This is a genomic window from uncultured Thalassospira sp., assembly GCF_963976115.1.
Lineage (GTDB): Bacteria > Pseudomonadota > Alphaproteobacteria > Rhodospirillales > Thalassospiraceae > Thalassospira.
The window spans coordinates 1-57671 of the sequence record NZ_CAXBJJ010000004.1 but is presented as its reverse complement, the minus strand read 5'-3'; the positions used below and the strand labels follow the sequence as shown (position 1 = coordinate 57671).

Sequence of the window (57671 nt, the reverse complement as noted above, 5' to 3'; positions counted from 1 at the left end):
GGGCATGGCCGCGTTGATCAGCAGGCAGTTTTGCGACGGATGTTACATTCGCTTTGGTTGTGCCGGTCGCGCCTGCCGGTGCGAATTTACCATTAAGTACAAGCAAACCCGATTGTTGCGTGCCAAGCGTGCGGGCAAGGAAAGCCAAGGCTGCCTTGGGGGCAATTAATCCCAGGCTGGCCTGCGCGATTTGTGTCCGCGCGGCAGCCGAACTTGCCATCCCGTCGCCATCCCAGGGGCCCCATGCCAGCGATAGGGCCGGCAGGCCATCGTCTTTGCGTTTCGCGGCGAGTCCATCAAGGAATGCATTGGCGGCAGCATAAAGCGCTTGCCCGCCTGCACCGAGAACCCCGGCGGCAGATGAAAACAGTACGAAATGATCAAGCCCGATTGTGCGGGTTAACTGATCGAGAACCTTGGCCCCGCCGATTTTGGCCGCTGTCAATGCCGCGATATCACCGGGCTTGATATCGCTCAGCATTCCGGCAGCAGTACCGCCAGCAAGATGGAAAACACCTGCAAGGGGGGGGCGGGTGTTTTTGATATATGTAAAGACACCCGTCATGGCGTTCAGGTCGGCAATGTCAGCTTCGTGGAATGCGATGTCGGCATCGATAGCGCTGAACACTTTGCGCGCGTCATCGGATGGCGCGGTTCGGGAAACGATATCGATATATTGCGCACCCGCGTCAACCAGCCAGGCGACAAGCTGTCTGCCCAATGCACCGGTGCCACCAGTCACAAGATAAGTGGCATCCTCGCGAACAACCGTTTGGCCCGTTTCTTGTCTGGCGGTGGTTAGTCTGGCTTGGTAAAGGATTCCGTCACGCAGAGCAAATTCGGTATCGGTTGCCGTTGCATTTATACCGCGCAGCAGAGCTGTCAGCTTGCTTTCGTCAATTTCTGCCTCAAGGTCGATCAAGCCTCCAAAGCGGTTTGGCAGTTCTTTGGCAAGCGTTCGCCCGATTCCCCACAAAGAAGACGTGACAGGATCGACGTGATCGCTTTCCCGTACCTTTTGGGCATTAACGGTGGCTATCCACAAACGCGAGGTGCCGTTTTTCGTGATCTGCGTCTGGATCAGAGAAACAAGTTCGGCAAGGCACGTTTCATTGGGATTTCTGCCGCTCAGCCAGACGATGTTTTCACTATCAACGGTTCTCGCGTCCAGATTTTTGCTGGATGGGATAAAGGTCCAGTTGGTGTTTGCACCGTCCAAAAGAGAGGGGGCTTCGTTGACCGGGAGCCACGCCAAAGCATAGGCGGTCAAGCTGGTTGAACTTGCCATGGTAATGGCATCGGCAAGGGCGGTATGTCCGATATTTCGGCCTTCAACACCAGACAGGTGAAGAATAATGTTACCCCTGGCACCAAGGAATTCGACCTGTCCGTTTCCATTCTGGTCCAGTGCCGCCACGGATTGTTTTATGTTTGGGCTACCTGACGCGACATACAGCCTTTCGATCGAAACCGGGACGAAGGCGGCGGCGTCATTAACCGTCATCAGCAAGGGTAAAAGTTGCAACCCGGCATCGACAAGTCCGGGATGCAGGGCGCTTTGCCAAGGCGCGGGCAGGTGCGCGCCAAACTCGGCACGGGCAAAATGTTCATTTCTGGCAAAACCCGTGGCGAGACGGAAATTGGTTCCCAGTTCAAGGTTTCGACCTTGCTGTGCATAGACATTCTCTGGTGAGAGTGCTTTCAGGTCGTTTGGAGCAGGACTTAAAATCGATGTTGGTTCTTCCGAAACATCCGGCACCAGTGTTGCGACAAAATGCAGATTTGCCTGCATTTTGGAAATGCTGGCGATCTCGACCGGGCGCTTGCCGGTTTCATCGGCCTTTCCGATCAATAATTGTACCGTGACGGTGCCGTTGTCAGGAAGAACAAGTGGTGCAATGAACCTGATGGCTTCAAGCGCAAAGGCCTGATCGCCGATGATATCCGGTGCGGTGCCGATCACCATCGACAGATAGCCAGCCGCCGCCATTACCGGATGCCCCAGAACCTTGTGGTCGGCCAGAAGTGGCAGAGTGTCAAGACCAAGCTCGCTTTCCCAAACCATTTGATCAAGAAGCAGGCTATGGAACCGGCGCTGCAATAACGGGTGAGGCTGATCTGTCTGATGACGGAGGGCGGGCGCAACGCTGGTTTTCTTGCGTTTCGGGATGATCGGATATTCTGTTTCACCAAGATAACAGGGCAAAGGTTCAAAGGCATAGGTCGGAAGATCGATAAGCTGATAGCTGCCATTCGGGTAAATCCTGGTGGCATCAACCGATTTGCGCGATGTCCAGTCCTCGGCGGTCTTATGGACTTCGTCCGATATATGTGCCAGATCCCCTAGGACTTTTCCTGCTTTCGGAGATGCTGCGCTCCGCCATATCGCAAGGATATCTGCCAGCTCAGAGATACTGTTGCCAATGATGGCCAATCGCTCGGAAAATGCTGTTCTGTGGCTGAGTGCTGTTGCGCAGATATCATACAAGCCGGTTTCCGGCCTCGTATCGCGCAGGAATTTTTCCATCCGCTCTGCCTGACATATCAGCGCATCCGTGCTTCTTGCGGACAGTGCCAGAAAAACAGGCTCGCCGGGGGCCGTAGAATGCGGTGCTTTTGTTTCAGTCATCGGTGCTTCGCCGATGATCAGATGGGCATTGGTACCGCTAAACCCGAATGCACTAAGTGCCGCATGGCGTGTTGCAGTCGGGCCGGATGCTTCGGGCCAGCTTTGGGCCTGCTTTGCGACGGTTACCGGAACTTCGTCCCAAGGGATGTGCGGGTTTGGTATGTCGAAATGAAGGTTGGCCGGAATTGTTCGGTGCCGCAGGGCCATGATGACCTTGATCAGTCCGGCCATCCCGGCAGCGGCTTCGAGGTGGCCGATATTGCTTTTGACGGCACCAATTATAACGGGATCGGACGATGCGCGATCCTTGCCCAATGTTTCGACAATGGCGCTGACCTCTATCGGGTCACCAAGCGGGGTGCCGGTACCGTGCGTTTCAACATACTGTATATCGGCAGGGCTTAGTCCGGCCTTGTCCAGCGTTTCCCGGATCAGTCGCTTTTGCGCGGCACCATTCGGTGCGGTAAACCCGTTACTTGCCCCGTCCTGATTGACAGCAGATGCCCGAATGGTCGCAAGGATGCGGTCGCCATCACGTTTGGCATCGCCAAGGCGTTTGAGCACCACCATGCCGCAACCTTCAGCACGGCTATATCCATTGGCACGGGCATCGAAGGTTCGGCAGCGTCCATCGGGAGAGATCGCATTAAGCCGGGAGAAACAGACGTGAATGCCAGGTGCAAGGATAAGGTTAACGCCGCCGACGACGTTAAGGTCGGTTTCACCATTGCGTAGACTTTGACAGGCAAGATGGATGGCAACCAATGCCGACGAACAGGCCGTATCAACCGCAAAAGCCGGGCCTTCGATACCCAGGAAATAGGCAATGCGTCCGGCGGCTGTACTGGCAGTGCTGCCCGTCAGGGAATAGGCATCAATCGCCGACAGGTCGCCCGAATGACGATGAGCAAGGCTGTAATCATCCCCCGATAGACCGACAAAAACGCCGGTACGGCCCCCCTTTAGCGTTGCGGGAACGATCCCTGCATTTTCCAGTGCTTCCCATGTAACTTCAAGAAGCAGCCTGTGCTGTGGATCAAGGGCCTTGGATTCCCTGGGGGATAGCTTGAAGAACGGATGGTCAAACCGCGTGAGTGGCACATTTAGAAAACCGCCATCGGCGGTTACCATCTTGCCGTCACTGGTTTCTCCGCTTTTCTTGTCAAGCAGCGACTGCGCATCCCAACGGTCCGGCGGAACCTGCGAGATGCCATCTTTGCCGGTTTTAAGCAGATCCCAGAACGCGGCCGGGTCATTCGCCCCGGCAGGAAAGCGGCAGCCCATGCCGATAATGGCAATCGGCTCGCTCTGCCTGCTTTCAAGATCGGCACGCAGGCGTTGTTCATTTTTCAGCGAGATATAAAGCCGTTTTAGGGTCTCGCGGGTGTCATCCAATGTCGATTGGGTGTCGGCGTTCTGAGTCTTGTCGGTCCTGGACATTCAGCCGTCAAGCTCCTGTTTCACAAGCTCGTTCAAAGCAGTAATATCCATATCATCAAGCGCACTGTATATGTCCTCGTCGTAACTGTCAGCGGCACTGTAATTATCTGTTCCTGCGGCTTCGCCATTGTCGCCCAATTCGTCCTGTATCACGCTGTGCAGATAAGCAACCAGCTGGTTAAGCGTGGGATACTCAAAGAACAACCCTACCGGGAACGTCTTGGCCAATGCGTCGTTCAGATCATTGCGCAGCCCGACTGACCCCAGTGAATCCAGCCCCTGATCCATCAGAGCCTGATCAGGTTCAATCGTTGCGATACCGGCAAAGCTAAGGGCGTCGACCACACGAGCATGAACAAAGTTATGCAGGATCGATTTCCGCTCCGAGGGATCGGCTTGTTTGAGCAGGTCGATCAGGGGTGCAGATGTTGCCGCAGGCGCATTTTGTGGTTCTGTGCGGGCTTTCTTTTCCGGCAAGACATGCGCAAAGAACGGTTCGTCGATCCGCCCCCCCTGTTCCTTTGTACGGCTGACAAATGTTGCCCAATCGCAGTCAATCGCGCTGACATGTGCGGTGTCTGATGCCATTGCTGCATTGAGAAGGGAGATGGCCTGATCGGCGGAAAGTGAATGGATTCCGAGGCGCTCGAAGGTTGCACTTGTCCGGGCGGATCGGTTTGCCATGCCATCACCAGCCCAGGGTCCCCAGCTGATTGAAGTGGCGGCAACACCCGTAGTTCTAAGCTGTGCTGCATACGCATCAAGCATGGCATTTGCTGCGGCATAGGCGGCCTGACCACGATTGCCAATCACGGATGCGGCTGATGAAAACATTACAAAGAAATCGAGATTAGCGTCTTTCGTCAGGGTAGAAAGGTTTCGCGCACCATCGAGTTTTGGCGCAATGACATTGGCAAATTGTGCCTTTTTCGCCTTAAGCAGTGTTGCGTCATCAAGAATACCGGCAAGGTGAATGACGCCGCGTATGGGGGGCAAGCCACCGGGCAGGGTGATCGGTTTGGTGATGTCTGCGGCAATATTGACAAGATTGATTTTTTTGTCCTTGGCCTGCTGTGCGATATCCGGGTCAAGTTTGCCAGATCGGCTAAGCGCCACAATTGTTCCGGCACCTGAATCCATCAGCCAGCCAAGCAACGTGCTGCCAAGGGCGCCAGACGCGCCGCTGAGAACATAGGTGCCGTCGGCTTTGCAGCGCAGGTCTGTGTCGGTTTTGGCATCCAGACGCACAAGCTGCGGGCAGCGGCGCGTTCCTGTCGTGAAGTCAATCTCGCCGTCGCCGTCAAGCGGTTCGCGGATGACGGTAACAAGTTGGGCGGCATTGGTGCTGGTTGGCAACGTCAGATCAAGATGAATGGTTCTACAGGCGATTGCCGGATGCTCCAGGCCAAACACCTTGGCAAGGCCGGTCATGCCAGCGGACTCTGGCAATGCGGCATCCTGAAGAAGTGATATCCGAACCTTGCCGGCGCAATCGCTTTCCAGCGCGATTAGCGCCTGAAGTCCATCAAGAACCTCTGGCAGATTACTGCGGCAATCAAGGATTTCGACAATCCCGTTGGCGTCTGTTGCCAGCGCATTGTTGATTGCGGCTTCGATATCGTTTTTATCTGCAGTCGGGGCGATCAGTTGCGTATCATAGCCAGCCTTGGTCAATTCGGCTTTAAAGTCCTTGGCAAACTTCTGGTGATTGTCAGAAGTAAGGATGAGAACAGCAGCTGTCTTGATTGTTTCCGACGGTGCTTTGGTCTCTTGCCAGTCAATCCGATACAACCCGGTTAAGGATGCTGCTGCTTTGATGGGGGCCGTAATCGCAGCCAGATCAACGGCACGCCCGACCAGGCCTTCGATTGTCAGAATAGGGGTGCCGTCTGCGGCGATCAGATGGATTGTACCCTTGGCACTTTTGCCATCGCTTGCGGTTTCAAACTGCCCGGTGGCGGTCAATGAGGCATCGGGTTGCGGTACGTGATGGATAACCATCCGATCAAAACCGGCAGGCACAAATGTTCCCGATGTACTGACTTTGTCGGCGGTTGCGGCAATCATCAGCCCAAAGCAGCCATCCAAAAGACCGGGATGGAAAACATATGCCTTGGCTTCGGATGGGTTAAGGCCGTCTGGAAGCTTTAAGGTGCATGTCGCTTGGGTGCCCCCGCAGCGAATGTTTGATGCCCAACGATAGCTTGGGCCAAGCGTGATCTTTTTGGCAGCGAGAATGCGATCATAGTCATCGGAATTTACGGCGTCGGGACAGTTTTCGATGTTTGATGCCGCAGCGACGCCTTCGGATAGACGGCCGATCTTGCCTTGAATATGGCTTTGTGCGTCACCGTTTGAATGCGTACAGGCAAGTGCGAAGCTTGCAACCCCATCCTGGTTGGCGGCGTGGATCACAAGGTGCGCCTCAATGCCGTTGTCTGGCACGATGAGCGGGCGTTCAAACCTCACATCCGAGATTTCGGTTCCGGGCAAGTCCCCAACCGTGCCAAGCAGCATCGACATATGGCAGGCACCGGAAACAACGATCACACCGTTGATCAGGTGATCCCCCAGCAATGAAAGCCGGTCGGGATGATAGTCCGCGATATAAAACCGCTCGGTTGAGGCTGGCGTGGTGAAGGTGCTATTCACCAATGGATGGAGTGTTCCGGTATTCCGGGGGGGCCTGGCAGGTTGCGCTGTTTGGGCGCGACGCTTTGGTGGTTCAAGCCAATAGCGTTTGGTGTCAAACGGGTAGGTCGGTAGCGACAAACGATGGCGTGCAAAGGGGGCATCAAACTTTTCCCACTCAATCGCATAGCCCGCAACGACCATCTGGCCAAGGAGCATGAGCATCCGGGGCCACAGATCACCGGTTCCGGTTTCGGTCTCGACGATCAGCGGGATGTATCTGGCCTCATCGTTTGACGGAATGGAAACCGACGGCTTGCCCGATGCATCAGACAGCAGCTTTTTAACAAGCACGGCAAAATCCTGTTTGCCTGCAAGGACGGCCAGCATGTCGGGATCACCGGTAAAGGCGCGCATCGGCAGCCCCCAGGACCGCATCGTTCCGGCCAGCGCAAGCTGTATGGTTACACCGGCAAGTAAATCAAAACTCAGGTCATCGGGCTTGGCGATCCTATCGCGCAACCACGTAAGGACACTGTCGCGGCCAGAATCAATGATTACCTCGTCATAGTCTTCAAGAAGATGGGTGAAAACGGGCGCGCTTTTGAGAAGGTCCTTGCCAGGGGCGTTCGTGATTGGCATGTGCGAAAGTGCCAGAAACGTTGATTTACCATCTGTACGGATGGCAGGTTCAGCCAGCTTGTCGCGAAGGGTTGTCAGCGTGTCATAAACAAAGAAGCGCCGTTGCTCGAATGCCTTGCGTCCGGCATTTGCACTATATGCCAGATCGGCCGGATCTACTTCCCGATGGGCTGCTACAAAATTAAGATATCGGGCCTGCAACCGGTCAAGAGCTTTTTCATCGCGTGCCGCAAGAACAAGAATGTGCCAGGAACGGTCTGGCGTTTCTGCGTATTTCTGCGTGGTGGGGGCAGGAGCTTCTTCAAGAACGATATGGGCGTTTGTGCCACCAATACCAAGCGAATTGACGCCCGCCCGGCGCGGGTGACCGGCATTTTCCGGCCAGCTAATCGTTTGGGTGTTGACGTGGAACGGACTGTTTTCAAATTCGCAATCAGGATTTGCATTGTTGAAGTGAAGGGTTGGCGGAATTTCCTGGTGATGCAGGGCGAGTGCGGCCTTCATGAACCCGGCAATGCCGGAACTGATTTGCAAATGACCGAGGTTGGTTTTCACCGAACCAAGCGCACACCATTGTTTTGCCTTGCCGTTTCCGCGATATGCCTTGGCAAGGCTTCGGGCTTCAATCGGGTCGCCAACACGTGTGCCTGTGCCATGTGCTTCAAGGAAGCCAACCGTTTCCGGATCGATATCGGCGGCCGCAAGCGCTGCACGGGCAACATCGGTTTCGCCGATCCCGCTGGGTGCCATATAGCCGACTTTTTGTCCGCCATCGTTGTTAAGCGCACTCCCACGGATCACCGCATAGATGTTGTCGCCATCTTCCACCGCCTTGCGAAGCGGTTTGAGCAGTACCACCCCGACACCGCTTCCGAAAATGGTGCCGCCGGCATCAGCGTCGAATGCGCGGCAATGACCATCGGGGGAGACAATCATGCCCTCTTGCCATAAATGTCCGGCGGCCTGTGGTGCCTGTACCGACGATGTCGCCGCCAGCGCCATTTCACATTCGCCATTCATCAGACTTTTTGCGCCAAGGTGAATAACGACCAGACCGGTCGAGCACGCTGTCTGGACATTGAGGCTCGGCCCGCGAAGATCAAGTTTGTAGGATACCCGGGTCGAGACATAGTCCTTGTCATTGGCAACCATCGTCTGGAAGCCGCCCATGGAATCCAGTGTAAACACGTCCATTGGATCGCGGCTGTCCAGTCTGTTGCGATTTGGCAGGACGTTATTGACGAAATAGGTGTTCATGCTTGCCCCGACAAACGCACCAACGCGCCCCTTCAGGGTAAGGGGGTTATAGGCTGCGTCTTCAAAGGTTTCCCACGCACAGTGAAGCAGCAGGCGTTGCTGCGGATCGAGAAGTTCGGCTTCGCGTGCGCTATAGCCAAAGAACCCGGCATCAAAGCCTGCCGGGTCCCGCAAGGTTGGGCTGGCGCGGACATAATCCGGATGGGAAACCTGTTCGCGATCAAAGCCTGCTTCGACCAGTTCATCGACCGAAAAACGCGAAATGGTTTCTTTGCCCTGGCGCAGATTTTCCCAGAATTCTGCGATATTGTCCGCACCTGGAAAACGGCATGACATGCCAATAATAGCGATGTCTGTGTCCACGTCACGGGCGGTATTTTGGCGGACCTTTTTGCTTGATAGCGTTTGATTGTTGTCGCCATCATCGCTGTCGCGCCGGGCAACGAAAAGTGCCTGTGATCTGATGGTCGGGTATTGGAACAGGTCGACCAGTTCGATGGTTGGGGCAATCGGGCGCAACAGTGCCTGCAAACGCATCAGAAGGATTGAATTGCCGCCAAGCTCAAAGAAGCTTTCTCCCGGGTCGATGTCGTCAATATCAAGGGCCTCGGACCACAGAGCTGTGATTTTCTCTTCAAGCTCGGCGATCTGGTCTTGAGTGTGTGCCGGGGTGTCGTCCGTTGGTGCAGGTCGACGGCGCTTGCGGGGTTTTTCGGCCAGAATGGCGTGGTCAAAATCGCCATTCAGAAAACGTTTTTTCAGCGCGGATCGTTGAATTTTGCCAATCGACGTCTTGGGGATTTCACTTGTGGGCAGGGCGACAAGCTTCGCCAGGCGAATGCCGGTCTGGCGCGCCATATAGCTTCGGATCTGGTCAGCCAGAGATGTCAGCGTTTCTTTGTCGCTGGGGTCGCCGCTTTGCGGGCTAAAGACAAGAACGACGTCTTCGGTCGCAGTGGTTTCATTTCGAACGGACAGGGCAGCAGAGAAGGAAACGGCCACACCTTCGACATCTTCGGAGACAGCTTCAAGCTCGTTGGCCGCAACATTCAGACCATTGATCATGATCACTTCCGAGCTGCGCCCGGTAATGTACAATTCTTTATTTTTAAAGAACGCCAGGTCACCCGTTGCAAACCAGCCGTTACCGCGCATGACATCGGCGTTGACGGTCGGGTTTTCGTAATATCCCGCCAGAACGGATGGGCCACGTAGTTGCAGGGCTCCTGTTTCGCCGACGGGCAGGACGTTGTTTTCTTCATCCGTGATTCGCATTTCGGCACCGGGAATCACAGGACCAAGCGAGACATATGTCGGGTCCTCAGCAAGGATTTTTTTAGTAAGGCCGGGCGACCAGGTAATACCTGAACATGTTTCCGCCATGCCAAAGGCAGGTCTTAGCGCATCTTTTGGCAGGCCGTTGCGTTGCATTTTTTCAAGGAACAGTTGAACCGTTGTTGCTGTTACCTGTTCGCCAGCACTGACCAAAAAACGCATGCAGGAAAGATCATATTGTTTTTTGCCTTCGCCAAGGCGGGTATTGATCAGGGCAAAGGCAAAGTTCGGTGCCCAGGAAATGCTGGCACGGTAGCGATCAATCAAGTCAAGCCAGCGCAACGGATCGCCAAGGACATATCCGGTCGGGACATGAATTTGCGCTGCCCCGACATCCATCGGTACGACACCGAGAAATACCAGGGCGCCCGGATGATCAAGTGGCATCCAGTTCAGCGCGACATCCTCTACCGTGAATCCATTGGCCTGATTGGTGCCAGCTGACATTGCCAGAATGTTTCTGTGCGTCAGTTCGACCGCCTTTGGCCGGCCCGTGCTGCCAGAAGTCAGCGGCAACATCGCAAGTGTATCTGGCGATAGCTTTGGAAGGGCTGGCGCATGCTGTTTGGCCGTTGCATCATTTAGTGTGTCGAACGAAATAACCCTTAGGCCGTCCCAGCCATGTTCACTTCCAAAACCGGCAAGTTTGTCAGCAATGTCCGCGTCGGTTGCAATTGCAGGGCCGTTCAACATTTCCCAAACCGCACGTAATTTGCGAACGGGCGCTGCACCTTCGTCAAGTACCGTCAGCGCAGGGGTCGGAACAGCAACAACACCGCTTAACAAACATGCCCAAAGCAATGGAATGGTCGTGCTTGATCTGGCCGTTTGCACGATAAGTTTGTCGCCGACGCGAAATCCTGCCTTATGCAGCCCGGCGGCAATGGTTTCTGCCGTGGCAAGAAGTTCAAAATAGCTTGATGACATTTCCTCGCCATGGTCGTCGATATAGACGATCTCTTGTGACGGGAATTTTTGTGCTGCGTTTTGAAGAACATCTCCAACGCAGCGTTCCAGTCTCCAGAGATCTGTCAGAACCGGGCCGACCACATGCGAAAGTTGTGTGCTGCCATCTGCCTGGGTATCAACGCGGGAGATATTCGTCGAAGATAAGAATTCTGACATTTCTAAACCGCGGATCCATGATTTTCGTTTAAGGTTAACAAAACCCACTAAAAAGTATCAATGAAGACAAGGTAGTTCCATGTGCGACGACCATCAGAGATATGTGGATCAGGCCGTTATCAACCAATCTTCAGTCAGGTAAAACGTGCGTTTGGTTCTGATCAGGTGACCATAATTATTCACTCGTATAAAGGGTATATCATAATAGTTTGAATTTAAAATTTTTTATCCGCTTCAGGGGGGCTAAATATTTAGTCTCATGATTCAATGCTGCATCACATGCTCGACAATAGAAGAAGGCATTATGAGAAAAATTTTACACGGCAGCGCCTCTGGCATTTCCACATCGATAGTATTCAAATACGTACCGACGAAGGAAAACTTCACTTATTCGTTGTGCTCAACCGAACCTCGAAATTTGGTTTGTTAAGATACATGCCAAAGCCCCTGCTCAGAGGCCCGCCGTTGGATCGCCGGAGATTGGCGTTTTCCGCGCTAAATTCCTGGTTGGAAAAAAGCGCGGAAGCCCTGAAATTGTCGAATTTTTAGAACGCAGAGCTAACAAGAAGCTGGCGGACTAAACATTTAGGCGCGTCGACACGCAATTTCGTAGTCGTGGATGACCAGGCGGATCATTTCTATGATCAGGGTTTGTGCGGTTGGTTTCTGTTTTTGAGTCGCGAAAAGTGGATAGACTTTTGGCAGGAACTGGCTGATCAGTGGTTCGGGCAGATCGCGGTTTTCCAACCGTGACAGCAGGCTATCGACCGCTTTGGTCGCGGCATCCGTTGGCCAGTAATAGCGAATGCGATCGCTGTAAGAAAAATGGCGTTGCAGGCGTTGGGCATCAGCATTGCCAGGGTAATATTTCTGCCAATGCTGGGGGTGGGCCAGCATCAGTTGTTCAAGCTTTTCGGCCAGAGAATCTGCCTTGCCAAGTTGATCAAGGAAACCGGCGATCTGATCAAGGCCGTACAGAGCTTCGCGCATGGCGAAGGTTACGCCGGGGCCAACCTTGAGAATGGCGAAGCCGTCTTTCACCAGGGAGGACAAGGCGCTTGTCGGCTGGTAATCGGTGGAATGTGCTTCGAAGACAATGCCGGGAATTTGTTTCAATGCTGCGCTGAGTTCCGTTGCTGCCGTCGGGTTATAATAGACAACATTTTCGTTACCAAATTCGACGCCTGGCTGAACGACAAGGCCAATAACGCGCGAAAATGCGTCCTCCAGTTTCAGTTTAACAAAGGCGCTACGATGTGCCTCGTAAGTCGCGATGGCGGCGTCCGGGGATGTAACTTCAAGGTGGTCAAGGGCCTCCATCGCGCCGCCAGGAATTGGAACCTCGGTGCCGATAATATAGACGGGCTTCAGGCCCGAAGCGGCATTCTCTGATACTCGCGCAAGCCGGGCCGAGCGTTCGGCAATTGTGGTATCCGAAAGCGGGGCATGATCATCGGCACATGCCATTGACGTGTCGAGATGGATTTTGACAAATCCTGCTTTAACATACTGGGAAATAAGGATATCTGCCTTTTCCATGGCCTCGGTTGCTGGCAGGTCTTTCCAGGGGTTTGGCCCAAGATGATCGCCGCCGAGAAACAGGTTTTTTAGATCAAAGCCAACCTTGTTTGCAATCTGTTCGACGTAAAGACGAAAACCTGACGGCGTCATGCCGGTATAGCCGCCATCCTGGTTAACCTGATTGCAGGTTGCCTCGATCAGAACCGGTGTTTTGTTGGCAATCCCTTCTCGCAAGGCGGCCTCGATAACCAGTGGATGCGAAGAGCAGATTGAAGGTATTCCCGTTATCTCGCCATCGGCACGTGATCGCAGCATTTCCAATAAGGGATTGTACGTCATCTTGCTTTCTTTCATCTGGAGTAAATCAAAATACGTCGGTAACATGACTTTTATTGGTTATAATCGATCATAAAAATGCTTGACAATGATTTTTTTTGATCGGAATATCATTGCAGAAAGTTCAATAAGGGAGTCTGGATTTCAATGAAGGGCGATCGCCTGTCTGCCATTCGGCAATATTTATACAATCATGGGTTTAGCCATATTCAGGCGATTGCCGATGAGGTCGGTGCGTCATTGGCAACGGTTCGTCGCGATCTTTTGGCGCTTGAGGCGCAGGGCGCGATTGTTCGGACCCATGGTGGGGCGCGTATCGCCGACGCCGTCGGGATCGAAGTTGGCTTTGAACAGCGTGAACGGTCAAACCTTGCGGCAAAACGCGCGATTGCCGATGCTGCCTATGACTTGTTGATTCCTAAAAGCAGTGTGTTTCTGGATGCCGGGACGACAGTGCTGCAAATTGCACGCCGATTGCGGCTTGATCCGATGCCGCTTTCGGTTTTCACCAATTGTGTGACGGTCGCCCAGGTTCTGATGGATGTTAGCGACATTCGCATTACGCTGATCGGCGGGCAGTTGCGCCCCGAAAATGCATCAATGGTCGGGCCTATTGCCGAAAGTGCGCTGGAACGGTTGTGGTTTGATCAATTGTTCCTTGGTGCCGGGGCGATTGCCGACGACGGTTGGCTCTATAGCCTTGATGATCATGAAGCGCGGGCAAACGAACTGATGCTGGCGCGGTCGTCTAGCAAGGCTTTGCTAGTTGATTCTTCGAAATTCAGCCGTCGCCTGACCTATCGCGTTGGCCCGGTTAGTAAAGACCTGCATGTCATTACCGACGACGCCATTTCGGATGAATGGCGAACACGCCTTCGTGATATTGCGGCCCCTGTTACTGAAATCGCGATTAAGGATGCAGAATAGCGATGGCTTGTATTCTTGCCCTTGATGCTGGCGGCACCAAAACCCTGCTGGCAATCGCCGACCCACAAGGGGCCGTTACGACGTTGAGGTCGGGGCCAAGCCTTGATCCAACATCCGGGACAGACTGGCCAGGATTGTTGCGAGAAATGGTTGCGCCCGTCATCGTGCAGAAAGGTTTGCAGGCGGCGGTTATGGGGATGCCGTTTCATGATGAACTTAAAGTCCTGTCGCAAAAACAAAATACCGTCGCGGCCGAGTGCCTTCCGTGCCCGGTTTTGGTGCAAAACGATGTGCGGGTTGCTTTTGACGGGGCTTTTGCCGGAACTGGCGGCGTGCTTGTGCTGGCGGGAACGGGATCAATGGCGTGGGCAAGCCTTAATAAAGCTGGCGATCCGCATTTCAGAATTGGCGGATGGGGCGACAGTTTTGGCGATGAAGGCAGCGCGTACTGGATCGGGCGAGAAAGCCTGGCGCTGGTTGGGCGTGGTCTTGATCGCCGCAATGAAACAAAAACCTTTGCCGACGCCGTGTTGTCGGAAATGTCATTGCGCCCCGATGAATTGATCGACTGGGTGTATGCGCTTGAAAACAGGCGATCCTCCATCGCTGCCATTGCCCGGATCACCGGGCGGCTGGCCGAGGCGGGGGATAAGGATGCGCAGACCATTCTCGATCACGCCTGTGATCGTCTGGTCGAACATGCCGATGCCGCGACAAGATTGCTCGATACCAGTGCCCCAATGCGCTGGAGCTATGCCGGAGGTGTGTTTGATAATTCCTATGTTTTGAACGGTGTTCGCGACCGTATTGGGTCCGAGCCACTTATCCCCGTCTTGCCACCGATTGGGGGTGCCTTGTTGCGCTGTGCGCAACAAGCGGGCTGGAACGCCGACCATACCTTTATTGAAGGTCTATCCGTGTCCCTGAATGCAGCTTTTCAATCATTATAATAAGGAGGCAAATATCATGAAAAGACGGACATTTATGGCAGCAATTGCTGCTACGGCTATGTTGCAGGTCGGTGTTTCCGGCACCGCTCTGGCTGATGATACCAAACCCCTCGACGGACAGAAACTTTCGGTTTTGCTGCCACCCTGGGGAACACTGCCCAAGGAAATGACGGACGAATTTACGGCAGAAACCGGCGTTTCTTTGCAAAGTCAGACCTTGGGTTGGGACGAAATCCACACCAAAATCGTCACATCGATGATTGCAAATACCGCCCCGGCCAGTGCAACCGAAGTTGACTGGTCCTGGGTTGGGCAGTTTGGTGCCGCTGGCTGGTATGATGCCTTGAACGATGATTTCACCAATGAAACTATCGCCGATGTACCGACAGCGAAGATCTTTAACTATAATGGCAGCTTGCTGGCTCTTCCCTATAATAACGATTTCCGCGTGCTGATTTATAATAAAACCCAGCTCGACAAGGCGGGTATCAAACAGGCCCCCAAAACACCGGACGAACTTCTTGCCGCAGCCAAGGCGATCAAGGATGCAAAAATAGTGGATTATCCTATTGGCTTGCCACTTTCTGCAACCGAGGGAACATCAACGGCTTGGTATCTGCTGACCAAGGCGTTTGGCGGTGACCTGTTTGACAAGGATTTCAAACCGCTGTTCCTTGACCCGAAATCGGGTGGGTATAAGGCGCTTAGTTTTGAAATTCAGGCATTGAAAGACGGCCTGATCGATCCGTCATCAACCGGCCTTAAGGATGTTGACGTTCAGGAACTGTTTAAAAGCGGCAAGGTTTCATTCGATGTCGCAGGTTGGGCAGGTAATTTGTCAGTTTATGCTGATCCGTCGAAGTCGCAGGTGGCCGATGATGTTTCCGCAGCCCTGATGCCATCGACCACGGGCAAGACCCGCACGATTGGTTTACCTGAAGCGATCGGTATTCCGGTTTCGGCAGAAAACAAGAATGCGGCCAAGGCATTCATTAAATGGATGCTGAAGCCTGAAACCCAGGTCAACAGCTATAATTCTCTGGGTAATTTGCCGCCGCGCCTGAGTGTTCTCAGGCAACTTGAAGAAGACGGCAAGCTGAACAATGGCAAGGTTTTACTGGCACAGGCTGCCAGTGTCGAACCGCTGTTTGCGGATGGGACGCCGGGCTGGTATCCGGAATTCTCCTCTGCTGTTTCGGCTGCCATCAATCAGGCAGCAAAAGGTCAGGTTAGCGTCGAGGACGCTCTGACGCAGATTGCGGATGCGGCCAAATCGGCGTCCCAGCAATAACGGTACGCAGAGGATAACCAGGAATGGCTTCCGCACGAACACGTGAAAAAACGCGCCGCTTTGGTAACGAGGCCTCGCTGGGCATTGCCTTTGTTATTCCCATGGTTGTCATCATGGGCGGGCTGGTCCTGCTGCCATTGCTGTCGACAATAATCGATAGTGTTTACAATGTCAGCCCCATGCGGGCGGGGACACCTTTTGTCGGGTTCAAGAACTATATCGACCTGTTTAACAATACGACGGTAAATCAGTCGTGGCGCAATACCTTCTATTACGTGGTGCTGGCCGTGATTCTTGAAACGGCGGGTGGTTTGGCAACGGCCTTGTTGCTTAACAAGGTCCAAATCGGGCGTCGCTGGTTGCTTGCCGCTGTGGTGTTGCCGTGGTGCTTGCCACCGGTCGTTAACGCAGTTGTGTGGATGTGGATTTATAACCCCAGCTACGGTCTGTTAACCGGGGTCTTGCATTCCACAGGTTTGCTAAGCGGCCCGACGCTGTTTTTCAATGACAGATACGTGATGCTGTTCCTGGTAACTCTGGTTCATGTCTGGCGCATGATGCCTTTGACAGCGATTATTTTGCTAGCCGCGCTGCAAAGCATTCCTAAAGACCTGTATCAGGCGGCACGGCTTGATGGCGCAAATTCGTTCAAATGTTTCCGCCTGATTACTTTGCCGTTGATATCGGGGGGGTTGGCGATTGCACTCAGTCAGTCGACGGTGTTTGCCTTTAACCTGTTTGACGAAGCATGGATTCTCAATCGTGCCAGTCTCGATACCCGCACCGTGATTATCCAGGTTTATCTTGATGCGTTCCAGAACCTTAAATTTTCGCTTGGCATGGCACTGTCGCTTCTGGCGATGCTCGCATCGTTGTTGGTGTCATTGTTTTACGTTCTCAAGGTTTATCGTGAAACGAGATTTGACTGATGATACACCGTAAATTTGCAGTTGCCGGTGGTAAAATCGGAACAATTATTGCGGTTCTGGTTCTGCTTTTATGGTCGGTTGGCCCTATCTACTGGTCGTTGGCAACAAGTTTTACCTCGCCGACCGATCTTGTCTCGGCAGAGCCGCATTTCTGGCCGGCACATATGACACTGGAGCATTACGCCAAGCTGTTTGGCAGTACCAGTATGTCGCAGGGCAACACGGTTGCGTCGGTTTGGCCGCAGTTTTCCCGCGCGATCATTAACAGCATGATCACATCGGTCGCGGCCACCCTTGTTACTGTAGCGATTGCGGCATTTGCGGCCTATGCCTTTGCCCGGATGAAATTTCCCGGGCGTAATGTGCTGTTTTTTGTTGTGGTCGGTACGTTGGCGATCCCCGCCTATACGGTGATGATCCCGCTTTACCGCCTGATGATCGCGTTGCATCTGGTTGATACCTATGTCGGGGTCACGCTGATTTATGTTTCGGCATTTCTGCCACTGGCTTTGTGGTTGATGCGCAGTGTTTACCAGTCCATGCCGCTGTCTTTGGAAGAAGCCGCATGGATGGACGGAGCCGGGCGCACTTATACGCTGGTACGCATTATTATGCCGCTGGCAGCCCCGGGCCTGATTGCGGCTGCCATCATCACGTTTCTGAATGCCTGGGGGCAGTTTCTGGTGCCTCTGGTCTTCTCACCGACCTTAACGACAAAGCCGCTGACGGTTCTGATCCCGGAATTTGTCAGCCGGAACTATGTCGATTACGGCCTGATTAATGCTGCCGGAATTATCGCAATTATACCGCCTGTTCTGGTGGTGCTTTTCCTCAATCGTTTTTTGGTTAGCGGCCTGATGGCCGGCGCGACCAAGTAGCGAGCATTAGCTTGTATAAAAAGGATGTTAAAATGAATGTGACCGAGCGTGTCATTGTAGAACAGTTCGCCTATTGGGAGGGCGCAACAACAGTTGACCTGCCAAGCATTACCGAGGCAATCACCGTGGTTGTCGGGTGCGGAACGTCTTATTACCTGGCACAGGCGATTGTATCGGCATTTAATCTGTGCGGGCGAAATGCCCTGGCAGTGCCAGGTGGCGAATGGGCACGTCGGGCGGATGCCTATTTGGCAAAACGCGATGATATTTGTGTGCTGGCCTTGTCGCGCAGTGGAGAGTCAACCGAGACCGTTCAGGCAGTTGATTACAGCAAAAAGCATGGCATTCGCACCATTGCGCTGACCTGCGAAAAAGACAGTTCGATTGTTGCTGCCGCTGGCGAAACAGTTTATGTGCCGACCCACGGTGACGAGGGTGTGGTCATGACATCGTCGGCATCCTTGATGCTGATTGCCGGGTTGCGTTTGGCCGGGACCAACATTTCGCCCTCGATTATTGAAAAAGCGCAAAAACCTCTGGCACAGCTAAGCGCCATTGATGGCGGCTTTATCACCGGGCGCGAACATTTCGTTTATCTTGGCGCAGGTCCGCTTTACGGGATTGCATCCGAAGGGGCGCTGAAACTTCAGGAAATGAGCCTGAGCTATGCGCAAACTTTCCATCCGATGGAATATCGCCATGGCCCGATCAGCCTGATTGATGAAAGGTCGCTGGTGGTTTTGTTATACAGCGAAGACACCGTAGCAGAAGAAGCCAAACTGGCCCAGGAAATTCAGGACAAGGGTGGCAAGGTTATCGGGTTTGGCGGGCCGGGCGATATTTCTATTCCGCTAAGCGAAACCGGTTTGGCCCGGGTTGTTGAATTGCTGCCAGCGTTGCAGGTATTTGGCGAACGGATTGCCGAATTTAAAAACCTTGATACGACCGCCCCGCGTCACCTGTCCAAGGTGGTTGTTCTTTCCTAAGCCTTTCTGGTCCGGGAACACATTTGGCTGGTTCCCCTGTTCGGAGTTCTTCAATGGCCAATCTGACCATCTCACAATTGAAAAAAAACTATGGCAGCGTGGAAGTTCTTCACGGCCTGGACTTAACCGTTCGTGACGGCGAATTTGTGTCGTTGATCGGGGAGTCTGGCTGTGGGAAGTCTACCTTGCTTCGGATGATTGCCGGTCTTGAAGAAATTACCGATGGCACCATCGCCGTGGATGGCCGCGTCATTAATGACGTGGCCCCCAAGGACCGCGATATGGCAATGGTGTTTCAGAATTATGCCCTTTATCCGCATCTGACCGTTGCCGAAAACATGGGCTTTAGCCTGCGATTGCGAAACGTACCCAAAGCTGAAATACGTCCGGCGGTCGAGGATGTTGCCGAACTTCTTAATCTGAGCCCTTATCTGGATCGGTTGCCCAAGGCGCTTTCGGGCGGGCAGCGGCAACGTGTGGCAATGGGGCGGGCGATTGTACGGCGTCCGCAGGTATTTTTGTTTGATGAACCGCTCTCGAACCTTGATGCCAAATTGCGCGTTCAGATGCGCGTTGAAATCAAGGCTTTGCAACGCCGCCTTTCCACCACATCGATCTACGTGACCCACGATCAGATGGAAGCCATGACCATGTCTGATCGCATTGTAATTATGAATCACGGGAAGATCGAACAAATCGGCGCGCCGCTGGAAGTGTATGATCGCCCTGCAAATGTTTTTGTGGCGACGTTTATTGGCTCGCCATCGATGAATTTGTTTGATGGCGTTCTGGAACGCGATGGGGACGGGGTTTTTGTCCGCACGTCGACGGCATTGGTCCGGGTTTCTGGCGCGATAGAGGCACCAACAGGTGCCGGTGTTACCATTGGGGTCCGTCCGGAGCATGTGAAGATCGTGCAAAATGCCGAAACAGGTACGATCCCGTTTAATCTTGATTTGATAGAACCAACCGGCGCAGAAACCCATCTGTATGGTCAGACTGGAAAGGTCTCAATGACGGTTGCTTTGAATGATCGTTTCGATGCGCCGCTCGGATCAACCTTGCATCTTGGCATTCAGGAAGGCAATGTTCATGTGTTCGGCAAAGATGACGGGCGGCGGTTGAATTAAGCCGTTTGCCCAACCGGTTTGGCTGTGTCATCGCTGTTGAACAGCTATCGATTTATCTGCTGCTGCAGGTGTGCCGGATAACGATCACCGACGACCTCGATTTCAGAAAGGGCTGCTGCGATTTCATCAAGATCGGCAGCATCAAGGACGACAGTGTCGGCTTTGTTGTTTTCTTCAAGACGGTGAAGTTTGGTGGTGCCGGGGATTGGGACGATCCAGGGTTTTTGCGCCAGCAACCACGCCAGGGCGATTTGTGCGCGGGTCGCCTCTTTACGGCGGGCGATGACGCCAAGCAAATCGACCAAAGACTGGTTGGCGTGACGGGCTTCGGCCTCGAAACGCGGGCTGAGGTTGCGAAAGTCGCCGTCGTCGAATTTGGTTTCCGGGTTAATCGTCCCGGTCAGAAAACCCTTGCCCAACGGGCTGAACGGGACAAAGCCGATCCCAAGTTCATCAAGTGTTGGCAAAATGTCATCTTCGGGTTCGCGCCACCACAGGGAATATTCGCTTTGCAGGGCGGCAACGGGCTGTTCGCCATGGGCACGGCGAAGGGTGGGCGCACCGGCTTCGGACATGCCAAAATGCATTACCTTGCCCTCGGCAATCAGGTCCTTGACGGTTCCTGCAACCTCTTCAATCGGTATGTCAGGGTCAACGCGGTGCTGATAAAACAGATCAATCCGGTCGGTTCCCAGCCGTTTTAAGGATGCCTCGGCAACCGCGCGGATGTGTTTCGGGCGGCTATTCATGCCCGATTGTCCGCCGTTTTCATCGATGTTGAAGCCGAACTTGGTTGCGATCACCACCTGATCGCGGATCGGGGCCAGGGCCTTGCCAACGATTTTTTCGTTGCTGTAGGGGCCATAGGCTTCGGCGGTATCAAAAAAGGTAATGCCAAGATCGTGCGCCTTGCGTAGAAGCGTGATGGCATCATCCTCTTCCATGGCCGGGCCATAGGCAAAATTGATGCCCATGCAACCATAGCCAATTGCGGAAACTTCCAGTCCGCTTTTTCCCAGAAACCGCTTTTGCATTTTTCATTTTCCAAAGGTAACAGGGGAACGCTTCATTTTGTGATCAGTCGCAGACTAAACGGAATACACTCTAACCAAGCTTCGCGAGGTAATCGTCATCGGTAACATGTTCGAGCCAGTCGACCGCAGACCCGTTTAACGTTTCGGCAATGGCGATATGCGTCATGGCAGATCTGTCAGACGCGCCATGCCAGTGCTTTTCACCCGGCGCGAACCAGACGACATCGCCAGGACGAATTTCCTGTTTGGGCTCGCCTGCGCGCTGTGCCCAGCCAAGGCCGCTGGTGACAATGATGGTTTGCCCAAGCGGATGGGTATGCCACGCCGTGCGCGCGCCTGGTTCAAAGGTAACGAAGGCGCCGCCAACACGGGCAGGGTCCGGCGCCTGAAAGCGCGTATCGATCCTTACTGAACCGGTGAAATAGTCTGCCGGGCCTTTGGCCGACCCATTTACGGCGTTGCGTTGAATATCCATTGCCACGTTCCTTTGTGATGCGGGCATTTCTGGTAAATCGTGCGTCCTGGATCGTTGCCCCCCGAACCGGGCTATTCTATGGGCGGGGTGCCGGATTTTTGTATTACCATGGTGCGCATTTTTTGGGTTAGAAAGTCAAGAAAAGCGCGGACATGTTTGGGCATGCGACGGGATGCAAGGAAAACGGCATGAATGTCGCGCGCCATGCAGGCCGAATTTACCCGGCTGGTTTCATTGTTTTCGCTCAGAACCTAACCGGTGGTGGATCGTGAATTTGTATCGCGAATACCATTATGATCAAGCAGGTCGGCAATTGTGCGCGGGCTGCCATAACGATCAAGACAGCCCATCTGCGCGCAATCAAGGAAGAATCGGTCAGTCGGTCAATTCGTATCGCAACATCACTGTCATTTTATGTTGCCTTTGCTGCAGATGGGGCTGGAGCCACGCAGTTTTAGTAACGGGCGGCAATGGTTTTTTGTTGCCGAATGTTGGTCATCAAATTGAGGCCACTATGATTGAGGTTATTCGGGATCATTCGCGATAATTTTTTTCGGTGGCATTTCGCACAGGAACCTTACAACAAAACCGCCCCGGTTTAGCCAGGGCGGCTTTAATTTTGGTACTCTATCGCCTGCAAGATCAGGCTTATGTCAGCGGGCGGTGCTGATTGTTGTCAATCAACGGGTTTTGTCATCAGGCAACTTCAAACCGGATTTTATGCGCCCCTTTCCACAGAACCGCGTTGCCAAGTTCCGGCAGCTTATCGAGGTTCGATGTCAGGGTAATGAAATGGTTGCCTGCCAGCTGGCCCATTTTGGACGAAAAATCGACCCCGCCATACGCGAGAAGGATTTCTGTTTCGCTAATCCCGCCGGGATACAAAATGATATGGCCCGGAGCCGGGTGGCTGGTATGGTTTTCGTAATCGACCCCAAATGTGTAATCCCCCAGCGGAATCCAAACCCCTTCGCCAGACCAGCGCACATGGACGATGTCGCCTTCATAGGGCAATAATTTGCGAAAGGCTTCCGACGTTTTCGGCGCTTTTTCGCATTCCAGCCAGGCATCGAATTCATACGGGCCAGCGTAAACTTTTAACTTCATTTCATTCTCCTGATCAAACGGGGGCGGGGACGGAATGTCCGTTGGCGTGACGATACTTTCCATCGCCCTTTTTGCCAGTAAGGATGCCATCCTTGACCATAACTTTGCCTCCCAGAACAACGGTGGTTGGCCAGCCGGTCAGCTCAAGGCCTTCATAGGGGGAATAGTCTGATCCGTCATGCAAATCGGCGTGACGAATGGTGCGTTTTGTTGCCGGGTCCCAAATGGCAATATCGGCATCAGCACCAATGGCGATGGTGCCTTTTTGCGGATACAGACCATAGGTTTTGGCGTGATTGGTCGATGTCAGCGCGACAAAACGGTTAATGTCGATCCGGCCTTTCATCACACCTTGGGAAAACAGGATCGGCATCCGTGTTTCAACACCGGGAATGCCGTTGGGAATATGGCGGAAACTGGTGCGGCCTTTGGGCGTTAGCTTGCCTTGCGGGTCGTCATAACGAAACGGGCAATGATCCGATGAAAACAGATCAAATACACCGGTTTCAATGCCGCGCCAGCATTCGGCCTGGGCGGTTTTGTCGCGCGGCGGGGGCGAACAGACAAACTTTGCCCCTTCCCAGTCCATCCCGTCCAGATCATCGGCGGTCAGCATCAGATATTGCGGGCAGGTTTCGCCAACCACCTTTGAACCGCGGGTGCGTGCGCGTGATATTTCGTCGCGGGCTTCGCCGTTGGAAACGTGAACAATCACAATTGGCACATCGACAATTTCGGCCAGGGCCAGGGCGCGATGGGTGGCTTCGCGCTCCACCGCAACCGGGCGGGTGGTGGCATGGGTGCGCGGGGCAACATCGCCCGCTTTTTCGTGCTTTTCGATCAAAAAGCGGATGGCATCTTCGTTTTCGCAATGAACCATCACGGTGGCACCGGTATCGCGCGCTACATCAAGGGTGCGCAGGATGGCGGCATCATCAAGCCGTAAATCTTCATAGGTCATGAAAACCTTAAGCGAGCTATAGCCATCCGCGATCAGGGCCGGAAGATCCTGCCCCAGTACCGCATTGGTGGGTTCGCAAATGATCAGATGAAAGCTGACATCGGTGTAACATTTCCCATCGGCCTGATCGTGATAGTCCTTTAGCGTTTCGCGAAGCGGGGTTCCCTTTTCTTGCAGGCAGAACGGCATGATGGTGGTGTTGCCACCAAAAAGGGCGGACAGGGTTCCGCTTTCAAAATCATCGGCCATGACAATACCCTCGCCCGAGGGCTGCGAGATATGAACATGGCTGTCGATGCCACCGGGCAGAACATATTTCCCGCTAGCATCAATTTCCTGTGCCCCGCCAGAAAGGTTCTGTCCCATCTGCACGATCTTGCCGTCGGTGATGGCGATGTCACATTTGAATGTATCCGATGCCGTGGCAACGACACCGTTTTTGATCACAAGATCGAAATGGTTCATGAATAGCCTTTCTTTGCTGGTCGGTCGGTTCTGCTTAGTGCGCCAGAATTTTGCTTAAAAAGCCTTCGGTGCGCGGGTTGCGATTTCCGGCAAAGAATTCTTCTGTCGGGCAATCTTCAACAATTTCTCCGCGATCAATAAAGATCATACGGGTGGCAACCCGGCGGGCAAATCCCATTTCGTGTGTCACAACCATCATGGTCATGCCTTCACGGGCCAACTCGGTCATCACATCTAGCACTTCGGAAATCATTTCCGGGTCCAGGGCCGATGTGGGTTCGTCAAACAGCATTGCCATGGGTTCCATCGCCAGGGCACGGGCAATGGCAACGCGCTGTTGCTGCCCGCCGGAAAGCTGAAGCGGATATTTCGGGGCCTGTGCTGCCAAACCCACCCGGTCAAGCAGTTCAAGGGCCTTTTTGCGCGAAAGTTCGGGGCTGCGTCCTAAAACCGTTCGCTGGGCCAGCATGATATTGTCGATGATCGTTAAATGCGGAAACAGTTCAAAGTTTTGAAAAACCATGCCCACCCGGCTGCGCAAATCGGGCAGGTCGGTTGTCGGGTCGCCCACCTCGATGCCATCAACGCGGATGGAACCGTGCTGAAACGGTTCCAGCGCATTGACGCATTTGATCAGGGTGGATTTGCCCGACCCCGATGGTCCGCAGATGACAACGACTTCGCCTTTATCAATACCGGTGGAGCAGTTTTTCAGGACCTGATAGTCGCCATACCATTTGCTGACGTCGGTTAATTCAATCATGGCTGTCCTTTGGAAAAACGTGAAATCGAAAAGGGTTCAAGCGCGCGCGGGCTGCCCTGGCCGGAAACCAGTGCGGCTGTGATGTGCCCCACCAGGGGGCCCAGTGTGTAGCCATTTGACGTCACAGCATTAAAAAAGCCCGGTTGGTCGGGGTGCTCGCCCAGAATCGGGGCACCATCAATATTGATGTTCATGGCGGCCCAACTGCGAATGATGTGAAGTTTACGCAAGGCTGGCACAACATGCTGGGCGACCCACAAATTGCCTTCCAGACTGTCGATCAGGGGGCGCGGATGTTGATGCACCGGGTCCAACCCGGCGGTCCAGCCGCCGCCAATAATGAAATTGCCGTTGCTGGCCTGTTTCAGGGTCAGGTGACGGTCGGCATGGGCGACAAGGCAGCCGATCAGCGGGGCGACGGCCTCGGTCACGACCATTTGCAAGGGTGCCCCAAAAACCGGCACATCTAGCCCCAGCATGTTGCCGATGCGCGCGGCATAGGCACCTGCCGCATTCACAATGTTCTTTGCCCGTATTTTGCCGCGCGACGTGGTGACCTCGAAGAACGCGCCGGTTTTTTCAATGCGGGTGACTTCGGTACGATCAAAAATAGTGGCACCTGCCGCGCTGGCAGCATCAAGCACGCATTGGGTGGCAACCAGCGGGTTGATTTTGCCTTCTTGCGGGCAATAGGCCGCGCCAACAAAGCGGCGTGACAGGGCCGGTTCAAGGGCAAACAGGTCATCCTTGCCAATAACGTGGCAGTCCACGCCCATACTGCGTTCGGCACGGGTTTTGGCTTCGAGAAACATCATGTCGCGGTCGTTTTCGGCCACCATGATGCCGCCGGTAATTTTCATTTCAAAATTCGCCGCCAGGTCATTTTGCAACTCGGCCCACAACTGGATTGAATCACGCTGAAGCGGCAGGGTTTGCTGCGCGGGGGTGCCGCCCCCTTCGGCCCGCGCCCCATGATCAAATGATAAAAGTTGCGCATGCAGGCTGCCCGCATTCCCGCCCGAGGCAAGGGAATTGGGATAGGCCTTGTCAATGACCACCACCTCGCGGCCAGCACGGGCCAAAAATAACGCGGTCGAAATGCCGGCAATACCGGCCCCGATTACCAGTGTTTCGGTGTGCGATACCGGCAGCGGGTCGGCGCAATAGAGCGGTGGGTTTTGCGGCAAATGGCTGCGTTTGTGCCCGCCCCATTCGGGTTTTTCGCGTGCCAGTGCCGCCAGGGGTACCGGGCGCAAAGGCATTTGCGGGGCGAGAAAGCCGGTTTTCTCGTTTGTTTGGCGTTTTGGCCGGGTAGGATAACTGTTGTGGTTGGCGTTTGAAATGGCTTGCACATTATGGCTGCAATACCGGCCCTGGCACCGGCCCATGCCCGCGCGCGACAGCCTTTTTAAGGTGGCAACATCATCGCAGGCGGTTTTGGCAAGGTCGTTCAGGGTTTGCAGGGTAACTTTTTCGCACCGGCAAATTTCGGTTTCACCGGGAAGGTCGGTCACAACAACATCATTGGCGGTATAAAGCGACCAAAGGGCAGTTTGAAAGGCCCGGTGCCGGTTCAGTTTTGCAACCAGGCCATCTGTGTTGGTTGTAAAACCAAGTTTTTGGGCAATGGCAGCACCGGTCAGTTTGCCTTGGGCAAGGGCGATATGCGCGCCGCCAAACTGTGCGGCTTCGCCAATGCTGTAAACATCATCAAGGGTTGTTTTGCCGGTTACATCGCGTTGGGCGATCAATTGGCCGTTCACAACATCGTGCCCACAGCCCAGCAAACGCGACAATTCGTTTGATGATGTAAATCCGCCGCCCAACAGAACCGTGTCGGCATTAAATGTGTGGCGGCCTTCGGGGCTGGTGATCTCGACCGATTGCACCGCCCCCTTTTCGTTGCCAACGATATGGGTGATGCGGCTGTCCCATAATACCGGCACACCGCCAAGGCGCAGGGTAGATATTTGGCGGGCACCGTGCACGGCCATCTTGGCCCCGCTTTTTACCAGGCGCATCAGTTTAACCGGTTGCTGCCACGGTGACGGGGCGGCGTCGAGCACGGCAACAATGTTTGCGCCGATCTTACACAGTTCCGATGCGACTTGCAGGTTTAAGGGGCCATTGCCCGCAATGATAATTTGTTTGCCCGGGGGCGTGCCATAGCTGCGCAAAAAGGTTTGTGCTGCCCCTGTGGTCATCACACCGGGCAATGTCCAGCCCGGTACGGGGTCGGGGCGTTCATAGGCCCCTGTCGCAATAACAAGTGCCTTGGGATAAAGGTAAAATGCACCATCGGGGCCATAAAGGCCAACCTTAAGGCGGCCGTCGCTTTGGCGTTCGGCCCCCCAGACAACGGTTTTTGCCTGTATTTGCGCACCGGCATCTCGGGCCTGCGCAATCAGCCTGGCCCCCGCCGATGTTTGGGGATCATGTTTGAATTGTTGCTGTGCCGGGCCAGAGGAAGGCTGTTTGAAATATTGCCCACCAGGAGCAGACCGGTCATCAACCACAATAACCTGTGCCCCCGCCCCGGCCGCCATTGTTGCGGCGGCCAGCCCGGCTGGGCCCGCCCCCACAACAAGAATGTCGGTTTCACGATCGGGAATGGTGGTGGGTGGGGGGGTGATTGTGGCAGTCTGAAGCGCGCTTATATCGGGCCGGGCCGCTTGCGAACTTACCTGCATATTGTTTTCAACCAGCGTCATGCAGGAACGCTGGCTGGAAACATGGTTAACCGTGACAATACATTCATTACAAACGCCCATGCCACAAAACACACCGCGCCCTTGTTTTTCCGATGCCGGTGCGAGATTGCGAATACCCGCATCGCACAGGGCGGCGGCGACACTTTGGCCGCGCTGTGCGGTTATCGCTTGCCCGTCGTAAAAGAACTGCACATCTGCATCCTGATCGGGGCCTGGTGTGTTTGTGGGGTGGCTGTGCATTGCGTTTATCTTACACCGCGAAGGTCAGGTTAAAATCCGATACCAGCTTTTTCATGGCCTGGTCGTGCGGTTGGGGCAGGGGCAGGCGCGGTGGGCGCGGCGGGCCTGCCTGAAAACCCATATGTGACAGCAGGGATTTGGTCCCGGCGACATAGGCCTGTCCGCCAACCGCTTCAATAACAGGCAGCCATTTCAAGTAAAGCGCGCGGGCTTCGTCAATTTTGCCGTCATCGGCAACCAGTTCAAAAATGCGTGCCATTGGCCCCGGTGCCACGTTGGATGCCACCGCCACCCAGCCCTGTGCCCCCATGACAAAAGATTCAAAACCAAGGATGCCGCCAAAGACGGTCATGTTATTACCGGCGAAACGAATGATGTCGCGCACCCGGGTAATTTCCAGGGTTGATTCCTTGATGTAATCGCAGCCATCGATTTGCGCGATCTTGGCAACCAGTTCGGGTTTTAAATCGACATTCGATGTTGCCGGGTTGTTGTAAACCATAATCGGAATCGAAATGGCATCGGCGATGGTCTGGTAATGCACCACAAGTTCGTCATCGGTCGGGGTGGAATAAAAGGGCGGTATTACCATCACACCATCGGCCCCCATTTGCTGGGCAATCTTGCTAAGGCGAACCACTTCGCGGGTGTCTTCGGCACCGGTTCCGATCAGAACCGGCACGCGCCCGGCGGCGGTTGCAATCACTGTGCGGGCCACATCGTCGCGTTCTTCTTGCGACAGCGACAGAAATTCACCGGTGGATCCCAGCGGGATCAATCCGTGAATGCCTTCGCGGATCTGCCAGTCGGTAAAATCGGCAAGTGCCTTGAGGTCCAGGGCGCCATCATTGGCAAGGGGGGTAATCATAACGGTGAAAACACCGCGAAACTTGGGGGTCATTTTGTCGAAATCCTGGAAAATCAGCGTTGATCTGCAAGCGATACATGGGCCGTCGAACGGCCAAATCTTTTTTCAATTCTGCGTTGCACAAAATCCCAAAGCGTTGTCAGGACCAGGTAATAAAGGGCGGCAACGGCAAACAGTTCCAGCACCATGAATTTTTCCTGGATCAATACCTGGGTGCGGCGCAGAAGTTCTTCCATTGAAATAACCGATGTCACGGACGTGGTTTTCAAAAGGCCGTTCACTGAATTGCCCAAGGGCGGAATGATAACCTTGAAAGCCTGGGGCATAACAATGTGGTGCATGATTTTGCGTTCCGTCATGCCCAGGGCACGACCCGCCCGTGTTTGGCCTTCGGGCACGGCCTCGATCCCGGCGCGCACAATTTCGGCAAGGTAGGCCGCTTCGTTCAAGGCCAGGCCCAACAGGGCGGCTTCCATCACGCTAAAGCGGATGCCAAGCTGCGGCAGGGCGGTGTAGATGATAATTAACTGAACCAGAAGCGGTGTTCCGCGAAACAGCCAGATGTAAAATCGGGCAAAAACTTTGACCGGTTGTGCATGTGATCGGCGCATCAGGGCGAGGATAAAACCCAGCGCCAAACCGCCAATCAGGGCAACGACTGTAAGCCAGATTGTTGTGACGACACCGCCCAGGATATAGGAATTAAACAAATATCCGAAGAAGCCGGGCCAGTTCCAAGTTTCCATGTCGTTTGCTTTCCGGGAAGTGAGGGCAAGACAGCCACATCGGGGCAGGGCCTGTGAACAGGTGTGTTGTCCATATCGGGATGCCGGAAACAGGCAAACAGTGCGGGGAGGAAACGCTGTTCCCCCGTTTCCGGCGGGTGGTATCGGGTTATTTGATGTCGTAATCGCCCTTGGGAACGGCGATACCATATTCACCAAACAGCTTGGCAATGGTGCCGTCGGCTTTCATTTCGTCCATCACCTTCAGCACAGCTTCGGCCAGCGGGCGGCTTTTAAAGGCCAAAGCAACCGGTGCCGGGTACAGGCCGCTTAACACGCGATCAAAATCGCCGCGGGCATCATATTCCTTGGCAACCGCGTCAATCGAGACAACGCCGTCAAGCTGACCGGCCCGCAAGGCCTGATAGGCCAGCGCGAAGTTATCAAACGTGCGAATATCAAGACCTTTCAGCCCTTCGGCTTTCAGTTCGGCATCCATCGCACGGGTTTTGCTTTCTTCAAAGCCACCGATTTCAACGCCAATGACCTTGCCAGCAAGCCCTTCTTTTTTGCTGACAGAGGTGCCCGTGCCCGGTGCCATCGAAATGCTGATCGCCTGATCTTCGTAAGGGATCATTTCCATGATTTTGGCGCGTTCTTCATTATAGAAAATGCCGGTATTGATCATGTCCCAACGCCCGCCGTTCAGACCGGGGATCATCGCGGAAAATTCGATGCGGATATATTCCGGGGTCAGGCACAGGCGTTCTGCAATCATTTTGCCCAGCTCAACCCGCATCCCTTTCAGGTCACCGTTCGAATCAATAAATTGCAACGGCGGCAAGGTCGGGTTGGTGGACATAACCAGCGTGCCCGGCTTGATCAGGTCGGCATCGGCAACAGCCGGGCTGCAGGGTGCCGCAAAAACAGGCGAGGTGCCAGCGCCAATGGCAGCCGCACAGATGGCAGTGGCAAGAAACAGACGTGAAAGCATGATGACCCCTGTATGTGACATTGTTTCTATATGATTTTCCACCAATCGCATTCGATTGGTATACCACTTTAATACATAAAAAATATGCTCAGCACAAGGGCATCAAATATATCTGCATAAAATTCGTGCAAGTATTTAGAAATTCTCGAGAATTTTTTGTCTTATTTCGTGCAAATGCTGATGCATTGCGTCTTTTGCCGCTGCGGCGTCATGGGCAATAAGGGCATTTAGGATGGCCCGGTGGTCTGCCGAACCGGGCTTGCCACGCCCCGAAAGCTGGTGGCGTTCAAAGATCGCGGTATAGCGGCGCATTTCGATAATTGTTTTGGCAATGAAGGGGTTACCGCTGCTTTCACCAATCGTCAGATGCAGGGCATCATCAAAATTCCACAGGGTATCGGCCTCGGCATCGGGTGCCGCCTCAATCTCGGTCAAAAACGAATCGAGTTTGCTTAAATCTGCGTCGGTCATGCGCCCGGCGGCCAGGGCGGCCGCTGTTGGTTCGATCAGCAAGCGCAGGTTCAGGCAGTTAAGGTAATCCTCGAGTGTCACCACCCGCACGGTCAGGATGCCACGGCTGTTGCGCACCAAAAGCCCCTGTCCTTCAAGGCGGCCAAGGGCGTCGCGCATGGGGGATCGCGACACGCCCAACTGATCGGCAAGGCGACGTTCCTGCACGATGGTGCCGCCTGCCAGGTGGCCCTCAAGGATGCTTTTTAACAAGCGCGCAAAGACGCTGTCAGAAAGGCTTCCATGACCGGGATTGCTGCTTGATCGCTCTTTCAATTATCTATACCCATGCTGGATTCTTGATAGTATATATTCGGTATACCGCGTGGAACCGATAGATTGAAAAGGAAATACATGTCGGGGAGCAAGGAAAATTCCATGATCATCGAACGGGGCGAAGAAACTGGCGGTTCGCATAATCTGGCGACATTGACCTATAAGGCGGTTTCCGAAATGATCAGACATCGCCGTTTGAACGGGGGCGATATTATTGTCGAGGCGCGGCTGGCCGAAACACTGGGGATTTCCCGTACACCACTTCGCGAGGCCCTGCAACGCCTTGAGGGCGAAGGGCTGGTGCGCAAAGGCGATGGCCGAAACTATGTCGTGCGTCGTGTTGATGTGGGCGAATATCTGCAAAGTTTACGCCTGCGCAAAATTATCGAACCCGAGGCCGCCGCATTGGCCATGAGCGCCATCCCGCGCAAACAGTTGCTTGCGGTGCGCCGCGAGATCGAAGATCTGATGGGGGGAACGGCCTATCACACCGACTCGCACTGGTTTTCGGATGATAACCTGCACAATATGATCATTGATCATTGTGGCAACGAGGTTATGGCGCAAACCTTGCGCGATTTGCGCGCAACAACCAGATTGTTTGAAATTGCCCGTTTAAAGGAACGTTTGTTACCAGACTCATCCGAGCATCTGGCGATTATCGAAGCCTTATCGGCCAATGACGAAGAAAAAGTCCGCGAAACAGTTGCGGTTCACATCCAAAGCCTGATTTCCTTTACCCGCCACCATCTTGGCATTTCAGCCACCTGATTGCGGGTAACGATGGGGCCGCCGTGGTTTATACCGTGCCCAGAATTTCGCGCTCGATGTAATCGGCACCTTCTTCGCCCTTAAGGCTGCGTCGCCACAGGCGGTTTGTCATTTCGGTATAAAGTTCAATCGCTTCGGGGGCGGCACTTACCGTTGCAACGCCCAGTCTGATATTGGCGAAAGTCCCCAGACGAAACGGACTGACAACAACGCGGGTTTCTGTGCCCTGTTTAAACAATTGAAAGGTGGCCCCGGGCATTGAATCAACGATGACACCCACCTGGGTGCCAATCGGCTGGTCACGTAGCAGGCGCACAATATTTTCAATCTCGTTACGCGCAACTTTGCGGCGAAATTCCAGGTCGGCGCGGCTGGGTTCAAAGGTGCCAACAAACCCGGTACGCATGAATTGCGCCAGTTCTGCTGCACATACCAGGCTAACGGTGTTGGGGGTTCGTGCCCGAAAGGCCTTTTTACGTTGCTTTAGTATTTTCAACAGGGCGTCAATATCACGCAGGGCCGCTGTTTTATCTGTCGCATCCTCAGGGATGCTTTCTTTTAAAACCGTGGGCAATAAGTCGTCAAAATGGTCGGTGGTCAGAAGATAGGATACCGGATCAAACAGCATGCTGATATGGTCGGCCTGTTCTTCAAGCTGTCGCATTCTTTCAAAGAAGCTAACCGCAGAGCCAATATATTCCACACCAACGCCAAGCAGGTTGGGCAGAGAAACACCCAGGCCGTCGGCAATTTTGCCAAGCGTATCAAGTTTGGGTGGGTGACCGGCCTCATAGCGATAGATCGCCGCGCGCGAAACGCCGATCTGTTCGGCCAGTTCCTCGGGTGACATACCTTTGCCCATGCGAAACGCCTTGATCCGCTGGCCGATATCTTCTCCTGCCATTTCTGCACTCATGTGATTGTGCCGTGTGTTGTGTTCACAATACCGAATGGGCAAACTATACGACAAAATTTCAAAAAATCTCATTTTTTAAGATATTTTTTTGAAATTCTCTTTTTTGAGAAAATTATTGACTTTGTGGATCAGTCAGGGAAGATGATTGTTCAAATCTTGATCTGTTCAAAACCTATCAGGGGGTATCTGCAATGTCAGTTTCAACACCGGTCAAATTTCTTACTGCTGCCTTATGTTTTTCGGGCCTGACCATGGCTTCGGCACAAGCTGCCGATTTCGTGGCAAAGATTGGCCATCTCGAATCCGCTGCCCAAACACGTAACATCTACCTCGAAAAAGTCGCCAAACTGGTGAACGAGCGTACCGATGGCAAAGTCGAATTTGATATTTACCCGCAAGGTCAGCTTGGCAATCAGCGCCAGATGACCGAAGGCACCCAGTTGGGTGTTCTTGAGGCAACGGTGGCACCGGCCGCATTCCTGGGGGGGTTTAACGCGGCCGTTTCGGTTCTTGATATTCCTTATTTGATGCCGCAGGATTTTGCGCAGGCAGAAGAAATTCGCGAGAGCGCGTTTGGCGAGGAACTTCTGGCATCGTTTGCATCCAAAGACGTCGTTGCGATTGGCCTGTGGCCGAACGGTTTTAAACAGTTGACCTCGAACAAGCCGATTGACAACTGGAAAGAACTTGCCGGGCAGAAATTCCGGGTGATGGATTCCAATATCCTGATCGAACAGTTCAAGGCCGTTGGCGCATCCGCGATCGCCCTGCCGTTTGGCGAGCTTTACACCTCGTTGCAGATGGGCGTTGTCGATGGCGAGGAAAACCCTCTCGATACCATCGAACGCATGAAATATTACGAAGTTCAGAAAAACCTTGTCATATCTGACCATGGCGCGATGGAAGACGTGATCCTGTTTAACGAAGCTTTCTGGAATTCGATGCCGGAAAACTATCGCAAGATCATTGTTGACACCTTCCATGAAGTCATTCCTGACCTTGTGAAGGACAAAGCTGCCAAAGTTGCCGCTGCCCTTGAAGTAGTGAAAAAAGAAGGCATGAATGTGCGCGTTGCAACCCCCGAAGAGCGGGCTGCCCTGCGTGCTGAAGTCTATCCGGCCACCAAAGCTGCTTATATCGAGCGTGCGGGTGATGAAGGCAAAAAACTGATCGACCTTTATGAAAAGGCCTATGCCAAGGCCACAGGCAAGTAATCATTGGATGGCGGCATGTCGGGGTTTCTCCGATATGCCGCCATTTTTGTTTTTAATTTCTAAAACCGGTCGGCTGCAAAATAACGATAATCTATGCCGGGGAGAATACACATGGCGACGCTATTAAAGGTTCTAAGAGCCACCGAGCGTATGTTTCTGGTGACCATCTTTTTATTGATGGTCGGGCTTTTTACGCTTGGCGTTGTGGTGCGTGAAGTTGCTCCGCAATATTCCAGCGACTTCTCGTGGATCGAAGAAGCGGTGCAGATGCTTAATCTGTTCCTGGTGTTTTGCGCCCTTGGTCTGGCGCTGGAACGCAAACGCCATGTTGGCGTCACCACTTTCCGCGATGCGCTTTCGCAAAAAAAACGCAAATTTGTGTTCGCCCTGATCGATCTGACCGGTCTTTTATTTTCGATTTACACCACCAAACTTGGCATCGAAATGGTCCAGTATGTTTTTGCATCCGACCAGCGCAGCCCGACGCTTAATATCCAGATGGGCTGGATTTATTTGGCGCCGACCATCGGGTTTGCCCTTTTGGGGTTGCGTTATGGCCTAAGCCTGTTTGGTGTGATTGACCGCTTTACCCCCGATAAACCCAACAATGACGCCGCTATCGAAAAAGGAACCGCATAATGCTGATCGTAATTATTGGCGTTACCGTCGTTCTGATGGCGCTCGGGTTTGAAATGCTGCTGGTGCTGGGCCTGCCTACACTTGCGGTTAAGGAAGTGTTTTACGGCGGCCTTCCCGATGTTGTGTTTGTTCAAAAACTGCTGGGCGGTATTGATCATTCAACCTTGCTCGCCATTCCGTTTTTTCTGTTTGCCGCGCAATTAATGGCATCGGGCCAGATCACGCGTCGTTTGATGGCGCTGGTCAGTGCGATGGTTGGCCACACCCGTGGCGGTATCGGCCATACCGTTATTGGCGGTTCAATGGCGTTTGGCTCGGTTTCGGGGTCGGCCCCGGCGACGGTTGCGGCCCTTGGCGGCATGATTTACCCCGAATTGCGCAAAAGCGGTTATTCGGAAAAATTCAGCCTGGGACTGATTGTTTCCAGTGCGGAAACCGCGCTTTTGATTCCGCCGTCGATTACTTTCATTGTCTATGGCTGGATGACCGGCACCTCGGTTGCGCAACTGTTTGCCGGTGGCCTTGCCATTGGTGTGGTTCTGGCGCTGAGCTTTGCGGTTCTGGTTATGATCCATGCATCGCGCCAGAAGGTAACAGCGGCAAAACGCGTTCCCTGGCGCCAGCGGCTTGATGCGCTGGTGGCGGCGGGTTGGGCGCTGGGGATGCCGGTGATTATTCTTGGCGGGATTTATTCGGGTACTTTCACCCCCACCGAGGCTGCCGCCGTCAGCGTGGTTTATGCGATTTTTGTTGAGGGTGTGGTTTACCGCGAACTTGGCTTTCGTCAGTTGGTTGATGTTTGCGAAGCCAGTGCCATTTCAACCGCTGTTATTTTTGTTTTGCTGGCATTTGGCGGGGTGTTGTCGTTTTTTGTCACCCTGGCACAGGTTCCCGCCGCGATTTCGGCGTTTCTGACCGCCATTCACGCCGGGCCGATCCTGTTTCTTCTGATCCTTAATGTGTGCTTCCTGATCGCCGGGATGTTTATTGACCCCAATTCCGCCCTGCTGATTTTGGTGCCACCGCTGTTTCCGGTTGCCACCAGCCTGGGGATTGATCCGGTACATCTGGGCATGATCGTCACACTGAATATCAGCCTGGGTATGATTACGCCGCCCTTTGGGCTGGATCTGTTCGTGGCGTCCTCGACGCTGGATAAACCCGTCACCCGGATCATTGCCGGGGTGTGGCCCTTTGTTGTTGCCAACCTGGTTGCCCTTGGGATCGTGACGTATATCCCGCAGATTTCCCTTTTCATTCCCAACCTTTTATTCAGGTAAGGAAACGTTCGATGAATACCGTAGCCTTAAATGTCGCGCCGGGGATGATTCCGGCGAACGAACGGGTATTCGAAAGTGAATGCCTGGTCAAAAGCAATATACCGGTCAATAACGACTATCGCCTGCTGGTTCTTGATGCCCCCGCCGAGATCCTTGACTGTACGCCGGGCCAGTTTTTTCATATCCAGTGTCCGGTGCGCGGCGGGCATCAGCCCTATTTGCGTCGCCCCATGAGCATCTATGGCTATTTCCCGGAAAAGGGCGAATTGCAGTTCCTCTATAAGATCGCAGGGGAAGGTACGGCGGCCCTGGCCGAACTGGTGCCGGGCGAAAGTCTGAATGTGGTGGGGCCGTTAGGGCAGGGTTTTGACATCCGCGAGGACTGGGACAATCTTTTGTTGCTGGCACGCGGGGTTGGTCTTGCCACCCTGGCACCGCTTGCCCTTGAAGCGCAGCGCCGGGGTAAAAAGCTGACCGCGATTTGCAGCGCCCGCTCGCCACAATTGTTGATGTCGATTGATTATTTCCGCGATCTGGGTGCCGACGTGATGACGGTTACCGACAGTGAAGGAACGTCCGATCTTGCCCATCTGCGCACCTTGATCGAACAACTCATTGCCGATCAGCGTGTCGATGCCTTTTATACCTGCGGATCGAACCGGTTGCTTAAACTGTTGCAGGATATTGGTGCCACCCACGACATTCCGGGCCAGATCGCCCTGGAACAGCAAATGGCCTGCGGGCTTGGGATGTGTCAGTGCTGTGTGCGCTCGTTTCGGGCGGAAGGCGGCATTGTGCATAAACGGGTATGCAAAGAAGGCCCTGTCTTTGAATTGCAGGAGGCAATGGGATGGTAGATCTTTCTGTCAAGATCGGTGATCTGACCTTGAAAAACCCGATTATGCCGGCCTCGGGCACATTTTCGGAAGATCTGGTTAATGTTTTTGATTTGAACCTGTTGGGTGCCTTGGTGACCAAAACCATCACCCGGGGGATACGGCAAGGCAACCCGACACCGCGCGTTTGCGAGGTATCGGGGTCGATGCTAAATTCAATCGGTATCCCCAGCAAAGGGGTCGGGCATTTTATTGCCAATGCCGTGCCGTTCTATCAGGCCTATAACAGCCCGCTGGTGGTCAGCATTTCGGGCAATACGGTCGATGAATTTGCCCGTCTGTGCGAAGAAGTCAGCGTGCCAGGTGTTGCCGCGATCGAAGTCAATATTTCGTGCCCCAATATCGAGGAAGACGGCAAGGCCTTTGCCATGCGGCCTGCCTCGACGCTAGACGTTATGCGTAAGCTGCGTGCGGCAACCGATCTTCCTTTGTGGGCGAAACTGACCCCCAATACCGGTGAAACATCCGACGTGGCCCGTGCCGCCGAAGAAGGTGGTGCCGATGCCCTGGTGGTTGCCAACACCATGCTGTCGATGTCAATCGACATTCATTCGCGCAAACCGCGCCTGGGCAATTTGATGGGCGGTCTTTCAGGCCCGTCGTTAAAGCCGATTGCGTTGCGCATGGCCTATCAATGTGCCAAGGCGGTTGATATTCCCGTTATTGGTTGCGGGGGCATTTCAACCACCGATGATGTTCTGGAATATCTGATTGCCGGGGCCTCGGCCGTTCAGGTCGGCACGGCAACCTTTATTCATCCAACGGCGATGGTTCGCATGATTGCCGAGCTTGAAGATTATCTCAACGCGCAAAACATTGCTTCGGTCCGCGATCTGATTGGCAGTGTGCGCGATGAAGAAGCCGCCGACACCGTTGTTTTTATGGAGGCTGCACCATGAGCAACCGCACCACCATACCGTCCAGCTTTGCCCAAAAGGATTGCGACAGGGTTGCCGGTTTGTTTGCCCAAATCGCCACCCGTACCGCAGATACACAAGGTGTCAGCCGCCCGGCCTATTCGGAAATTGAAACCGAAACCATCAATTTCCTGATCGACTTTGCCCGCAAAAACGGGCTGGAAGTTGAATTTGACGCCGCTGCCAATGCCCTGTTTTCCTTACCCGAAGACCGCAATGCCGAAAAATACGTTCTTGTCGGCTCACATGCCGACAGCGTGCCCAATGGCGGAAATTTCGATGGCCTTGCCGGTATCCTTGCCGGGTTGATCTGCCTGGTTCGTGCACGCGAAGAAGGGCGGAAATTTGCCCGTCCGGTTAAAGTCATAGCCCTTCGCGGCGAAGAAAGTGCATGGTACGGCCCGTGTTATATCGGCTCAAAGGCCTTGTTTGGCCTGTTAGGCGCAAATGAACTTGGCGCACTTCACAAGGGCGATCAGCGCCCGCTATCGGCCCATATGGCCGATAGCGGTATTGACATGAAACCCGTTAAAGCCGGGCAAAAACTGTTCGATCCGAGCCGCCTTCTCGCTTATGTCGAAGTGCATATCGAACAAGGCCCGCTCTTGGTGAACAAGGATTTACCGGTTGCCAATGTATCGGGCATTCGCGGAAATATCCGCCACAAGGCGATTACCTGTATTGGTGAAGCGGGTCATTCCGGTGCGGTGCCGCGTGCCTATCGCCGGGACCCGGTTTTGGCAATGGCCGATCTGTTTACCCGGCTTGATGATGACTGGGACACGATCCTGCAAAAGGGCGATGATCTGGTGCTGACCAGCGGTGTTGTGGGCACGGACCCGCAAAAACATGCCATTGCCCGCATTCCTGATAGCATTTCATTTAGCCTTGATGTGCGCAGCCAGGATGTTGAAACGCTGGATTCCATGCGTGACCTGTTGCGCGCCCATATGCGGATTGTCGAACGTAACCGCAAAATCCGCTTTGAGATGGACGACGAACTCAGCGTTGCCCCGGCCTTGTGCGATGCCGATATTGTTGCGGGAATTTCAGCCGCGATGCGCCGGTTGGGTTACGAAGATTATGTTATGCCCAGTGGGGCGGGTCATGATGCGGCGGTATTTGCCAATAATGGCGTGCCCACCGGCATGATTTTCATTCGGAACCGTAACGGGTCGCATAACCCGCATGAAGCCATGGAAATGGATGATTTCATGGCCGCCAGTTCGGTCTTGTATGACTATCTGACGTTTGACGACGGTGCGGCATGACCACCGGCGAATTGATCCTGCGGCGACCCGATGACTGGCATTTGCATGTGCGCGATGGTGCCATGTTGCGCGCGGCCCTGCCGCACAGCAGTGCCAATTTTCGCCGCGCGATCATTATGCCCAATCTGGTGCCGCCCGTTACAACGTCACAGGATGCGCGCGCCTACCGGGACCGTATCGTGGCAGCCGTGCCAGACGGGCACGATTTTACGCCGTTAATGACGCTGTACCTTACCGAAACCACCGACCCTGACGACGTTGCCTGCGCCTTTGAAACAGGGTTGATTTCGGCCATAAAGCTGTATCCGGCCGGGGCGACCACCAATTCGGACCGGGGGGTGCGCGATATTGACCATGTGATGCCGGTTTTGGAACGCATGGCGCTGTTGGGTATTCCGTTATGTGTGCATGGCGAAGTCACCGACCCCGATATTGATATTTTTGACCGCGAAGCCGTATTTATTGACCGGGTTTTGCGCCGTTTGTGCGAACGGGTGCCGGAATTGCGTATTGTGATGGAACACATCACAACCGAGGAAGGCGTTCAATATGTATGGGAAAGTGGCGAAAACATTGCCGCAACCCTTACACCGCACCACCTTGTGATCAATCGCAATGCCATGCTGGTCGGCGGTATTCGCCCGCATTATTATTGTTTGCCGGTGGCCAAACGCGAAAAGCACCGGGGGGCGTTGCGCCGGGCAGCGGTGGCGGGGAACGGGAAGTTTTTCCTTGGTACCGACTCAGCCCCGCATCCTGATGGCCGCAAAGAAAGTGCGTGTGGGTGTGCAGGCATGTTTACCGCTCCAAATACGCTTTCTTGCCTGGCTCATGTCTTCGAGGAAGAAGGCGGGCTTGACCAGCTAGAGGCTTTTGCGTCATTGAATGGCGCAGCCTTTTATCGGCTGGCGCCAAATGAAGAACGTATTCGACTGGTTAAAAAGACGATGCCGTTTGACGTGTCGGCGAAAATAGACACCGGCGAAGGTATGCTGACTGTGTTTGATCCGGGATTTGCGCTTTATTGGCATCCTGATCGGACATATCGGGCAGACCCGGGCGAAGCCGCAACCAAGACGAGGTCCTGACATGTTTTCCAATGCCTTTCCCGAACGTGCCCTGATGGCAGAAATGACGGCCAAGATGCTTCTTGAGATAGACGCCGTGCATTTTCGCGCCGACAAACCGTTTACCTTTACATCAGGGCTGGCCAGCCCGGTCTATATCGATTGTCGCAAACTGATTTCCTATCCGCGCATCCGGATGACCCTGATGGATTTTGCCGCATCACAAATTTTGCGAACGGCTGGTTTTCAGAAATTTCAGGCCGTTGCGGGCGGCGAAACGGCGGGCATTCCGTTTGCGGCGTGGCTTGCCGATAAACTTGTTTTGCCGATGCAATATGTGCGTAAAAAACCCAAGGGGTTTGGCCGCGACGCGCAGATCGAAGGCGACATCATCGAAGGGGCCAATGTTTTGTTGGTCGAAGACCTGACAACCGATGGCGGCAGCAAGATTAATTTCTGCGAAGCCCTGCGCCGCGCCGGGGCCAATGTGACCGATACACTGGTTATTTTTTATTACGATATTTTCCCGCAAACGCGCGAAAAGCTGAAGGAACACGGCCTGGAGCTGCATTGGCTGGCAACATGGTGGGATGTCCTGGCTGTCTGCAAGGCCCAGAATTATTTTGATCCAAAAACCCTCGACGAGGTCGAAGCCTTCCTGACCAATCCCCTTGAATGGTCAGGCCAGCACGGCGGCGCGATGGAAATTAGTCTTTGAGAAGGGATACCAACATGTATGAGAAATTGATCACTGTAATGCAGGGCGATGCCCTTGGCGTTCAGGCCTATGAAGAATGCAGCCGGATTGCCGCCCTTGCCATCACCGAACAGACCGGCGATGCGGCACCGTTTTTGTTGCTGGGCATGATTGCGAACCGGTTTATCGATGCCTATCGTGACCAGCCGCTGTCGCGCAAAACTGCCGAAGACCAGGCAAAGCGTTATGTCGCCCTGTGCATCGCATTTCGCGATGCCTTTGAAAACGGCAGCGATGCCGATCAGCTGCGCATTCTAAACGAAACGGCCCGCGCCTATAACGCCGAAACGCTCTAAACACGGTGCTGTTTTGGTTTTGCCACGATGCATGGGCGACAACATTTCTGTTGTTCATTCAGTGCAGGCTTTAAATATCCAGAGGCGAAGGATCAATGTCCTTCGCCTTTTTTTGCGCGTGTTATTGCCGATGACAGCGGATTTTAGATCAGCTTGCGAAAAATTGGGGCAGGGCATTGCATCACGCGGTTGGTTAAGGGCATTATTGGTCATACCAATAATATAGGGCGACCCCGCCGATCTGGTTGGTTGATCGCTTTTTTCAGGAGAGTCCTTTTATGCCTGCCACCCGTGACGTTCTTGTCGTTTCGCCTGCACGCTCCCACCAAATGGAAAAACTGGCGCAGGAATATACCCTGCATCGCTACGATCAAAGCGATGACCGCGACGCTTTGGTGGCCTCGGTTGCCGATAAAATCCGGCTGGTCATGACCACCGCCGGAGTTGGGATTCCTGCCGGGTTGATGGCGCAATTGCCCAATCTGGAAGTAATCACCAGCTTTGGTGTTGGCTATGATTCGATAGACATCGCCGCCTGCACCGCGCGGGGCATAAAGGTGACCAACACCCCCGATGTTTTGAACGATGATGTTGCCGATACTGCCATTATGTTGATGCTGGCAACCTTGCGTCGCCTTGTGGTCGGCGATCGTTGGGCGCGCAGTGGTAACTGGTCCCAAAACGGGGTCATGCCGCTGACCACAACCTTGCACGGTAAAAAGGTCGGTGTGGTTGGTTTGGGCCGCATTGGCAAGGCCATTGCCAGCCGGGCGGAACCGTTTGGGGTTGAACTGGGTTATTTTGGCCGATCCGTGCAAACTAATGTTAACTATCGCTATTTTGATGATCTTGTTGCGATGGCAAAATGGGCCGATGTGCTGGTTGTGGCCTGCCCGGGTGGGGATGCTACCCGCAATCTGATCAATATGGATGTGCTGGCGGCCTTGGGGGCGACAGGATATGTCGTGAACATTGCGCGCGGCAGCGTGATTGATGAACCCGCCCTGATCACGGCATTACAAGATGGCACCGTGGGTGGCGCGGGATTGGATGTGTTCCATAACGAACCGCATATGAACCCGGCCTTTGCCGCACTTGATAACGTTGTGATTTATCCGCACCACGCCAGTGGCACAGTTGAAACCCGAAATGCCATGGGGCAACTGGTGGTCGATAATCTGATCGCATTTTTTGCAGAAAAACCCCTGATAACCCCGGTTAACTAATTGTGATGGGCCGGGAAACCGGCCCTTTTGCGCGCTGGCATCCGGGGGTTTGATCAGGTAATCTTGGCGCATGATAAAAGCCAGTGATTTGAAAATCCGCCTTAAAATTGACCTTCCTGGTGGGGTGCGCCTTGGCTATGGCAAGGTTGATCTGTTGCGTGCGGTGGCCGAAGAAGCCTCTATTTCCGCCGCGGCGCGCAAAATGGGCATGTCCTATCGCCGGGCGTGGCTGCTGATCGACGAGCTGAATCGCAGTTTTTCAAGCCCGGTGATTGAAACCCGTATTGGCGGCAAGGCCCATGGCGGCGCAACCCTGACGGCAATGGGGGAAAAGGTCATGGCGATTTATCAAGCGGCAGAACTTCAGGCCGAACAGGCCCTTGCCACCAGCCTTGCGGAACTAGCCAACTGCCTGTCAGACGGGGCGAACGGCGCAGACGATTGCGATTCGCAAACGCCTGGCGCTGTTGCGCCAGATTAAAGGAAACATGCTTTAACTCGGTCCGTTTTTTTGTTGGGCCGTATCATGCATCTGTTTCGCGCATCTTACCATCAACCATGACCGATTTGATCACGGCATAAACCTGCTGGCCGATCTGTAAATCCAGCCTTTGTGCCGACCATGCCGTGATCCTTGCATGGATAAGCGGCGCTGCCAGGGTTTTGCCACTGCTGGCATGGCCAAGGCGCAAGGCAACATCGATGCTGCCAGGCGCAACCGGGGTTAGGGCCGCGATGGTGGTGGGCAAAATATTGTTGGCACTGATGCCATCGGGGATGGTTTTGGCGATCATGACATCGCGCGCCCGAATATGCAGGCGGGTTTGCCGGGGGGGCTGGTTCGCGGTGGGGCTGCCATGGGGGCCGTTGCCCGAACCCGGCGGGACGGGCGACAATAACGGCACAATTAATTGATGCCCGGCACATTCCAGATACGAAATAGCGCCCTTTACATCATGCCCGGTGACAATGGCCGGAATAACAGCCCCGGTATCAAATTGCCCGGTTAACGGCGCAAGGTCGGTTCGCGCCAGAATATCAAATACCGATCCGCTGGCACGGACCTGGCCGTTTTCCATGACCACCATATTGTCGGCCAGCCGGGCGACTTCATCAATTGCGTGGCTGACATATAATATCGGCAGGCGACGCTGGTCGCGCAGGGCCTCCAGATAAGGCAGGATTTCATCCTTGCGGGCCTGGTCCAGGGCAGACAGGGGCTCGTCCAACAATAAAATATCAGGATTGCCAAGCAACGCCCGACCCAGCGAAACCCGTTGTTTTTCCCCGCCCGATAATTTGACCGGTCGGCGCGACAGCAACCCGCCAATGCCCAACATGGCAATGATCGCCTCTATTTTCGCATCGGGCAGCGGGTTGGGTGACCGGTGATGGGCGAAATACAGGTTTTTGCGCACGGTTAAATGTGGAAACAGCCGCGCATCTTGAAAAACATAGCCAACCCGCCGTTTGCGCGGGGGCAGGTGGATGTTGTTTTTACGGTCAAAAACGGCCTTGCCATTGATGGTTATGGTACCGTCATCGGGGCGGATCAGCCCGGCAATGGCATTGATCAGGGTGGTTTTACCACTGCCCGACGGGCCAAACAGGGCGGTTATGCCGGGGCGTTCAATTTTGAACCGGGCATTCAAGGTGAGGATACCGGCCTGATGACGAATGTCGATTTCAAGGCTCATGGTCGGACCTGACCGGTCAGTTTACGGCGAATGCCGCGCATCATCATTTCCGAAAGGATCAAACCGCATAGGGCCAACCCGATAGATAATGCCGCCAGCCGTGCCGCCGCCAACTCGCCGCCCGGCGTTTGAATGGCGGTGTAAATTGCCAGGGGCAGGGTGCGGGTTTCGCCGGGGATGTTGGAGACAAAGGTAATAATGGCGCCAAATTCGCCCAAACTGGCGCTAAAGGCGGTAATTGCTCCGGCAATGATGCCGGGCAGGGCCAAAGGCAGGGTTAAATTGATAAAACGGTCAACCGGGCCAGCACCAAGTGTTTCTGCGGCCTGATGCAGGCCGGGATCGATATTTTCCAAGGCAATGCGAATGGCACGAACCTGAAAGGGAAAGCTGACAATGGCCGAGGCCAGTGCTGCGCCCGTCCAGCTAAACACCAGCCTTATATCAAAGCTGTGCAGTAACCATGCGCCAATGGGGGCACGGGTGCCAAAACTGATCAACAACAAATACCCCATTACCACCGGCGGTAAAATAAGGGGTAAATGCACGATGGCATCAATCAAGAACCGGCCGGGAAAGCGCCCGAAGGTTAAAAGGCTGGCACAAGCAATGGCAAAGGGCAAAGCCCCGGCCACGGCCAAAGCTGCAATTTTCAGGCTTAATAACAGGGCATCAATTTCGGCAGGCGACAGCATCATGGTCGGTATTGGCCCGTTATTCCTTTGGCAGGGTGAAACCAAAATCGCTAAAAATGGCGTTTGCGGTGTCGGATTTCAAAAAGTCCATCAGGCGTTGGGACGCCGGGTTTTCTGTGCCCTTCATCATCGCAACCGGATAGGTAATGGCAGGATGGCTGTTTGCCGGGAAAGTGGCAACGATTTTAACGCCTTTGCTGATCGCGGCATCGGTGCCGTAAACAATGCCCAGCGGGGCCTCGCCGCGTTCAACAAGGGCCAGGGCGGCGCGCACATTATCGGCCCGCGCCAGACGGGGTTCGGTTTTGTCCCACATGCCCAAATGCATCAGCGCCTGTTTGCCATAAATGCCCGCCGGAACATGGTCGGGGTCGCCCATGGCAATGCGGTCATCCTTGCCGATCAGGGCTGTTAAATCGGTGCTGTCATCTAGCGTCATTTTATCAAGCGGCCTGTCTGTCGGTGCAATCAGCACCAGCGAATTGCCCAAAAGGTCGCTACGTGTGCCTGCCGAAATCATGTCCTGATCGGAAAGCCAGTCCATCCATTTTTCGTTGGCCGATATAAACACCTCTGCCGGGCCACCGGCCGAAATTTGCCGCGCCAGTGTTGATGAACTGGCAAATGACAACAGCACATGGTCATCGCTGTGGATATTTTCATAGGCCATGGCAATCTCGCCCATCGCATCGGTCAGGCTGGCGGCGGCAAACACGGTTATGTCGTCGGCCTGTGCCAGACCGGGCAGAGCGAACATTCCGGCAGAAACAACAAGACACGATAAAATCCGGCGGGGGGGAAATTGCATTGCGGGGACTCCGGTTGACATGAATTTTCGCTATATTTCATTGTATATAACGAAAGGTCAAGACGAATAAGGCAAGATCAAACGTGCCGGTCATGCTCTGTTGCTACGGGTTAAATGTTTAGAGAAAGGTTTGTCTCAGGTCAGGTCTCAGGGGGCGCAGGCCCGTTTTAAGGCCGGGTCATCATCTGCCTTTTGGCGGCTATCGTCCAGGCGGGCGGGAAAACCGTTTTCATCAAGCGGCGTATCGGGTGTGATAAAGCTGGCTTCGCGGGTGTCGCAATCAATCAGGCGGGTGGTTGCCATCGCCGGGTGGCCTTTTTGCAGATAGATGGTGGTTATCTGTTTTTGGGCAATATTGGCAGGGTTGGCGATGGTTTTGCTTTCATCAATGGCGCTAAACCGGTTGATCGGGGCTTTGATCAGCGTCCAGGGTTTATAGGCAGTTGCGCTATCAAATGTTTGTGTGATTGTTACCTGCGGGGGCAGGCGGGACGATACCCGGTCAAACCAGCTATAATCGTTCCATATCATATAGCCAAACATGCCAAGGGCCGCAGTCAGCGGGATAAGATATTTCGGTGCCTTGCGCCCGGTGATGCGGAACGCCAGCAGGATCAGACCAGCACAGGCAAAGCCGACCACAACCGTTGTGAAAATAAAGACAAACATGATGTCGGGCCTTTTGATGCCGGGGTGAAAGTGCCTGAATGGGTTAGCGCAGGACGCGGTCCAGCTCAAGTTCGCCTTTAGGATCACGCTTGTTGATTTGGGCTAAAAAAAGTTCGGCGGTGGCAAGGGCGTCGGTCAGGGCATTATGGGCGCGATAGGGCGGCAAATTGTGCAATTTGCGCAGGTTTTGCAGCTTTAACGCCCCGCTTTTAAACGGGATGCCCTGGCGGTGAATATCGCGCAGGGCCAAAACCAATGTATCCACTGTTGGTAATTGCAAAGACGCCCCATACAGTTTTTTGCAGGCCCGGCCCAAAAACCCCAGTTCGATTGGCGCATGATGGGCCAGCAAAACCCGCCCGGCCAACACCGGTAATAACTGGCGCAGCACGGTTTCAATATCGGGTGCGTCGGCGACGTGGCTGTCTAGAATGCCATGAATGACGGCGGAACTTTCGGTTACATCTTTGGTGGGGCGCACCAGAAAATGCTGCGCGCTGGAAAAATCAACCCCGCAATTGCGGATCAGGACCCAACCCACACTGATGATGTCATCGCGCTTTGGATTAAGGCCTGTCGTTTCCAGATCAAGGGCGACAAATTCAATATCCGATATGTGACGTTCAGGCGCGACCGGCGCAATATCGTAAAACTGTGCCAGCGGGCCTTTTGCCCGCTTGCTGTTCCAGCGACGATAAACCTGACTGTCGAGTATTTGTTCGTGCAGACCCATATTGTATCCTGTGTGCCTTTCCGCCGTGCTCAGGTGCCGCTTTTGCCGAAATTGCTTTCAAGGGCGGTTTGCAGTGTTTTTATCACGTTAAACGCATCTTTGAGATGACTTCTCTCGAAGGCTGACAGGCTTTCGGGGCGTAAAAAGTTATCGGGCCGCGTGTCAGACCTGATTTGGGCGACCTGGTGTTTTAACCGCGTAATGCTGATAAATTCATAGGCATCCATCAAATCACGCGCCCCTTGCGCACTGATCGAGGATGTATGAATGGCGGCCTGTAACCGGTTGCTGGTGTTAACCGCCGTAATACCATTGCCCAGCGCATGAATGCGGGCGATATCAACAATCGGGACAACACCGCTATGTTTCATATCCAGGGTGCGGTCATGCTCGCCGCCCCGGATCATGACAAAATTACGGAAAAATCCCAGCGGCACGTGGTGGCTTTGGGCATTGCCGACCATAAAGGCCAGAAAGATACGGTTGCCCGATGCCATCGGCACGATCTGGCGATGCAATTGCTCATACAGGGATGCCTTGCCATAGATCGGGCGCAAATCAAACCAGACAGAACACAGCATCAGGGCTTTAGGTTCGGGGTTTTGGATCCAGTTGGTAAAGTATTGAAGCCATGTGGCGACCGGCTGGCGCCATTTGTCGGTTTTTGCCATCATTTCGCCGGGGCAATAGACGTAGCCTGCGGTGTTCAGCCCATCGCAGACAAAATCGGCCAGATCGCGGAAATAATCCCCATGAAGATCTGCATCATAAGAATCATCAAGCATCAGGCAGTTATCCTGATCCGATATGGCCGTTTGTTCCTGACGCCCTTGCGATCCGCCTGCCAACCATACATAGGGAACAGGCGGGGGGCCGAATTTCTTTTCCGCCAGTTCCAAAAGGCGTGAGGTTACCGTATCGGCCAGGGTGGTCACGATATGCCCGGCATTTTGCGATGTGGCACCCGCATCAATCAACTGGCGCAGTAATTCGGGGATTTGCGCAATGACGGTCGCCATATCGGCGGCATCATCCATCTTGCTGATCTGGCCTGCCATATAAACGGCAGACAAGGACTGGCGCATTAAAAGGTTGGTGGTGGTAATGACGCCAATCGCGGCATCGGCCCCGGTGGCCACCACCGGCAGGTGGCGAATATTATGCCGCGTCATGGTCAGCAAGGCATCAAAGGCATAGGCATCGGGGGCAATTGAAATCGGGTTGCGTGTCATGATGTTGGCGACCGGGGTGGCATAATCCATGCCCAGGGCGACAACCCGGTTGCGCAAATCGCGATCGGTGATGATCCCGGCAATCTTGCCGGTATCGTCGGTTAAAAGCAGGCACGAAACCCGTTCCTTGCTCATATGCTGGCCCACTTCGCGCAGGGTTGCGCTTTGTGGCAGGCTGACAACGTCGCGTGCAATCAGGTCGCTGACCTGCAAGCTCATCAGTTTTAGCTGGTCTTCATCGCGGTCCTCGGCCATTTGCATGCCGCCGCGCAACCGCGCGCCGCCCATTAATTCAAAGAAATAGGCAAATTGCGGGTGTTTGCGCGCCAGATCGTGAAAATCGCTTTCGGGAAGCTGGTAAACCAGCGTGTCTTCAATGGCGGTAATGCGGTTTGCCGCCTTGCCACCGCGAAACATGGCGCGCACGCCAAAACATTCGCCTTCTGATAACCGGGCGAGCAAATGCCCGTCGGGCGATTGCGTTTCAACGGCCCCGGTGCGCACAATATGCAAATGCAGGCAGGTAATGTCGGGCTGCAAAATAACCGATCCCTTGCGGAAATACCGCGCGGTCAACCGGGCCGGGATCTGGTTCAGGTCGGCATCGGGCAGAAGGTCAAACGGGTGGTGGGTGGCCAGAAAATCGCGGATGTCTTTAAGTTCAAGGCTCATGTCATTCCCCGGTTGCAAATGGGTCGGGCAAGGATGCCAGATTGTGCGCGTAAACCCTAATGTAAAAGCCCCCCGGCGTCTTTGACATCCCGGGGGGCTATGATGGTTGGGGTGAAAAAATTTCAGCCCGTCAAAATGCAGTCAGATTAATGGTCAACTGCGGCACCGGCCCCTTTGGGAACGCGGATATGTTCGACCATTTCCTGAATGCGTAGCGGCGGTTCGGCTGTCATTTTCGAGACGGCAAAGGCCACGGCAAAGTTCAGCACCATGCCAACCGCCCCAATACCTTCGGGTGAAATGCCAAGCAACCAGTGATCGGCCGTGTTGGTCAGGATCGGGGCAATGAAAACACCCTTATAGGTAATGATATACCCCATGGTGAAAACAAGCCCGGTCAACATCCCGGCAATGGCACCTTCGCGGTTCACCTTTTTGGAGAAAATCCCCATGATGATGACCGGGAACAGCGATGCCGCCGCCAGACCAAAGGCAAAGGCAACCACCTGGGCGACAAATCCGGGCGGGTTGTAGCCCAGATACCCGGCAATGCCGATGGCAACAGCCGCAGCAATACGGCCCGTCATGAGTTCCTGTTTTTCCGTCATCTCGGGCGTGAAGGTGCTTTTAAGCAGGTCATGCGAAATGCTTGATGAAATGACCAGCAACAACCCGGCCGCGGTGGACAGGGCGGCGGCAATACCACCGGCGGCCACCAGGGCAATCACCCAATTGGGCAATTGGGCAATTTCGGGGTTGGCCAGCACCATAATGTCGTTATCGACCTTTAATTCATTGCCTTTCCAGCCATATTGTTCGGCCTTGGTGGCAAATTCGGCATTGGCATCATTGTAATACTGAATTTTGCCATCGCCGTTTTTGTCGTCAAAGGCCAAAAGGCCGGTTGATTCCCAACGTTTCATCCAGTCCGGGCGCTGTTCAAATACCAGGTTGCCATCAGGTGATCCAACCGGGCCGGTTTGCACGGTCTGGGTCAGGTTCAGGCGGGCCATTGCGCCAACAGCCGGGGCCGTTGTGTAAAGAATGGCAATGAAAACCAGTGCCCACCCCGCCGATGATCGGGCATCGCGGACTTTGGGAACCGTAAAGAAACGCACAATAACGTGCGGTAAACCCGCCGTGCCGACCATCAGCGCCAGAGTAATGGCAAAGATGTCGATCGTGGATTTACTGGTGGTGGTGTATTCAAGAAAGCCAAGGTCGGTGACCACCTGGTTTAAGCGTTCGAGCATGAATTCGCCGGTGCCATTCACCGTGGAGCCAAAGGCCAGTTGCGGGATCGGATTGCCGGTTAACTGAAAGGCGATGAAAATGGCCGGGACGGTATAAGCCACGATCAGCACGCAATATTGTGCAACCTGGGTATAGGTCACACCTTTCATCCCGCCGAGAACGGCATAGATGAAAACAATGCCCATGCCAATGATCAGGCCGGTCAGGATGTCGACTTCAAGGAAACGCGAAAACACAATACCAACGCCACGCATTTGCCCGGCAACATAGGTAAAGGAAATAAAGATCAGGCAGATCACGGCAACGATACGTGCGGTTTTGGAATAGAACCGGTCGCCAATAAATTCCGGCACGGTGAATTTGCCGTATTTGCGCAAATACGGGGCCAGCAGCATCGCCAGCAAGCAATAGCCGCCGGTCCAGCCCATCAGATAAACCGATCCGCCATAGCCCAGAAACGCGATCAGGCCCGCCATCGAAATAAACGATGCTGCCGACATCCAGTCGGCCGCGGTTGCCATGCCGTTCACAACCGGGTTCACCCCGGAACCAGCGACGTAAAATTCGCCAGTCGTGCTGGCTTTTGCCCAGATGGCAATGCCGATATACAGGGCAAAACTAAGCCCCACGGCAATATATGTCAGGGTCGTAAGATCCATTTGAAAGCTCCCCAATACAAACAGCCGATATGGGCTTATTCGTCTTCCCGAACGTTGAATTCCCGGTCCAGTTTGTTCATTTGCCGGACATAAACGAAGATCAGGATCGCAAACACATAGATCGATCCTTGCTGGGCAAACCAGAAACCCAACTGGAAACCTGCGATTGTGATGGTATTGAGGGCATCAACAAACAAAATGCCAAAGCCATAAGAGACAACAAACCAGATGACCAGCAGGGTCAGAACCAGTTTGACGTTGCGTCTCCAGTATTCTGCGCCGGATTTGTCTTCCATTGCGCGTCTCCTTCCTCGGATGTGAACCTTCCCGCGCCGGGTTAATGGCAAAACAGTGCCTGCCCGGACTTTTTGAAATTTGCGAGGGCAATCGCGCAGGTTGCGCAAGGTACCCCTGAATTTTCCTATCAGCTTTGATCTTCCCCTATAAGATAACCCTTAGTCGAATAGGGGCCGGGGCTGGATTCTGACATGTGGCCAAAGTGGCGGGATCATGCGGTTTTGGCCGACATGGCGATGAAAAGGGCCGTGCGCGGATACGACGAAAGTCTGGTTGTCTTTCCGATGTCAGATGGGCTTGCCGCGGGGGGTATCGCGTTTGCGATTGCTTGTTGGCTGCCAAAACCGGGGTCAAACGCGGATTTGTGCCACGATTGGTGCGGGAATCGGCTTTTGAGGGGCGCACATGCCTGCTATCGGTGTGCAAAAGGGCGGTTTTACGTCTTAGCCGTTGTTTGTCGCTGGCAGCTCGGTTACAAACGGCGCACGATATTTGCCCCGCAATCGCGGGGCGCGGTTCATTTTGGATGGGGAATTTAATGGCATCCTATCAGTATATCTTCGTCATGAAGGACCTGACCAAAGTCCTTCCTGCCGGGCGCGAATTGTTCAAGGGCATTACGCTGTCCTTCCTGCCGGGCGTCAAAATTGGCGTTTTGGGTAACAACGGTGCCGGTAAATCCACCCTGCTCAAGATCATGGGTGGCATTGAGAAAGAATATGGCGGCGAAGCCTGGGCCGCCGACGGCGTGCGTGTCGGTTACCTGGAACAGGAACCCCATCTGAACCCGGACAAGGACGTGCTGGGCAATGTGATGGAAGGGTGTGGCCAGATCGTTGATGATTTGGCCCGTTTCAACGAAATCAGCGGCAAATTCGCCGAGCCGATGGACGAGGACGAAATGAATACCCTGCTGACCGAGCAGGGCGAACTTCAGGAACGTATTGATGCCGCCAATGGCTGGGATCTGGAACGGACCCTGGAAATTGCCATGGATGCGTTGCGCTGCCCGCCCAAGGATTCGGATGTCAGTCTGCTGTCCGGTGGGGAACGCCGCCGTGTCGCGCTGTGCCGGTTGTTGCTGTCCAAACCCGACATGCTGCTGCTTGACGAACCGACCAACCATCTTGATGCTGAATCTGTCGCATGGCTGGAACGTCACCTCGAAGATTATGAAGGCACTGTTGTGCTGGTCACCCATGATCGTTACTTCCTCGATAACGTCACGGGCTGGATCCTCGAGCTTGATCGCGGACAGGGCATTCCCTACGAAGGCAACTATTCTTCGTGGCTGGAACAGAAACAAAAGCGCATGGCGCAGGAAAGCCGTCAGGAAGGCAGCCGCCAGAAACAACTGGCCGAGGAACTGGACTGGATCCGTCAGAACCCCAAAGGGCGTCAGGCGAAATCCAAGGCCCGTATTCGTGCCTATGACGATCTGGTCGCGCAGGCCGCCAATGCAGCCCCGGATTCGGCCAAAATCGCCATTCCGATTTCCGAACGTCTGGGCAACGAAGTGATCACGGCCGAAGGCCTGACCAAGGCATTTGAAGACAAATTGCTGTTTGACGGCCTTGATTTCCGTCTGCCGCCGGGCGGCATTGTCGGGGTGATCGGCCCGAACGGGGCGGGTAAAACCACTTTGTTTAAAATGATCACGGGTGCTGAAACCCCGGATTCCGGGACGCTTAAAATCGGTGAAACTGTTAAACTGGGTTATGTTGACCAGTCGCGTGATGCGCTGGACCCCGACAAAACCGTTTGGCAGGAAGTTTCCGACGGGCTTGACGAAATTTTGCTGGGCAAACGCCCGATGAACTCGCGGGCTTACGTTTCGCAGTTTGCCTTCAAGGGGGCCGACCAGCAGAAAAAAGTCGGTCAGCTTTCAGGCGGGGAACGTAACCGCGTTCACCTTGCCAAGATGCTGAAGACCGGCGCGAATGTCCTGCTGCTTGACGAACCGACCAACGATCTCGACGTTGATACCTTGCGTGCGCTTGAAGAAGCCCTGCTGGAATTTGCCGGTTGCGCTGTGGTGATTTCGCATGACCGGTTCTTCCTTGACCGTATTGCCACCCATATTCTGGCCTATGAAGGCAATTCGCATGTCGAATGGTTTGAAGGCAACTATCAGGAATATGAAGCCGATTATAAACGCCGTTATGGTGAAGAGGCTTCCCGCCCGCACCGCATTAAATACAAACCGCTGACGCGGGGTTAATTCCGTTTAAAACGGTATTACGCTTTAGGGGCCATCCGGTTATTTCCGGATGGCCCTTTTTTGTTGGGGCAATTCGGTTAATAATTTTTCGGATCATGTATTATTGACCATGCAAAGCGCGCAAGCTGCCATGGGGCCGAGGCCGAAACCGTTGCATGGCTTCATGATATTGTTGAGGATATTTCTGTTCCGCTTGAGCAGATCGAACAAGCGTTTGGCTTGTCTGTTGCGGTGGCGTAGAGCGAATGGCGCGGCGCGGCGACGGGATTACATCGACGATTATTTGTCGCGCGTACAGAAAAACGATTTGGCCAGGATCGCTGAATATGTGATGCCGATATTCTTCCTGTCGGATGTGAGAAAAGGCCCGCCAGCATGACGCTGGCAGGCCTTTTCAAATAGCATATGGTACGAACAATCACGGGCTTTTGCGATAAAGCCGCGTCGTTTTGTTAGTTACCAGCTGTCTTTTGTTTCAGCAAGTCAGTCAAAGCCTGGACCTTGCCGCCATTGTTTTGAATGACCGAGGCAAATTCATCGCGCTGGGTGATGCCCATGCTGATGCCTTCGATCGATACATCAATGATGCGCAAGTTGCCGTCAAATTCACGCAACCGCCAAACGATCTTCACGGGCGGTCCATCAGGACGAACCACCTGTGAATTGACAAAAGTGTCTTTTTTGTTTTCGAAAGACTCGCCAACGACAAATTTCTCGCCGTCAAAATCCTTGAACTTGCTGGCATAGTTCAGCGCCAGGTATTTCTGCAGCAGGTCGGCAAATTCGCCCAGTTCCTGATCGGAAAGACTACGCCAGTAGCGACCAAGAACAAAACGGGCCACCTGGTCCATTTCGAAATATTTCTTCATCAGGCCGATGAAACGGTTCTGACGGCTGCTGTCGGTAACTTTTTCACCAGCCAGTTCGGAAATAGCTTCATCACCTAACCTGCGAACAAAATCGCCCGGGTCCTGGGTTGCCGCGATTTCCATTATCGACGGGGTCGCCGGGGTGTTGGCCCGCTCTGATACCGCTGCCTGAGCGATCTGCCCAAAAGGAAGGACAACCGCCGCCGATGCCGTTATCAGGCTGGCAATCAGGATGCGTTTATGCATGTGTTTCATTTGTCTCCTGCCGGGGCGTCTGCATCATCGAAATCAAACGAAGCATTCCTGGTATCGCCATTCATTATGACGGGGCCGCCATTGCGAATCACACTGTTGCGGTGCTGCCGGTAAAGGCTGCGCAGGGCGGCATAATAATCCAGCGAAGATTGCTTCAATTGTTCAATATTGTCATTGTTGCGATAACGCGCGTCAACGGCACCGCCAACCATACCGCCGTAATAACCCAAGGCGATTCTGTCGCTGTTATCCGCGCCATAGGTGAACGGGTTCATCAGGTAATCGGTAACGATGCCTGTTGTATCACGCAGGTTTGACGGGCCGAAAATCGGCAACACCAAATAGGGACCTGCACCAACGCCATAATGGGCAAGTGTCTGTCCAAAATCTTCGGAACGATAGGGAATGCCAAATTCGGTGGCAACATCGTTAAAGCCCAAAAGGCCAATCGTCGAGTTGACGATGAAACGTTGCAGCGATGCAACAGCCTGATCCGGGTCTCCCTGGAACAACGCGTTGACGGCGTTGATCGGCTCGCCAAGGTTGCTGGCAAAGCTTTTAACCGAATTTTTAACTGGCTGTGGTGCAATGTCGCCATACCACATTGCGGCTGGGTACAGGATCAGAAAATCGACAGCGCCATTAACATTGTGAACGACGCGGTTAACCGGCTCGATCGGATCAAATACCGTCTGGTCTTGCGCCGGTTGGGTGGATGCGCATGCCGTCAAAACGGACAGAGATGCCCCAACACTAAGTGCCCGTATGCTTTTCAGATTCATTCTTTTCGCCAACGGTTTACAATACCAAATTTTAAGGCCCCCGGCCGTATCCCCGGATACAGATTTAAGCGGTAATCTTGCAGTTGCAACCACGCTGTCTGTCAAATCCGTATCCTGCGATACCGCATATGCCCCGCATATCATGTGGTTAGCATATGGTGACTTTAAACACCAGACACCAAAAAAAACAGCGACCGACTATCCTTCGGAATGTGGCATTTTTGATACACTTCTTATGGCCAGGGTTAATTTATTCCTTGATAAGACATAAACATATCTTTATATATGCATGAGGAAACGGGAGGGCCTTATGGATCAGGTATTGGCAGGATTGCGCGCCGCAGCAGAAGCCACGCGATTGCGGCTGCTGGCCATTTGCGCCGAATGTGAACTGACGGTAAGTGAAATTACCCAGATCATCGGGCAAAGCCAGCCGCGGGTTTCGCGCCATTTAAAGTTGCTGTGTGAAGCTGGTTTGCTGGTGCGGTTTCGTGAGGGCACCTGGGTATTTTATCGCACCCCGCACAGTGGTGCCGGAGCTGAACTGGTTGGCCTGGTTTTGCGCCTGTTACCTCAGGACGACGAAATTTTGTTGCTTGACCGTGCCCGGCTTGATCAGGTGAAAAAGCAGCGCGAACAGGTGGCAACGGAATATTTTCGGGCCAATGCGGCGGATTGGGATACGATTCGCTCGCTGCATATTGACGAAGCCGAGGTTGAATCCGCCCTGTTAACGGTATTGGGCGATCTTGCCGGAAAACGAATTCTCGATATTGGGACCGGCACCGGACGGGTACTTGAATTGTTGGGCAAAACCGCTGCTGAAGGCGTTGGTGTTGATATGTCGCGCGAGATGCTGGCTGTGGCGCGCGCGCGCCTGCAACGGGCTGAACTTGCCAATTGCCTGGTGCGTCAGGCCGATATGTACCAGTTGCCTTATCCCGACGGGGCCTTCGATGTGATTACCTTGCATCAGGTTTTGCACTATGCCGAAAAACCCGAAACCGCCATTGCCGAGGCGGCACGGTTGCTTGCCCCGGGCGGGTTATTGCTGGTGGTGGATTTTGCCCCGCATGATCAGGAAGAATTACGCGAACAGCACGCGCATCGCCGTTTGGGCTTTGAGGATGGTGCGATGAAAGACTGGTTTGTGGCATCGCATCTCGATCTGAGCGATGTGGTTAATTTGCCCGGTAAACCCTTGACGGTGCGGTTGTGGTGCGGCCATGCCGAGCCTGCCCAAAACAAGGTTTTAAGCGGCAATGCCACGGGCAGGGCCGCCGAATGATGTTTGACGTTTCCTGAGAATACCAAATAGCCAGATCAATAAGTCTGGTTGAAAAATCAACAGCCTATGCCGGGATGCTGTTCCCCAACAGCCCCGATCCGCCTGGCAGCCAGGACCAACAGTGCCTTAAACGGGCGATAAAACACAGGGTAGACGATAATGACGGTTCAACGCGACATCACCCAAACCACCCCTGCTTCCGGGCGCGATTTGCGGGTTTCCTTTGAATTTTTTCCCCCCAAGACGGAAAAGATGGAAGAAACCATGTGGCGTTCCATTCACCGTTTGGCCCCGCTGGCCCCGTCTTTTGTATCGGTGACCTATGGGGCGGGCGGGTCAACGCGGGATCGCACCCATGCCAGTGTCACCCGCATTCAGCGCGAAACCGGCATTGCGGCCGCCGCCCATTTAACCTGTGTTGGTCATACCCGCGATGAAATTGAACGCATCGCCCGGACCTATTGGGATGAAGGCATTCGCTCAATTGTTGCCTTGCGCGGCGATCTGCCCGATGCGGGGGATATCTATGTACCAACGCCGGGGGGGTATGCTTACGCCGTTGATCTGGTTGAAGGCTTAAAAAAGATCGAGGATTTCGATATTTCCGTGTCGGCCTATCCCGAAACCCACCCCGATGCGCCCGGTGCCGATTTTGAAATTGACTATCTGAAACGCAAATTCGATGCTGGTGCCAACCGCGCCATTACCCAGTTCTTTTTTGATAATGATGTCTTTTTGCGGTTCCGCGATAAATGTGACAAGGCCGGTATTACCGCACCCATCGTTCCGGGCATTTTGCCGGTCACCAATTTTGGCGCGCTTTTGAAATTTGCTGCAATGTGCGGGGCCAACGTGCCACAACGCCTGCATCACAGCTTCGAAGGCCTTGATGAAGACCCGGAAACCCGCCGCATGGTGGCGTTTCACGAATCGATTTCCCAGATTGAAGGTCTGATGGCAGAAGGGGTAACCGATTTTCATTTCTATACCCTGAACCGTGCCGAACTGACCTATGCCATTTGTCACGCGCTGGGCATTCGCGCAACACCGGTTGCTGCCATTGCTTAACACCCCGATATAAAAGGTGCTTGTTGCGCCGCCAAGACCCCAAGACCCCAAGACCCCAAGACCCCAAGACCCCAAGACCCCAAGAC

Annotated in this window: 46 protein-coding genes (1 of these 46 running past the window's edge); 22 read left to right on the top strand and 24 right to left on the bottom strand. The window is 54.1% G+C overall.

From position 1 onward, the window contains the following. The 3 genes from AAC086_RS05615 to AAC086_RS05605 form a co-directional block, all read right to left on the bottom strand. Positions 1–4069, bottom strand: partial view of an amino acid adenylation domain-containing protein gene (locus AAC086_RS05615; RefSeq protein WP_339776355.1) — the 5' portion only. 7982 nt of this gene lie to the left of the window's left edge; 4069 of the gene's 12051 nt are visible here — the first part of the coding sequence; its start codon is at positions 4067–4069; its stop codon lies off the left edge, out of view. Beyond that, positions 4070–11059, bottom strand: coding sequence for a beta-ketoacyl synthase N-terminal-like domain-containing protein (locus tag AAC086_RS05610; RefSeq protein ID WP_339776353.1), 6990 nt, complete (start codon positions 11057–11059; stop codon positions 4070–4072). A gap of 585 nt (positions 11060–11644) precedes the next feature. Further along, entirely contained in the window at positions 11645–12919 is a 1275-nt protein-coding gene (locus AAC086_RS05605) for a D-tagatose-bisphosphate aldolase, class II, non-catalytic subunit (RefSeq protein WP_339776350.1), read from the bottom strand. A gap of 144 nt (positions 12920–13063) precedes the next feature. Here AAC086_RS05605 and AAC086_RS05600 point away from each other — a divergent pair, with 144 nt between their 5' ends. From AAC086_RS05600 to ugpC, 7 genes are read left to right on the top strand one after another with little or no spacing between them, the layout of a single operon-like run. Next, on the top strand, positions 13064–13843 hold the full coding sequence (locus tag AAC086_RS05600; RefSeq protein ID WP_339776347.1) for a DeoR/GlpR family DNA-binding transcription regulator: 780 nt from the start codon (positions 13064–13066) through the stop codon (positions 13841–13843). Between the two features lie 2 nt (positions 13844–13845). Continuing rightward, positions 13846–14793, top strand: coding sequence for a BadF/BadG/BcrA/BcrD ATPase family protein (locus AAC086_RS05595; RefSeq protein WP_339776344.1), 948 nt, complete (start codon positions 13846–13848; stop codon positions 14791–14793). A 16-nt stretch (positions 14794–14809) separates the two neighbouring features. After that, positions 14810–16084 carry an extracellular solute-binding protein gene (locus tag AAC086_RS05590; protein ID WP_339776342.1) on the top strand — a complete coding sequence of 425 codons (1275 nt, stop codon included), beginning with the start codon at positions 14810–14812 and terminating at the stop codon, positions 16082–16084. A gap of 23 nt (positions 16085–16107) precedes the next feature. Further along, on the top strand, positions 16108–17013 hold the full coding sequence (locus AAC086_RS05585; protein ID WP_339776340.1) for a sugar ABC transporter permease: 906 nt from the start codon (positions 16108–16110) through the stop codon (positions 17011–17013). Further along, positions 17013–17891: a carbohydrate ABC transporter permease gene (locus AAC086_RS05580; protein WP_339776339.1), complete on the top strand. Its 879-nt coding sequence runs from the start codon at positions 17013–17015 to the stop codon at positions 17889–17891. Before AAC086_RS05585 ends, AAC086_RS05580 begins: the two co-directional genes overlap by 1 nt. 32 nt (positions 17892–17923) lie before the next feature. Next, positions 17924–18877: an SIS domain-containing protein gene (locus AAC086_RS05575; RefSeq protein WP_339776336.1), complete on the top strand. Its 954-nt coding sequence runs from the start codon at positions 17924–17926 to the stop codon at positions 18875–18877. Positions 18878–18930: 53 nt separating this feature from the next. Next, entirely contained in the window at positions 18931–20007 is a 1077-nt protein-coding gene (gene ugpC, locus AAC086_RS05570) for a sn-glycerol-3-phosphate ABC transporter ATP-binding protein UgpC (protein ID WP_339776333.1), read from the top strand. A gap of 44 nt (positions 20008–20051) precedes the next feature. Here the strand turns inward: ugpC and AAC086_RS05565 are convergent, their stop codons facing one another. From AAC086_RS05565 to AAC086_RS05520, 10 genes are all read right to left on the bottom strand, one after another. Further along, a complete protein-coding gene (locus AAC086_RS05565; protein ID WP_339776331.1) occupies positions 20052–21041 on the bottom strand; it encodes an aldo/keto reductase in 990 nt (329 codons plus the stop codon). A 70-nt stretch (positions 21042–21111) separates the two neighbouring features. Continuing rightward, positions 21112–21516, bottom strand: a complete 405-nt coding sequence (locus AAC086_RS05560; protein WP_339776328.1) for a cupin domain-containing protein — start codon at positions 21514–21516, stop codon at positions 21112–21114. Between the two features lie 696 nt (positions 21517–22212). Beyond that, a complete protein-coding gene (locus AAC086_RS05555) occupies positions 22213–22623 on the bottom strand; it encodes a DUF3830 family protein (protein ID WP_339776325.1) in 411 nt (136 codons plus the stop codon). A gap of 13 nt (positions 22624–22636) precedes the next feature. Further along, a complete protein-coding gene (gene hydA, locus AAC086_RS05550) occupies positions 22637–24049 on the bottom strand; it encodes a dihydropyrimidinase (RefSeq protein ID WP_339776323.1) in 1413 nt (470 codons plus the stop codon). A gap of 34 nt (positions 24050–24083) precedes the next feature. After that, positions 24084–24812, bottom strand: coding sequence for an amino acid ABC transporter ATP-binding protein (locus AAC086_RS05545; RefSeq protein ID WP_339776321.1), 729 nt, complete (start codon positions 24810–24812; stop codon positions 24084–24086). After that, on the bottom strand, positions 24809–27763 hold the full coding sequence (locus AAC086_RS05540; RefSeq protein ID WP_339776319.1) for an FAD-dependent oxidoreductase: 2955 nt from the start codon (positions 27761–27763) through the stop codon (positions 24809–24811). The genes AAC086_RS05545 and AAC086_RS05540 overlap by 4 nt, the downstream gene beginning before the upstream one ends. A gap of 10 nt (positions 27764–27773) precedes the next feature. Next, entirely contained in the window at positions 27774–28664 is an 891-nt protein-coding gene (gene dapA, locus AAC086_RS05535; RefSeq protein WP_339776317.1) for a 4-hydroxy-tetrahydrodipicolinate synthase, read from the bottom strand. 20 nt (positions 28665–28684) lie between these two features. Continuing rightward, a complete protein-coding gene (locus tag AAC086_RS05530; RefSeq protein WP_339776314.1) occupies positions 28685–29377 on the bottom strand; it encodes an amino acid ABC transporter permease in 693 nt (230 codons plus the stop codon). A gap of 148 nt (positions 29378–29525) precedes the next feature. Further along, the gene (locus AAC086_RS05525; protein ID WP_339776312.1) at positions 29526–30350 is read right to left on the bottom strand and encodes an ABC transporter substrate-binding protein; all 825 of its coding nucleotides are present in this window, start codon (positions 30348–30350) and stop codon (positions 29526–29528) included. Between the two features lie 135 nt (positions 30351–30485). Then, a complete protein-coding gene (locus AAC086_RS05520; RefSeq protein ID WP_339776310.1) occupies positions 30486–31136 on the bottom strand; it encodes a GntR family transcriptional regulator in 651 nt (216 codons plus the stop codon). Between the two features lie 102 nt (positions 31137–31238). Between AAC086_RS05520 and AAC086_RS05515 the strand changes: the two genes are divergently transcribed. Continuing rightward, the gene (locus AAC086_RS05515) at positions 31239–31907 is read left to right on the top strand and encodes a GntR family transcriptional regulator (RefSeq protein ID WP_339776307.1); all 669 of its coding nucleotides are present in this window, start codon (positions 31239–31241) and stop codon (positions 31905–31907) included. A 28-nt stretch (positions 31908–31935) separates the two neighbouring features. Here the strand turns inward: AAC086_RS05515 and AAC086_RS05510 are convergent, their stop codons facing one another. After that, on the bottom strand, positions 31936–32823 hold the full coding sequence (locus tag AAC086_RS05510; RefSeq protein ID WP_339776304.1) for a helix-turn-helix transcriptional regulator: 888 nt from the start codon (positions 32821–32823) through the stop codon (positions 31936–31938). A gap of 191 nt (positions 32824–33014) precedes the next feature. Between AAC086_RS05510 and AAC086_RS05505 the strand changes: the two genes are divergently transcribed. The 11 genes from AAC086_RS05505 to AAC086_RS05455 all read left to right on the top strand — a co-directional run bounded on the left by AAC086_RS05505 (position 33015) and on the right by AAC086_RS05455 (position 42867). Continuing rightward, entirely contained in the window at positions 33015–34037 is a 1023-nt protein-coding gene (locus AAC086_RS05505; RefSeq protein WP_339776302.1) for a TRAP transporter substrate-binding protein, read from the top strand. A gap of 111 nt (positions 34038–34148) precedes the next feature. Beyond that, complete coding sequence (locus tag AAC086_RS05500) at positions 34149–34676, top strand: TRAP transporter small permease (RefSeq protein ID WP_339776299.1); 528 nt, start codon at positions 34149–34151, stop codon at positions 34674–34676. Beyond that, complete coding sequence (locus AAC086_RS05495; protein ID WP_339776297.1) at positions 34676–35956, top strand: TRAP transporter large permease; 1281 nt, start codon at positions 34676–34678, stop codon at positions 35954–35956. The genes AAC086_RS05500 and AAC086_RS05495 overlap by 1 nt, the downstream gene beginning before the upstream one ends. 11 nt (positions 35957–35967) lie before the next feature. Beyond that, positions 35968–36813, top strand: a complete 846-nt coding sequence (locus AAC086_RS05490; protein ID WP_339776294.1) for a dihydroorotate dehydrogenase electron transfer subunit — start codon at positions 35968–35970, stop codon at positions 36811–36813. Beyond that, positions 36807–37751: a dihydroorotate dehydrogenase gene (locus AAC086_RS05485; RefSeq protein ID WP_339776292.1), complete on the top strand. Its 945-nt coding sequence runs from the start codon at positions 36807–36809 to the stop codon at positions 37749–37751. Before AAC086_RS05490 ends, AAC086_RS05485 begins: the two co-directional genes overlap by 7 nt. Continuing rightward, entirely contained in the window at positions 37748–39040 is a 1293-nt protein-coding gene (locus tag AAC086_RS05480; protein WP_339776289.1) for a Zn-dependent hydrolase, read from the top strand. Before AAC086_RS05485 ends, AAC086_RS05480 begins: the two co-directional genes overlap by 4 nt. After that, entirely contained in the window at positions 39037–40128 is a 1092-nt protein-coding gene (gene pyrC, locus AAC086_RS05475; protein WP_339776286.1) for a dihydroorotase, read from the top strand. The genes AAC086_RS05480 and pyrC overlap by 4 nt, the downstream gene beginning before the upstream one ends. A 1-nt stretch (position 40129) precedes the next feature. Beyond that, positions 40130–40825: an orotate phosphoribosyltransferase gene (locus AAC086_RS05470; protein ID WP_339776283.1), complete on the top strand. Its 696-nt coding sequence runs from the start codon at positions 40130–40132 to the stop codon at positions 40823–40825. A gap of 14 nt (positions 40826–40839) precedes the next feature. After that, the gene (locus tag AAC086_RS05465) at positions 40840–41160 is read left to right on the top strand and encodes a hypothetical protein (protein WP_339776281.1); all 321 of its coding nucleotides are present in this window, start codon (positions 40840–40842) and stop codon (positions 41158–41160) included. Between the two features lie 278 nt (positions 41161–41438). Further along, the gene (locus AAC086_RS05460) at positions 41439–42386 is read left to right on the top strand and encodes a 2-hydroxyacid dehydrogenase (protein WP_339776279.1); all 948 of its coding nucleotides are present in this window, start codon (positions 41439–41441) and stop codon (positions 42384–42386) included. A 70-nt stretch (positions 42387–42456) separates the two neighbouring features. Continuing rightward, on the top strand, positions 42457–42867 hold the full coding sequence (locus AAC086_RS05455; protein ID WP_339776277.1) for a LysR family transcriptional regulator: 411 nt from the start codon (positions 42457–42459) through the stop codon (positions 42865–42867). Between the two features lie 43 nt (positions 42868–42910). Here AAC086_RS05455 and modC read toward each other — a convergent pair whose 3' ends face one another. From modC to AAC086_RS05415, 8 genes are all read right to left on the bottom strand, one after another. After that, positions 42911–44083, bottom strand: coding sequence for a molybdenum ABC transporter ATP-binding protein (modC, locus tag AAC086_RS05450; RefSeq protein ID WP_339776274.1), 1173 nt, complete (start codon positions 44081–44083; stop codon positions 42911–42913). Beyond that, positions 44080–44781, bottom strand: coding sequence for a molybdate ABC transporter permease subunit (gene modB, locus AAC086_RS05445; protein ID WP_339776272.1), 702 nt, complete (start codon positions 44779–44781; stop codon positions 44080–44082). Before modB ends, modC begins: the two co-directional genes overlap by 4 nt. A gap of 16 nt (positions 44782–44797) precedes the next feature. After that, a complete protein-coding gene (modA, locus tag AAC086_RS05440; protein WP_339776269.1) occupies positions 44798–45586 on the bottom strand; it encodes a molybdate ABC transporter substrate-binding protein in 789 nt (262 codons plus the stop codon). A gap of 147 nt (positions 45587–45733) precedes the next feature. Next, a complete protein-coding gene (locus AAC086_RS05435; protein WP_339776266.1) occupies positions 45734–46255 on the bottom strand; it encodes a hypothetical protein in 522 nt (173 codons plus the stop codon). A gap of 43 nt (positions 46256–46298) precedes the next feature. Then, the gene (locus AAC086_RS05430) at positions 46299–46988 is read right to left on the bottom strand and encodes an exonuclease domain-containing protein (protein WP_339776263.1); all 690 of its coding nucleotides are present in this window, start codon (positions 46986–46988) and stop codon (positions 46299–46301) included. Between the two features lie 29 nt (positions 46989–47017). After that, positions 47018–48892, bottom strand: coding sequence for a putative nucleotidyltransferase substrate binding domain-containing protein (locus tag AAC086_RS05425; RefSeq protein ID WP_339776262.1), 1875 nt, complete (start codon positions 48890–48892; stop codon positions 47018–47020). A gap of 146 nt (positions 48893–49038) precedes the next feature. Further along, entirely contained in the window at positions 49039–50805 is a 1767-nt protein-coding gene (locus tag AAC086_RS05420) for a sodium:solute symporter family protein (RefSeq protein WP_339776260.1), read from the bottom strand. Between the two features lie 35 nt (positions 50806–50840). Continuing rightward, positions 50841–51101, bottom strand: coding sequence for a DUF4212 domain-containing protein (locus AAC086_RS05415; RefSeq protein ID WP_339776257.1), 261 nt, complete (start codon positions 51099–51101; stop codon positions 50841–50843). Positions 51102–51640: 539 nt separating this feature from the next. Here AAC086_RS05415 and ettA point away from each other — a divergent pair. Continuing rightward, positions 51641–53323 (top strand): energy-dependent translational throttle protein EttA, encoded by a 1683-nt coding sequence (gene ettA / locus AAC086_RS05410; RefSeq protein ID WP_339776254.1) that lies wholly within the window; start codon positions 51641–51643, stop codon positions 53321–53323. Positions 53324–53775: 452 nt separating this feature from the next. On the opposite strand, the gene AAC086_RS05405 is transcribed toward ettA, so the two are convergent. After that, positions 53776–54438, bottom strand: coding sequence for an ABC transporter substrate-binding protein (locus tag AAC086_RS05405; protein ID WP_339776251.1), 663 nt, complete (start codon positions 54436–54438; stop codon positions 53776–53778). Between the two features lie 5 nt (positions 54439–54443). Next, entirely contained in the window at positions 54444–55229 is a 786-nt protein-coding gene (locus AAC086_RS05400; RefSeq protein WP_339776248.1) for a VacJ family lipoprotein, read from the bottom strand. A 310-nt stretch (positions 55230–55539) separates the two neighbouring features. Here AAC086_RS05400 and AAC086_RS05395 point away from each other — a divergent pair, with 310 nt between their 5' ends. Continuing rightward, the gene (locus tag AAC086_RS05395) at positions 55540–56517 is read left to right on the top strand and encodes a metalloregulator ArsR/SmtB family transcription factor (protein WP_339776245.1); all 978 of its coding nucleotides are present in this window, start codon (positions 55540–55542) and stop codon (positions 56515–56517) included. A gap of 159 nt (positions 56518–56676) precedes the next feature. Further along, positions 56677–57585, top strand: coding sequence for a methylenetetrahydrofolate reductase (gene metF / locus AAC086_RS05390; RefSeq protein ID WP_339776242.1), 909 nt, complete (start codon positions 56677–56679; stop codon positions 57583–57585). The last annotated feature ends 86 nt before the right edge of the window (positions 57586–57671 follow it).

What these genes read in the sequence shown, in the direction of transcription:
- AAC086_RS05530 (WP_339776314.1), bottom strand. Translation starts at nt 29,377, where the DNA reads ATGGAAACTTGGAACTGGCCCGGCTTCTTCGGATATTTGTTTAATTCC.
- AAC086_RS05595 (WP_339776344.1), top strand. Translation starts at nt 13,846, where the DNA reads ATGGCTTGTATTCTTGCCCTTGATGCTGGCGGCACCAAAACCCTGCTG.
- dapA (WP_339776317.1), bottom strand. Translation starts at nt 28,664, where the DNA reads ATGACCCCCAAGTTTCGCGGTGTTTTCACCGTTATGATTACCCCCCTT.
- ettA (WP_339776254.1), top strand. Translation starts at nt 51,641, where the DNA reads ATGGCATCCTATCAGTATATCTTCGTCATGAAGGACCTGACCAAAGTC.
- AAC086_RS05465 (WP_339776281.1), top strand. Translation starts at nt 40,840, where the DNA reads ATGTATGAGAAATTGATCACTGTAATGCAGGGCGATGCCCTTGGCGTT.
- AAC086_RS05455 (WP_339776277.1), top strand. Translation starts at nt 42,457, where the DNA reads ATGATAAAAGCCAGTGATTTGAAAATCCGCCTTAAAATTGACCTTCCT.
- AAC086_RS05505 (WP_339776302.1), top strand. Translation starts at nt 33,015, where the DNA reads ATGTCAGTTTCAACACCGGTCAAATTTCTTACTGCTGCCTTATGTTTT.
- AAC086_RS05415 (WP_339776257.1), bottom strand. Translation starts at nt 51,101, where the DNA reads ATGGAAGACAAATCCGGCGCAGAATACTGGAGACGCAACGTCAAACTG.
- AAC086_RS05425 (WP_339776262.1), bottom strand. Translation starts at nt 48,892, where the DNA reads ATGAGCCTTGAACTTAAAGACATCCGCGATTTTCTGGCCACCCACCAC.
- AAC086_RS05610 (WP_339776353.1), bottom strand. Translation starts at nt 11,059, where the DNA reads ATGTCAGAATTCTTATCTTCGACGAATATCTCCCGCGTTGATACCCAG.
- AAC086_RS05600 (WP_339776347.1), top strand. Translation starts at nt 13,064, where the DNA reads ATGAAGGGCGATCGCCTGTCTGCCATTCGGCAATATTTATACAATCAT.
- AAC086_RS05555 (WP_339776325.1), bottom strand. Translation starts at nt 22,623, where the DNA reads ATGAAGTTAAAAGTTTACGCTGGCCCGTATGAATTCGATGCCTGGCTG.
- AAC086_RS05580 (WP_339776339.1), top strand. Translation starts at nt 17,013, where the DNA reads ATGATACACCGTAAATTTGCAGTTGCCGGTGGTAAAATCGGAACAATT.
- AAC086_RS05565 (WP_339776331.1), bottom strand. Translation starts at nt 21,041, where the DNA reads ATGCAAAAGCGGTTTCTGGGAAAAAGCGGACTGGAAGTTTCCGCAATT.
- AAC086_RS05590 (WP_339776342.1), top strand. Translation starts at nt 14,810, where the DNA reads ATGAAAAGACGGACATTTATGGCAGCAATTGCTGCTACGGCTATGTTG.
- AAC086_RS05405 (WP_339776251.1), bottom strand. Translation starts at nt 54,438, where the DNA reads ATGCATAAACGCATCCTGATTGCCAGCCTGATAACGGCATCGGCGGCG.
- AAC086_RS05460 (WP_339776279.1), top strand. Translation starts at nt 41,439, where the DNA reads ATGCCTGCCACCCGTGACGTTCTTGTCGTTTCGCCTGCACGCTCCCAC.
- modC (WP_339776274.1), bottom strand. Translation starts at nt 44,083, where the DNA reads ATGAGCCTTGAAATCGACATTCGTCATCAGGCCGGTATCCTCACCTTG.
- AAC086_RS05435 (WP_339776266.1), bottom strand. Translation starts at nt 46,255, where the DNA reads ATGTTTGTCTTTATTTTCACAACGGTTGTGGTCGGCTTTGCCTGTGCT.
- AAC086_RS05560 (WP_339776328.1), bottom strand. Translation starts at nt 21,516, where the DNA reads ATGGATATTCAACGCAACGCCGTAAATGGGTCGGCCAAAGGCCCGGCA.
- AAC086_RS05485 (WP_339776292.1), top strand. Translation starts at nt 36,807, where the DNA reads ATGGTAGATCTTTCTGTCAAGATCGGTGATCTGACCTTGAAAAACCCG.
- AAC086_RS05395 (WP_339776245.1), top strand. Translation starts at nt 55,540, where the DNA reads ATGGATCAGGTATTGGCAGGATTGCGCGCCGCAGCAGAAGCCACGCGA.
- modA (WP_339776269.1), bottom strand. Translation starts at nt 45,586, where the DNA reads ATGCAATTTCCCCCCCGCCGGATTTTATCGTGTCTTGTTGTTTCTGCC.
- pyrC (WP_339776286.1), top strand. Translation starts at nt 39,037, where the DNA reads ATGACCACCGGCGAATTGATCCTGCGGCGACCCGATGACTGGCATTTG.
- AAC086_RS05540 (WP_339776319.1), bottom strand. Translation starts at nt 27,763, where the DNA reads ATGCACAGCCACCCCACAAACACACCAGGCCCCGATCAGGATGCAGAT.
- AAC086_RS05495 (WP_339776297.1), top strand. Translation starts at nt 34,676, where the DNA reads ATGCTGATCGTAATTATTGGCGTTACCGTCGTTCTGATGGCGCTCGGG.
- AAC086_RS05400 (WP_339776248.1), bottom strand. Translation starts at nt 55,229, where the DNA reads ATGAATCTGAAAAGCATACGGGCACTTAGTGTTGGGGCATCTCTGTCC.
- AAC086_RS05515 (WP_339776307.1), top strand. Translation starts at nt 31,239, where the DNA reads ATGATCATCGAACGGGGCGAAGAAACTGGCGGTTCGCATAATCTGGCG.
- AAC086_RS05525 (WP_339776312.1), bottom strand. Translation starts at nt 30,350, where the DNA reads ATGCTTTCACGTCTGTTTCTTGCCACTGCCATCTGTGCGGCTGCCATT.
- AAC086_RS05490 (WP_339776294.1), top strand. Translation starts at nt 35,968, where the DNA reads ATGAATACCGTAGCCTTAAATGTCGCGCCGGGGATGATTCCGGCGAAC.
- metF (WP_339776242.1), top strand. Translation starts at nt 56,677, where the DNA reads ATGACGGTTCAACGCGACATCACCCAAACCACCCCTGCTTCCGGGCGC.
- AAC086_RS05545 (WP_339776321.1), bottom strand. Translation starts at nt 24,812, where the DNA reads ATGATTGAATTAACCGACGTCAGCAAATGGTATGGCGACTATCAGGTC.
- AAC086_RS05420 (WP_339776260.1), bottom strand. Translation starts at nt 50,805, where the DNA reads ATGGATCTTACGACCCTGACATATATTGCCGTGGGGCTTAGTTTTGCC.
- AAC086_RS05585 (WP_339776340.1), top strand. Translation starts at nt 16,108, where the DNA reads ATGGCTTCCGCACGAACACGTGAAAAAACGCGCCGCTTTGGTAACGAG.
- AAC086_RS05510 (WP_339776304.1), bottom strand. Translation starts at nt 32,823, where the DNA reads ATGAGTGCAGAAATGGCAGGAGAAGATATCGGCCAGCGGATCAAGGCG.
- modB (WP_339776272.1), bottom strand. Translation starts at nt 44,781, where the DNA reads ATGATGCTGTCGCCTGCCGAAATTGATGCCCTGTTATTAAGCCTGAAA.
- AAC086_RS05500 (WP_339776299.1), top strand. Translation starts at nt 34,149, where the DNA reads ATGGCGACGCTATTAAAGGTTCTAAGAGCCACCGAGCGTATGTTTCTG.
- AAC086_RS05575 (WP_339776336.1), top strand. Translation starts at nt 17,924, where the DNA reads ATGAATGTGACCGAGCGTGTCATTGTAGAACAGTTCGCCTATTGGGAG.
- AAC086_RS05480 (WP_339776289.1), top strand. Translation starts at nt 37,748, where the DNA reads ATGAGCAACCGCACCACCATACCGTCCAGCTTTGCCCAAAAGGATTGC.
- AAC086_RS05470 (WP_339776283.1), top strand. Translation starts at nt 40,130, where the DNA reads ATGTTTTCCAATGCCTTTCCCGAACGTGCCCTGATGGCAGAAATGACG.
- AAC086_RS05605 (WP_339776350.1), bottom strand. Translation starts at nt 12,919, where the DNA reads ATGACGTACAATCCCTTATTGGAAATGCTGCGATCACGTGCCGATGGC.
- AAC086_RS05430 (WP_339776263.1), bottom strand. Translation starts at nt 46,988, where the DNA reads ATGGGTCTGCACGAACAAATACTCGACAGTCAGGTTTATCGTCGCTGG.
- ugpC (WP_339776333.1), top strand. Translation starts at nt 18,931, where the DNA reads ATGGCCAATCTGACCATCTCACAATTGAAAAAAAACTATGGCAGCGTG.
- hydA (WP_339776323.1), bottom strand. Translation starts at nt 24,049, where the DNA reads ATGAACCATTTCGATCTTGTGATCAAAAACGGTGTCGTTGCCACGGCA.